The organism is Vreelandella zhaodongensis (genome assembly GCF_013415115.1).
GTDB lineage: Bacteria > Pseudomonadota > Gammaproteobacteria > Pseudomonadales > Halomonadaceae > Vreelandella > Vreelandella zhaodongensis.
Genome location: NZ_JACCDD010000004.1, coordinates 57,672 through 115,342, shown reverse-complemented (window position 1 = coordinate 115,342; position 57,671 = coordinate 57,672). Strand labels below are relative to the sequence as shown.

The following is a 57,671-nucleotide window of genomic DNA, read 5'->3' as shown; positions in this document are numbered from 1 at the left end:
GGCGAAAGAATTTCACGCCCTGTGTGAACGAGAAAGCGGGCTGCCCATTCATCAGCGCTTTGGCACCACCTCGGTGCTGGCTGTTCGGCAATGGCAGTCAACGCTGTTTAAAGATGTTGCCCGTGGGTCGTACCAGCAAAATAAGAGTTTATAAAAACTGTTTTTATGACCGAATACCATAAAAGTACCCATCTTATGAGCTTACATTGTTATGAATAGCACTCCTTTTCAAGCGCTGGCCTGTCCGTTAGATGGTAAGCCGCTTCATCTGGCAGGTAGTGCTTGGCGCTGCTCTGCTGGGCATAGCTTCGATGTTGCCAAACAAGGTTACGTCAACTTGCTTCCAGTACAGCAAAAGCGTTCCACCGATCCCGGCGACAGTAAGCTGATGGTGGCGGCAAGGCAGCGGTTTCTTGAAGCAGGCTACTATCAGCCTATTGCTCAAGCCGTAAGCAAACATCTGTTAAGCCATGCTGAGGCTCAACCTGCTAGCTCGCTATTTGGTTGCCTGGATGCTGGCTGCGGTGAAGGCTATTACTTACGTGAGCTATCTCGTGCTGCATCGAATTCGCGGCCACTTTCACTGGTGGGGCTAGATATTTCCAAGTGGGCAGTACTGTCGGCGGCCAAACAAGATGATAAACAATCGCCACTCTGTAGTTGGGTAGTCGGCAGCAATGCGCACTTGCCGGTTCAAACGGCAACGCTCGACAGTGTGCTGTGTATGTTTGGCTTTCCAGTGCATCACGAATTTGCGCGGGTATTAAAGCCGAGTGGCCTGTTGGTGCAGGTGGAAGCCGGGGCGGGGCACTTGCGTGAGCTGCGAGAGGTGATTTATCCCACGCTTAAGCCAGACGCGATAAGCGAACGGGAAGTGCCGGAGGGTTTTACCCAGTTGTTCACAGAGTCACTTAGCTATCAAATAGCGCTGGAAGGGCAAGACTCGATTGGTGATTTATTAGCGATGACGCCACATCTATACCGCGCCAGTCAGGAAGGCCGAGCACGTGCAGCGGTGCTTAATGCGTTAACGCTGACGGTGGATGCCAGGCTAATGATATACGAGCGGAAATAAAGGGCGGGCATAAGAAGAGTAGCGAAAAAGAGTAGTGAAAAAGAGGGTGTTAAAAATCCAATCGTACTCTCTCAATGACACTCTCTTTTATTTTCAACCCACAAACACAACAAGGCCCGCATAAGCGGGCCTTGTTATCCGAACCGGTTAAGGTTCGAGCAAATTCTTAAACCGTTAAGGCTTAGGACATTTGCTTGATGTTAGAAGCCTGAAGGCCTTTCTTACCCTGGGTAACGTCAAAAGAAACGTTAGCACCTTCTTGAAGGGTTTTGAAACCGTCAGACTGAATTTCAGAGAAGTGAGCAAAAAGGTCGTCGCCACCGTCAGAAGGAGCGATAAAACCAAAACCTTTAGTGTCGTTAAACCATTTAACTGTGCCAGTTGCCATGATGTAGATCCTTCGCGCTAATGCGCCGTAATAAAGTTCCTGGTATTACCCAGATGAAAAGTAGCGGGTGAAACAAGGAATACAATATCAGGCTGCCGAAATAGATCGTACACTTCTGAAACCATGCTGCTTGCTAACCACTGACGCTATAGTTGCATGCTTTTTCTGATGGGTCAAACCCTTTGGTGAATATTTCTCACGAGTACCCGCGCACGGTTGGTTATTTCCAGCCTATTTTCCAGGCGCTAGGGTTCTTCAGCTCTTGCCAGGGCAAGGTGGTTTCCCGATGTGAGTGTATGGCTTCAATCACCACATCGACTACGTTCTCTTCTTCATCACGTAAAAGCTTAGTGACGATGAAGTGCTTCTCCTTATTCAGAGGCTCCACGGCGGTCCATTTGCTGTGGTGAAGCTTGTTCGGGTTGATCATGTTCATAGCGTCGTTACCAATGTTTGAGTTAGCTACTATGGATAAAGCGAATGCTTCACTATAGCGTGATGTGACTGTGAAAATCGGTCGTTGTCTCAACAGGAAAAACGCTATGACTGACTATTTACCACTGTCACTGCTGTTAGCTGGTACTCTTTTGGTTGGCCCAGTGTGGGCACAAACGCCCAGCGAGACGCAAGCGGTGTTGCCCGCAGTGGAAGTGAGCGCACCACGTTTGGCACGCGAGTTATATGCAACCCCTGCGGCTGTTTCTACCTTGGAACGTGAAGAGATTGCCCAAGGTCAGCAGCGCGTTAGGTTGGATGAATCGCTTAACCGTGTGCCTGGGGTGTTTTTACAAAACCGCGATAATTTCGCCCAAGGGCAGCGAATTGCTATTCGCGGCTTTGGCGCGCGTGCTCCGTTTGGTGTGCGTGGGATTACCGTCATGGTGGATGGCATTCCTTATACGCTGCCAGATGGCCAAGCGCAGTTGGACGCCATCGATTTAGATAGCGCCGAGCGCATTGAGGTGATCCGTGGGCCGTCTTCAGTGCTTTATGGCAATGCGGCTGGCGGAGTGATTGCTGTGACCACCGCCGATGGACGCGATAACCCTGGTACGCGGCTGCGGGTGGGCGCAGGTAGCAATGGTTATCAAAAAGTGGCACTGCAAAATGGCGGTGTACAGGGCGATTGGTCGCACCATATTAGCCTGACTGCGCTTAACGTTGATGGCTATCGTGAACAAAGCTCAACCGAGAAGTATTTGCTGAATGCAAAGCTGCGTCGAGAACTAGGCAGTGAACGGGCGGTTACCGCGATTATTAATCTGCTGGAGAACCCTCGTTCGGAAGATCCCGGTGCGCTAAATGCCCGTGAAGTTGCCGCTAGGCGAGATCAGGCAGCGCCCAATTCGATCGCGTTGGATGCGGGGCAGCGTGTCGATCAGCAGCTGTTTGGCCTGCAGTACGAAGATTTAGCGGTAGGTGATGGTGAGCTGTATCTCAAAGGCTTTATTGCTAAGCGTAGCTTTGAACAACAGCTTCCATTTGTGGGCAGTAGTCGTTTGGGCTATCAGCGTGACTATATGGGGGCAAGCGCTGAGTATCATCACGAGGTGGCGTTAGGGAGTTTGCCGCTTAGCTATTATATTGTGGGCGTTGATATGGCACGGCAAGAGGATGATCGTTTTCGTAACCGCGTAAATGCCCAAGGGGTGGTTGGGGAGCAACTGGCCAAAGAGACTCAAACGGCCACCGCCAGCGGTGTTTTCGCACAAGGGGATCTGACGCTTTCTGAGCAACTTACGTTATCGCTGGGCGCGCGGTTTGACCGAGTGGCGCTAGACGTTGAAGATGCGTTTCTTGCCGACGGAGATCAAAGCGGGAAGCGGACCTTTAACGAGTGGAGTGGCTCGGCGGGGCTAAGCTATCGCTATCGTCCTCAGCATCAGGCTTATGTAAATACCGGGACGGCCTTTGAAACGCCGACATTTTCTGAGTTTGCCAACCCGTCAGGCGGTGGCTTTAACCCCGCTGTTGAACCGCAAAAAGCATGGAACCGTGAAATAGGGCTACGTGGCTATATTGAGCCGTTGGCAATGGATTACGACCTCGCGCTATTTTCGGTTCGCGTGCGCGATGAACTGGTGCCCTATGATGAAGGTGGCCGTACCTTCTATCAGAATGCAGGTGATACAAATCGTGATGGTCTAGAGCTGGCGCTGGGCTGGCAGCTTGCCGACCAATGGCGTCTTAACAGCGCTTTAACGCTCGCGCGTTATGAGTTCGACACGTTTGCAACACCTAGTGAGCGCTTTGATGGCAACCGGATTCCTGGGCTGCCAGAACAGACCTGGGTCAATCAATTGACCTGGGAAAGCCTTGGTCAGCGCTTTGCAACGTTGGAAACTGAGTATGTCGGTGATTTAGTGGCAGATAACGCCAACGAGACGACGGTAGATAGCTATTGGCTGCTCAACCTGCGGATAGGCGATGGCTGGCAGTTAAGCGAAGATACGCGACTAAGCGCTTATCTTGGTCTGCGCAATCTGCTTGATGAAGAGCACTACGCTAATGTGCGCTTAAACGGCACGTTTGGCCGCTTTTATGAGCCAGCCCCAGGGCGAAGTGTTTATGGAGGCGTGGAACTTAGTTTTTAATTTTTTCGCTAGTCGCTATTGATTAGCAGAACAGGGCGATCCAAGGCTCGCCCTGTTCTGTTGCTAGCCTACATTAAATAAGCTTCACCAGCATTTTGCCGGTATTGGCACCTTCGAAAAGTTCTAAAAAGGCATCCGGTGTGCTTTCAAGGCCTTCTCGTATCGTCTCTTTATAGTCCAGTTTGCCCTCTGCTATCTGTGGAGTCACTTCGTTCAAGAAGTAGCGATAGCTGGCCCAGTGGTCCGCGACAATGAACCCCTGTATTTTTGCTTTACGTACGATGAGTTGCGCAAGATTGCTAGGGCCCGGTGTCGGGGTTTTCGCGTTGTAGCCATCAATCATGCCGCATAAGGCGATACGGGCTCCCTCGTTAAGCTGGCTGAGTGCCGCTTCCAGGCATATGCCTCCAACGTTCTCAAAATAAACGTCGATGCCGTCGGGGCTGGCAAGCATGATGGCGTCGCTTAACTCTTGGGCAGTTCGGTCACGGTAACTGACTGGCTCGACACCTAACGACTCCAGCCATGCCAGCTTGTGGGCAGCGCCCGCGATACCCACTACATGACAACCTTTCGCTTTAGCAAGCTGCACAGCCAGTGAACCAACGGCTCCGCTCGCTGCGCTAACCAATACGTTATCGCTTGGTTTGCATTCAGCAATGAGATTTAGGCCTGTCCAAGCTGTCATGCCGGGCATGCCCAATACACCTAGATAGGCTTGCTCTGGAATATCACTGTCTGGAAGAGGAGTGACACTATCACCGGGTAGCTGAGCAATATCCCGCCAGCCGCCCATGTGACTGACTTTATTCCCTACTTTAACCTTTGGGTGGTTGGAGGCAATGACTTCTCCAATAGCGCCACCTTCCATGGGGGTTCCCAACTCAAAAGGGGCAATATAAGTGCGAAAGCCGCTCATCCGCCCACGCATGTAGGGATCAACTGATAGCCAATGGTTACGTATACGCACTTCCCCATCAACGAGCTCTGGTAGTGTCTGTGTTTCCAGCGCAAATTGCTCGCGATCAGGCATACCGTCGGGGTAGTGGGTCAGCGTGTAAAAACGAGATTGCATAGGTGCCTCCTGCATATACGACATAGGCTGGCTTCCTTTCAAAAGAGAGACCGTTAGCTTGTTTTCAAGTCCACCAGCCTGTGAACAGCCATCAACGTAAAGAATAGCTGCTTTAGGGGAAAGATCATTAAAGTGCTATAGCAGTTAACAAATCATCATAGTTAAAGCGTCAGACACAGCAGGTAATCGTTCGAACGTGGCATTTAATGATGGTACCAACCGTAGGGCTGCCAGCAAAAAGCGGCCTGGTTGGGCCGCTCTTCATTAGCGAAATGTGTCGCTAAGCAATATGCGCAGTGACGCTGTTGGTTTAAGGGGTATCACACGCTTGCGAGTGTGTTATCCGTTAATCTACTTGGGTGACCATTACGGGGACGACTCCGCGCTGAATCATGCCGAGTTTGCGTGCTGCACGTTTTGAAAGGTCAATAACCCTGCCCTGAACAAAGGGGCCGCGATCGTTGATGAGAACCTCAACTTCTTGCCCAGTATCTGGGCGGGTGACCAAAACCTTGGTGCCAAAGGGAAGGGTTGGGTGGGCTGCAGTGAGTGCTTGTTGATCAAACGGCTCGCCACTCGCCGTAGGAGAACCCTGAAAACGGTCACTATAGAAAGACGCTACACCTTCCTGAACTTCAAGCTCGGCAGCCCATGCATGACCGGCAGTGAAAAACAGGAGTAGCGCGGCAGCGCAGCTTGTTCGGATAAATCGTGTATATGCTCCCATCGGGGTGCCTCAGTTTTTCATGTTGCGATTTTCGCATTCATTGATGAGGTGCCATAAGGCAAGACGATAGTAACGTGATCGATTTGAGTCAGCAAGCTTTAAGAAGATCGGCGCAGTTGGGGTCAATATTGTGAATTTTCTGCAACTTTCTTGTGTGGCCTTGCAATTCAGTAAGTTACCCAAGGGGCGTAGCGCGTCTCGGCGGCGCTTTTTATCGAGCGGTATTAATAGATAAACAGTCACTTTTATGGGAGTGCATCTTATAATCGAGGTATATGCAGGCTACTTTTCTTTTGCCACTGATCAAGGATGCACCTATGGCTAAGTCTTCTTCCGTAACATTTGTGTTGGTTGCTGTAGGGGGGATTGCTGTTGGTTTTTTAGCAGCCCAGGTAGTATCTGGCCTGACCGCAACGGCAGCAGAATCGGCAGCCGATAGCGCCACTATTGCAGAGCAAGAGCAGACCCCTAATGCATTAGCTGCACTCGGTCTCAGCAGCTTAACGCTGGGAGAACGCACCCGTGGGGAAATTACCTCGGCTGGCGAGCTAAATGGCAACGATGGAAGCCGTTACCTGCGTTATATCATCAGCTTAGAAGAGGGCGCGCTGGTAGAGGTATCTCTTGGTGGCACCCTGCAAGGGCTGGTTGCTCTCTATGATGACGAGCTGCAATTCATTGACAGTGCTGAAACTGTTCGCTACCGCGTTGAAGAAAGCGGTGATTATATGGTGGTGGTCAGCGGAGCTGATGCGCGCAGCTATGGCCCATTCACTGTTAATAGCCGAACGGTTGAGTTGAGCGATTCAGATACGCTGACCATAGGCACGCCGATAGATAGTTGGTTAGGCAACACCGAGCGGGAACTTACCCTCACTATCGAAGAGGCTGGGATGTACCAAATTGAGATGCGTTCAGATGAGTTTGATGCGTATCTTGAGCTGGCGGGGGCTGGTGGCTACTACCGCGAAGACGACGACAGTGCGGGTAATTTAAATGCGCGTATCTCCGACTTTCTTGCCCCAGGTGATTACACGGTGACCGCTCGGTCTGCATTTGGTGATGGCAGTGGCCTTTTTACATTGATTGCTGAGCCGCGCGAGCTGCCTAGTGATGGTGAGTTGCGCAACGATGGCATCGTGACTCCTGGTGAAACACTCAGCGGTTGGTTTAGTGGGCAGAATCTTAGCTACCAGCTTGACGTTGAAGAAGCAGGTATGTACCAGATTGATATGAGTTCGAACGATATCGACGCCTACCTTGTGCTTGAAGGATCTGATGGCTACTACCGTGAAGATGACGACAGCGGTGGTAATCTGGATGCGCGAATTGTCGATTTTCTGGCGCCTGGTGGTTACCAGCTAACCGCCCGCACGGCTTATGGCAATGATAGTGGCTTATTTACGCTCTCTGTAGCGCCGCGTGATTTGCCTGATGGTATAAAGATACGCAACGAAGGTGAGCTTGTTATTGGCGAAACCTTAACTGGGTGGTTTAGCGGTGAGCCACTGACTTACCAGCTAACGTTGGAAGAGAGCTCAGTCGTCACGATTAATATGAGATCAACGGATTTTGATGCCTATCTCGATCTCTATGGTGAAGGTATTTCTGATAGTGATGATGATGGCGGCCGTGGCACTGACGCACGCTTGGAGCGCGCGCTGCTCCCTGGCTCCTATACGGTCAGTGCAAGAGGGTTTAGCGCCAGTGGCAGTGGCATGTTTGAATTAGAGGTCAGTGGTGAGCCAGCGGAAATACAGCCTGATACGTAACCGGCAGTCGTCGCCTGATATGTAGATGTACTTCAACAAGATATTGGCGCCCTTGCTAGTGATAGCAAGGGCGTTTTTCATGTCGCTTTATCGGGCTCTGTTGGCCCTTGTATCAGCGGCTCGCTTTTAAGCAGCCGATTACGACCAGCAAAGCAGCCGTTGGCAGTCGCCAGTCGAACACGCTGACGCCTGCCAGCACCAGCAGTAGTGCCGCGAGTATTGGCACGCCATAGGCAAGACTGCCTACCAAACTTGCCTGCCCAAATCGTAGCGCTTTGTCCCAGGCCACCATGGCGATGCCGTAAGGCCCAAGCCCCAGTGCGATGCCCGCCAACAGAGCCTCACCTTGCGGCATAGTGAAAGTTCCTTCCATTATCAGGCTGGCGCAGGTTGCAAACGTACAGGCGATCATTAATAACCGCGGGAGCAATGGCGTCAGTGATACGGGGGCTACTTGCCCCAGCCATGAGTAGAGCGCCCAGCAACAAGCCGCCAGTAGCGCTAACCCATACCCTGAAGCAGCCCCACCAAAGCCACCGCTTAAGGCTTGAGGTAGTAACAAAATAGCGGCGCCAGAAAAAGCGATCAGTGCGCCGGTTACGCTTGCGATATGTAGACGACCCAACCGACTCCATTGGCTTAACAGCACAAACAGTACTGGCCACGTGTAAGTGATCAACGCGGCTTCTGCGGCGGGTGCTAAGCGCATACCAATGTAGTAGCTGCTAACCGCGCCCACAATAAGTAATGGCAGGCCGAGCCAGACGCTAATTTGCCAGCGAGGTCGGCAAGCCGCGACGTTGACCCGACGACTGAGGGGCAGCGTTGCAAGTGCGCCTGCCAGCAATGTAAGCGCGGTGAGCTGAAGTGGTGAGGTATCCCGCGCTAACTCTGCTAATAACGGCGCTATGCTCCATAGCATCACCGCCACGAGCGCTGCACACACACTGTACTTGGGTGATATGACAACATGGGAATGAACGGGATGCATGGCGTCTCTCCTTGCGTTAAGCCTTTGACGCGCAGCATACTCAGTAATTAATCATCACAATATCGATCTTTTATGATCACTCTTATCAATAATGGTGATGTATGCGCGCGCCAACGTTTGACTTAACACTACTGCGTACACTGGTCGCTATTGCCGATACAGGTAGCGTCACGGCGGCGGCAAAGCGGTTAGCGTATACCCAGTCAACAGTGAGCATGCAGTTACAGCGCTTAGAGTCGCAGCTTGATGTGAACCTGCATGAGCGAGCGGGGCGGCGGCTACGTTTCACCCCGGAAGGTGACCGCTTACTAGTCCATGCGCGCCGCTTATTGGCACTCAATGACGATGCCTGGAGCGATATGCAGGCACGCCAAGTAACGGGTGATTTGACGCTGGGTATTCCCGAAGACTATGCGTCTCTATTACCGTCAGTATTTGCTTACTTTCACCAGCTTTATCCTGCAGTGGGACTAACGGTGAAGTGCGGCACCAGTGCTCACTTGGTCGAGCAGGTTAAAGCCGCTGAGTTGGATCTGGCGTTAGTGACACGCCAGCGTAATTCACCCGGTGGCGAAGTGATTCGCCGTGAACCGCTGATATGGGCGGTGGGCATCCATCAACAGCCGTCACTGAGCGACCCTATTCCTCTGGCGCTATATTCACCTGGTGCTGATGTTTTTCGTGAAGTGGCTGAACAAGCGCTACAGGGAGCTGGGAGAGATTGGCGTGTCGCTTATACCAGCCAGTCAATGGCAGGTCTTGCGCCGATTGTCACCGCAGGGTTGGCAGTGGTGGTGGTCACGCGCAGTATGCTGACCCCATCACTACGTCCTCTCGATGACAGTAGTGGATTGCCCGCGTTACCGACGATCGAGTTAGCGCTCCATCGTGCCCCGCATCGTCCTTCCGAACCTGCGAGACGGTTAGGAGAATTGATTCGTGAACAGCTAGCGGCACCCAGTGAAGCATTATAAAGTGGTGCTTTCACGTACTCTTTGAAAGGAAGCTCATATGCCGATAGTGACTATTCAGCAATTCCCCCGCGATGTTGCGCAAAAACGCGAATTGGCAAAGCGAATTACTGACGCTTTTTGCGATGTGTATGGTACCGACCCAGTGAGTGTGCAGGTGTTTTTTCAAGAAGTAACCCAGGAAAATTGGTCCAAAGGCGGCCAAATGGGTAGTGATCGCGACAAACATCAAAATAATTAATTTTTCTAACGGAACCCGACTGAACTAAGCTAAGTACCATAATGCCACTGGGTTAGGAGTTCTTAATGCATGAATTAGATCACTATATTTATCCGCACCGAGTGTTGCATTGGTTGGTGGCAGTCGCCGTGCTGTTATCCTTGGCAAGTGGCTTGACACTTGGTTTTTTGGGCTATGAAGGCACTCTCGATTTATTAGGAAACGCCCTTACCAATCTGCTCTATACCAGCCACAAAACGCTGGGCGTGGCGATACTGTTGCTAATGACGTTGAGGATCATTACGCGGCTCGCTTTTGTTGTGCCCGACCATGAGCCGCCGCTAAATGCCTTTGAGCGGGTTGTAAGCACTAGTGTGCATCACTTGCTATACGCAGGGTTAGTTGCTATGCCGCTGGTTGGTTGGGCAGCTACCGCGACAGGCGGCTTTCCTGTTGAGTTTTTTCACTGGCACTTGCCAGGGCTATTGGGGAAGAACGAAGCACTTTCGCAAACGCTCTTCGTCTGGCATGAGCGTTTAGGATGGGTGCTGGTCGCGCTGATTACATTGCATGTTGCGGGTGCTCTGTTTCATTGGCGTATCAAGCGCGACAACGTTATGAAGCGCATGAGCCTGTTTGATTAATGTATTGATTAACATAGTGGAATGATCTCGCTATCACGCCGAGCCATAGTCATAGTAGCGGGGAGTGGTTTGGCGTGATTTCACTGCGTACATTTCGCTATCTGCTTCACGCAGCAAGCTGGCTAATGTGTCATTACCATCTCGGCTAATACTCACCCCAACACTGACGCCAACGCTTACGATCGCACCGCAAGAAAGTTGGATGGGCGAGCGAATTGCCTGTTCTATGCGACTGCATATGTCTTCAAGTATTGTCATGTCATGAATGTTTTCTAGCAATACGATGAACTCATCGCCACCAAACCGCGCGCAGCAATCGCTGGCTCTGGCAACATGCTCGATGCGCTTAGCGATTTGCTGAAGTACGAAGTCGCCTGCTTCATGACCATACTGATCGTTGATCGGTTTGAATCGGTCAAGATCACACATAATGAGTGCTAACGGTGTTTGATTGCGTTGGCTTCGATCAAGCGCTGCAGCTGTGTGTTGAGCCAATCCGTTGCGGTTAAGTAAGCCGGTAAGCATATCGTGATTGGCAAGCTGTTCTAACGCCTTGGTGCGGGCTGCTACCTTAGACTCGAGCACTGCCTCCTGCTTTTTTAGCATTGCCACCGTCTCGGCTTGAGCGCGCTCTTTTTGCCATTTCAATTTATTGAAACGCGCTGCCAGGGCAAACGATAACAGTAACATTTCGATGGCTGAGCCAATTTGTATGCCGTGAAGCGTAATGAAATTGGCGGGCAGAATGCTGAGATTTCGCAGTGCGAATACGGCGGCACCCAGGAGGAAAATTGCCCAAGCGAGTACAAAGATACGAGCGCTAGGCACGCGGTGCCAGCTACAGTAAATGCCACAGCTCAGGACTAACAGTGAAGCGCTAAACCCGGTGATGTCCATTAACCTGAGAGCGGGTTGGGTTGGCAAAAGGATCACTGCCAGCAACGCTAGCCAGCAGTAGCCACGAAACAGCGTAAGAGCTTGGTGCCAGCGCGGACAATAATATGCGGTATTAAGAAAACTTTGAGAAAATAGGGTGCCCATGGTGGAGGCAAAGGTAAACCCGATCGCCACTAAGCGTGCAGTGTGATCGCCAAGAAAGCTCCAAAAGATCAGCGTACCAAGTCCATTGAATGTCAAAATGGCTAACGTAAACCCAAAAGCAAACAGCGCGTAGTAAAGAAATACGCGCTCTTTAAGTCCAAAAAATAGCAGCAGATTGTAAACGCTTAATGCCAGCAGCATGCCGAAATAGGTCGCCAGCCAGAAATTATGACGATCATTCTGAGTATAAAAAGCGTTAGGCGCTATTAAGGTGTAGCTCAGAAACTTGCTACCCGTGGCGCTCACCTTGGCATACAGTGTCACGGCTTCTCCGCCAGCCAGCACTAGTGGAAAAACGGCCTGTCGCTGAGCGATTGATCGCTCATCAACCGGCACGGCGCTTCCGCTATGATTGACCTCACTTAGCTGCTCTCGAAGCGTATAAAGCGTTACATGGTCTAAAAAGGGGTATTCGAACTGAACATACCACCTGGCAGGGATCGGTGATGCATTATGAATGTGTGTTTTGAGCCACGTATCGTTCTGCGTGTAACCAAAGTGTAAGTCTGAGGTGTGCTGAACAGGTTGAAAAGTGGGGGCGCGCGCTAATACGCTTTCCAACTCAAGCGGCTCTGAGGCATGCCAGTAACTACTGACTGTATTTAAAGAGTAGCTTGCATGCTCTGGTGATGCCGTTAGGGTTGTGGCAGCGTTACTTGCAAGCGGGAACCAGCTTAGGAATAGCGCAAGCAGGCCGGCTGGCAAGCGCGTTAGCCAACAATAAGTGTCCATAGGTATCACTTTTTTGGTTTTTCTTTTTCCCCGGACAGTGCTGCCTAGGTTCCCTTGCCTACGCCGGAGTGCTTGGTACTGTCACTGCTACCTAATGTTAAAGTTTCAGTCGTATTAACCTAAACACGAAATAACCGCTTGCTGACACGCAGTGAGTGCGTTGCATCTCAGTTACGAAAAGACACATTTAGTGTAGACGCCTTTCTAAACAACTGGCTGATAATGATTCTAAAGCATTAGATGGTTCAGACTTTTGGTTAGGTGTTGTATGAGCTGGCCGCTGTGACGCCAAAAGTGCCAGTATAGAGGGACAGTGAGTGAATGGCCGGGAGCAATACTGACGAGATGGCCGTATTGCAACTGATCAAGCGCCTGCAGTTGTGGAACCATACCGTAACCAATGCCTGCCATGGCGAGCCGCACAAACCCCTCTGATGAAGGGCACAAGTGATAGGGGAAGTAGCCGTGATAACCACACTGAGCAAGAAATTGGTGCTGTAGCTGGTCATGGGGGCCAAACACAATGACTGGGGCTTGCTGGAAGGCTTCTGGAGAAATGCCCTCAGGAAAGTAGCGCTGTACGTAGGCCGGAGATGCGAGCGGTAGATAACGCATCTCGCCTACTTTAATACACCGAGCACCTGCGATCGGCGTTGGTGTTGCGCAAAGACAAGCCGCTACGTCTCCGTCTCTGAGTCGCTTAAGACCAACGTCTTGATCTTCAATCACTAAGTCCAGTAGTACCCCCTCGCTTTGGCAAATATCGGATACCGCGTCGGCCCACCACGTCACTACGCTATCAGCATTAATCGCAATTCGCAGTCGAGTCGCTGTGTTATCCAGAGTGGGTAACGCCTGGTGCAGGTCGCGTTCCAGCAGTTGAACCTGCTGGTAGTGAGTCAGCAGCCGCTGGCCTGCAGGGGTAGGCGAAAGCTTCGGGTGGCGCACTAACACAGGCTGTCCTAGACGTACTTCCAGTGCTTTTATGCGTTGTGATACAGCTGACTGGGAAAGCCCCAGCATATCGCCAGCCCGCTCAAAACCGCCGCACTCTACCACCGTCGCCAATGCATGGAGAAGTTTATAGTCGAACATAAATCGTTATCTATTAAGTAGTATTTATGGCTTTAAGGTTAGCTTGCCATTATAAGAATTTCTAATGTGTCATTAGCAGTATGATTTTTGATTATGTTGGGTGCCGCTTACGCTATTTGCCTGTTCAACACTCAACAAGACACAGGAGATGGCAATGTGGGAAAGCTATTTAACAGGCTTAGTCGTATGCGGCGGAATTATCATGGCGATAGGGGCGCAAAATGCATACGTGCTGGGGTTGGCGGTGCGGCGTGAGTACCACTGGTGGTCGGCGGGGCTGTGTATGAGCGCCGATATCATCCTGCTCACGGCAGGTATGTTTGGGGTAAGCGCATTTCTGCTGACCATGCCGAACGCGATGGAAGCCATGCGCTGGTTGGGCATCGTGTTTTTAAGCTGGTTGGCAGCTCAGGCGCTACTTCGAGCCTTTAGTGGGCGGCAAGGGTTGAACGCTGAAGCGGTGCAGGGGCATAGCCTAACGAAGGTGATTTTCGCTACCCTTGCGGTAACGGTGCTCAATCCTCAGGTCTATCTGGATACGCTGCTGCTAATCCCCGCCATTGGCGCCCAGCAGGAAAGCGCCGGTATTTTTGTGGCAGGGGCTTCTACCGCTTCCATACTGTGGTTTAGCCTGCTGGCCTGGGGTGGTGCTGCACTTTCGCCTTGGCTCTCAAAGCCCATTGCATGGCGCATGATCGATGGGCTTATTGGCTTGATGATGGCGACAATTGCAGTGCATCTAGTGCTTGCTTCAGCAGCGTTCAGTTAGCATTGCCAGGGTTAGTGGCGGCTGAAGTAGGCCTCCATCACCGCGATGACCTTATTAATATCTGCGTCATTGATATCTCGGTGAGTGACGAAACGCGTGGCGTAAAGCAGCTCGATCAAAATGCCGTGCTCTTTTAGCCAGGTTGAAAGTGGTTTTACATGTTCGTCGGGAAAGTGGGCGAATACCATATTGGTTGCCTGTGCGGTGATTTCGACGCCAGGCAGTTTTGCCAAGCCCTCCGCCAAGCGCCCAGCGCGGCGGTGGTCGTGGGCTAGGTCAGTCACGTGATGCTCCAGAGCATACTGGCAGGCGGCGGCAATAATGCCAGATTGTCGCATGCCGCCACCAACCATTTTTCGCCAGCGCCGTGCGCGGTCGATCAATGTTTGCGAGCCCACTAAGACAGAGCCAATGGGAGCGCCCAGGCCTTTCGAAAAGCATAGCGACACGCTATCAAACGGCAAGCATAGCTGCTTAAGTGAGGTGTCTGTGGCGACCGCTGCATTAAACAGTCGCGCGCCGTCCAAGTGTGTTGCCAACCCCCGTGAGCGGGCCAGCTCGGTAGCCTTTAAGACGTAGTCGGCGGGTAGCACTTTGCCACCAATGGTGTTTTCTAACGCCAGAAGGCGTGTACGCGCAAAGTGGAAATCATCTGCTTTTACTGCTGCACTGACTTTCGCCAACGGCAAGCTGCCATCGGCGGCATTTTCAATAGGCTGTGGCTGTATGCTGCCTAACACCGCGGCACCGCCGCCTTCATAACGGTAGGTATGGGCTGATTGCCCCACAATGTACTCATCACCTCGCTCGCAGTGAGCCATGAGTGCCACTAGGTTGCTTTGTGTACCACTCGGAAAAAGAAGCGCCGCTTCTTTACCTGCTTGCTCGGCTAGCTTTTCTTGAAATGCGTTGACGGTTGGATCATCGCCCCACACATCATCCCCCACTGGGGTGGCCATCATGGCTTCAAGCATGGCAGCGGTGGGACGGGTCACCGTGTCACTGCGTAGGTCAATCATGCGGAGCTCCTTTTGGGTTAGCCACTGTGAGGCGCTTTATCGAGCAAGGTGCCAGGAACCATCTATGGTTAACAGCATACTTCTATCACCCATAGAATACTTCAGGGCAACCCAACCGCAAGTAGATGGATCTGACAAGTAGCTACCCTGTTGGGGTAGTCAAGAATGGCCTATTGAAAACGAGTAATTTGAATGACTCCCCATAAGAGTAGTGAGTGATGGACAAAAAACTTTATTTACGAGCGCTGGAGCGCAGCGATCTGCGCTTTGTTCACGAGCTCAACAATAACCAGAGCATCATGTCGTACTGGTTCGAGGAGCCGTATGAGTCGTTCGATGAGTTAGAGGAGCTTTATAACAAGCACATTCATGATAACGCTGAGCGACGCTTCGTAGCGGAAGACAGCGACGGTAATGCCATTGGCTTAGTCGAACTGATTGAGATCGACTACATTCACCGCAGCGGTGAATTTCAGATCATTATCACGCCAGATCACCAGGGCAAAGGGTTTGCCCGCTCATTGATCCATCAGGCGTTGCATTACTCCTTTACTATTTTGAACCTACACAAGGTGTATCTGATTGTAGCGGTGGAAAACGTCAAAGCGATCCATCTCTACGAAGAGAGCGGCTTTATTGAAGAGGGACATTTGGTTCAGGAGTTTTTTATCAACGGTAGATACCGCGATGTGAAGCGTATGTACATTTTGCAAGAAACCTACCTGGCTCAGCTGACTGAACAAAAAGAAGAGAGCAGCGTCAGGGGCTAAGCCTGCCTGATTCAGCAACACCTCGGCTGCTGAAAGAATCGTAATAGCGGCCGAGGCGTTGTGGTAGGTACCGGCAGTTCAGTAAAGAGTCCTGCCTTATTGCTGGCGCATGTAGGCCACAATGGCGTCGAAGGCAGCGCGCTGTTGCTTGGCACGATCAGCCCACACCTGCATCACATCCACTTCCATTGTCTGACCCTGAGTAGCTAAAGATGACATGGCGAGTACTCCTAATTCAGAGGTTGAGGGACGTTTAGCCATAATGGGCTTTATGGCCCCCGATTTAGTTATACATAGTTTGCTTTGTGCGTCGCAGCAAGTTAGCTGCGGGTCAAAGTTTATGCCCATTCCGCCCCATAAGGCTAGTCCTAAAGATGTAGGATAATTGCCATAGTTTGTAAGAAATTGCTTACAAAGGTGCGCATTTTCAGCCTATGCCTTTGAGTGGAAAAGATTTTCATAATATAAAAAGCCGACAAAAAGCGTCGGCTTGGGTGGCTATTTTTTTGCCTAGGGGGGAGGCATAGCGGTAAATATCGCTGCTGTTAGCCGAAATAGGCCGCTAATGCTTCATTGGCAGCATGTTGCCAATTGGCTTGTAAGCGCCAAAAAGCAAACACTTCGTCATCTTGAGTTGATAATGCAAACGTGGAAATCATTCGGTGGTCCTCCTATTGGGACACACCTAGAGTATAGGCTATTTTTGTTGCATTGCAGCAATTTTACCATTGTTAATATAATAAGCAGCGCACAATCTTGCGTGTTTAGCATGATATGCTGCCCAAATAGCTATAACTAATTAATAAAACAACGAGTTATACCATGGTGCTAACAACTGTCGATTCTGACACTATTTATCCGGAACCTACCTTCCGCGACCGCTGGGTATCAAGTTCCCATGGCCGCGTGTTTACCCGTACTTGGGAAACGCCTCATTTGCGCTCTGATGTGCCCATTGTGCTGTTTCATGACTCTTTGGGCTGTGTGGATTTATGGCGCAGCTTTCCAGCAGCGCTGTGTGCGGCGACCCAACGACGAGTGATTGCCTATGATCGCCTAGGGTATGGGCGCTCCGATGCGTGCCTGGCACCGCCGCTACTGAGCTTTATCGACGATGAGCCAGCAGTAAATTTTGCGGCGTTAAGAGACGCTTTTCAGTTAACGCGGTTTATTGCGCTCGGGCATAGCGTAGGTGGCTGTATGGCGGTGCACTGTGCGGGGGAGTATGCAGAGCAGTGCCTAGGTCTTATCACTATTGCTGCCCAGACATTTAATGAATCGCGAACTCGACGTGGCATTGAAGTGGCGCAGGCCGCTTTCCAAATGCCGGAGCAGTTCGCCAAATTGGAAAAGTATCATGGCGAGAAAGCGCATTGGGTGCTGCATGCCTGGACGGACACCTGGTTGCATCCAGCGTTTGAGCACTGGTCGCTTATCCCCGCCCTTGAGCGCGTTAATTGTCCTACGCTAGTGCTTCATGGCGAAAAAGATGAGTATGGCTCGCATCGCCAACCAGAACGCATTGCTCGCTACACAGGCGGCCCGGCGCACTGTGAAATTCTGCCGGGTATTGGCCATGTTCCCCACCGTGAAGCAGAAGCAGAGGTCGTTCAGCTTACTAGTCAGTTTATAGCGCGGTTGGGTCTATAACGCTGTCGTTACTTAGGGAAAAGTAAGGAATACTATGCGATTACGTATCTTATCGGATCTTCATTTAGAGTTTTTTGACGGTGACCGTGAGCTGCCGGAGGTAGAAGCCGATCTCATTATTCTGGCAGGCGATATTCATAAGAGGACAGAAGGGCTTGCCTGGGCTAGGCAACGGTTTCCAGAAATACCTATCGTATATGTGCCAGGAAACCATGAGTTTTACGGTACCTGTATGCCGTTACTTCGTGAAGAGCTCGACATCGAGGCCCGTCGCCAAAAGATTGAGCTGCTGGATAATCGAGCAATCACCATCGGCGGGGTGCGTTTTTATGGCACTACGTTATGGACTGATTTTTCGCTCTATGCCGATGACCCAACGCACAATCCAGAAGAGACCGCCGCTAAAGCATTACGCTATATGCCCGATTTTCGCATCGTGACAACAGCCCCAGGCCACGTGTTTACTCCTCAAGCTAGCCAAGAATTACACGCTGAAGCGCTTGCATGGCTGAGTAATGAGCTGGAGCAACCTTTTGATGGCCCGCGCGTTGTCATTAGCCATCATGCACCTTTACATAGCTGCATCCCTGAACAATATCTCGGTGATGCGCTGTCCCCAGCCTTTGCTTCCCACCTACCTCAATTAATGGGCAAGATGGATCTATGGGTGCATGGTCATGTTCATGAGCCCGTCGATATTTTACGTAACGGCACTCGAGTTATCGCTAATCCAGGCGGTTATCCCTATGAGTTCACCCCAGCGTTGTTTCAGCCGAATTTGGTGGTTGAAGTTGGTTAAGTGAGAATTTAACAATAGTTGAAAGTTGGTGGCGCAGAGGCTTTGTTAGAGTCAGTGAGTAGGGGAGCTTAAACCAACGAAAACCGCACGGCACAATCGCAAATGTTGGTGATTCCTGAAACCGTACTGATGACGACATTGATAAAAATAACGCAGCAATGGAGCGCCACTAATGAGTGATACCAAGTTCGCCCAACAGGGCATGTCTTTTCGCGAAAGTGTTGAGCACATGGTGGATCACGCCATCGACATCATGGAGCTGGAAGAAGGGGTTGGGAATGCCCTAAAGGTGTGCCAAAGCGTGGTGCAGGTATCATTCCCGATTGATATCGACGGCAAGATTGAAATATTTACCGGCTGGCGAGCCACCCACAGTGACCACCGTCTGCCCTCAAAAGGTGGTATTCGTTTTGCGATGATGGTCGACCAGGACGAAGTCGAGGCGTTGGCAGCGCTGATGACCTATAAATGCGCGATTGTCGACGTACCGTTTGGTGGTTCCAAAGGTGGGCTGATCATTGATCCGCGTAAGTACACTCAGAAACAGCTGGAAGCCATTACGCGGCGTTTTGCACGCGAGCTGATAAACAAAGGTTATCTAAGTCCTGCCACCAACGTTCCCGCACCCGATATGGGCACTGGGCCACGGGAAATGGGTTGGATGGTGGATACCTACCGCCAGATGTTCCCTAATGACATCAACTACATGGGGGCATTAACCGGTAAACCGGTGGAGCATGGTGGTGTGCGTGGACGTAACGAGGCGACCGGGCGCGGGGTGCAGTATGCGTTGCGCGAACTTTTCCGCCACCCAGAAGAAATCAAACGTTGTGGGCTGTCTGGCAGCTTGGCTGACAAGCGGATTGTGGTGCAGGGATTAGGTAATGTTGGCTTCCACGCTGCGCACTTTCTACAGACCGAAGATGGCAGCCGGATTACCGCTATCATCGAGCGTGATGGGGCCTTGGTTAATGACGATGGCTTGGATGTTAAGGCGGTACGTGAGTATATCGCTGAGACCGGAGGGGTGCAGGGATATCCGCATGCAGAGTACCGAGAAGATGGTAACAAGGTGCTGGAGCTTGAGTGCGATATTCTTATTCCGGCGGCCCTGGAAGGTGTTATCACTGCCAAAAATGCGCCCTATATTCAGGCGCCGCTTATCGCTGAAGCGGCCAACGGCCCTATTACCTATGAAGCAGATAAAATACTTCAAGAGCGGGGTGTCGAGATTATCCCCGATGCGTACTGCAACGCTGGCGGTGTGGTGGTTTCCTATTTCGAGTGGATTCGTAACTTGAATCACGTCCGCTTTGGAAGGCTCGATAAACGCTTCCATGAAGCGCGTGGTCAGCACATTATTCGTGCGATTGAAGAGTCGACAGGGCATAAGGTGCCAGATCATCTGGCCGATGAACTAGCTCGCGGCGCCGATGAGTTTGATCTGGTACGTTCTGGATTGGACGATACCATGCGCTTGGCGCTGCAAGAGATCATTCGTACTCGTAATGAAAACCCGAAAGTTAACGACTACCGCATGGCGGCCTATCTGATTGCCATCGAGAAAGTTGCCCGTCACTACCGCGATATCGGTGTTTAATATAACGCTGCTATTGCTAGCGCATCTGTAACGCAATAGTGCATAGGCCAGCCCTCATGTGTGTCATGGGGGCTGGCCGAGTGTCTTAGCGATGGCTTCCTTCCAGCTGCGCCATTAAATAGCCATACATTGCATCTGCGGCGGGTGAAAGGCTTTGTCGTGCTCGCCGTAATAACCCAATTCGGCGCTCCAAGTGCGGGGTGGCGAGTGGAATAAAGCGCAGCCGCTGATGCTCTTCCTGGAACGCTAACCGGGGCAGGGTGGTTACACCTATACCGGCTTCCAGCATGGCAGTCAGCGAAATCATGTTGGAAATATACAGCGTGCTATGGGCTAAAAGCTCTGCTGCTGGCGACCCTTCAAGCAGGCGCGAGGTGCCGTTACGAATGAGTGTATACGGCTTTAAAGCGCGCCAATGCAGTGCATCTTTCTGAGCCAGTGGGTGGTCGTCACGACACACTACGCCAATATCATCATGAAGTAGCGCATCAAAGCGGAGGGTGTCATCGGGTAGCCATAAGCTAGTGATACCGAGCTCTACCTCGCCTTTCAGAACCATCTCATTGACTCGTTCGGAGTGGCCGTCCTGCAGGCTGATATCAATACCGGGGTAAGCCTCCAGAAATCCGGCTAATAGAGCGGGCATAAGACGGCTGGCGACCGAGGGTACAGCGGCAATATCAACGCGGCCACGCTGCTGGCGAGCAATGGCCAGCGCATCGCGACATACTCGGTCGTGATGGGCCACCAATTCGCGGAAGCGTGGTTCGCACCAACGGCCAAAGGGCGTTAACAGGGCTTTGCCGCCGCCTTTTTCAAAGAGTGGCTGGCCAAGGCGCTCTTCAAGGTCACGTACGGCCATAGAAATGGCTGGCTGACTGCGATGCAACTGCTTGGCTGCGGCATGAAAGCCACCCGAATCAAGAATCGCCAGTACATAGCGTAAAGGTGCCAGTTTCAATTCGGGGAGCATGGTCGGTGTTTAATCTCGTTATAGTGGCAAGCTATTATGGTAAGTTTTACTGATCATTTTATCTGAATTATTGATTATCCTTATATTCTCGCCTTCTCTAGCATGTCGTCAACAACCCGTTATCAACGACATTAAGAAAGAGGTCGCTATGTCATCCCTCCACGCGCTCTATATCAACGGCCACTGGGTCGATGGTGAACGTCACATCACCAACGTTAACCCTTCGGATCTAGCCGATGTCATCGGCGATTACGCCCAGGCGAATGCGACTCAGGTGGAGGACGCCATTAAGGCGGCTCGCCAAGGCCAGAAAGAGTGGGCCAAAAGCGGTTTGGAGCAGCGTTATGGTGTATTGATGGCGATTGGCGATGAGCTGATGGCGCGCAAGGAAGAACTGGGCCGTTTACTGTCTCGGGAAGAGGGTAAACCGCTGACTGAAGGCGTGGGCGAAGTGGCGCGTTCAGCACAGTTTTTCCACTACTACGCCGCCGAAGTACTACGGCAGCTAGATGAGCGGGTAGATTCAGTCCGTCCTGGCGTTGAAGTTGATACACGCCGCGAGCCAGTGGGCGTGGTGGGCATCATCAGCCCGTGGAACTTCCCGATGGCTACTGCCGTATGGAAAATCGCTCCGGCACTAGCCTTTGGTAACGCGGTTATTTTCAAACCTGCCAATCTGGTGCCTGCCAGCGCCTGGGCCTTGACCGAAATCATCAGTCGTCAAGCACTGCCAGCAGGCACCTTCAACCTACTGATGGGGAGTGGTGGTAGTGTTGGTGAAGCACTGATCACCAGCCCTGCCATCAATGCGTTGACCTTCACCGGGTCGCTGGAAGTGGGTCGCCGAGTGGCGGCGGCTACCGCCGGTAATCTGGTCAAGTGCCAGTTGGAAATGGGCTCCAAGAATGCCCTGATTGTTGCTGAAGATGCCGATCTAAATTTGGCGGTGGAAGCGGCGTTCAACGGCGCCTATTCCGGTACGGGGCAGAAGTGCACGGCGTCTTCACGGCTGATTGTTCATGAAGCTGTTCACGATGCGTTTGTGGACAAGCTGACCGCACGGCTAGCGAAAGCCAACGTTGGGCCAGCGCTGGAAGAAGGCGTGCAGATTGGCCCCGTCGCTGATGCCGGTCAGTTGGAGTCCAACCTGAACTGGATTGAACGTGGTAAAGCTGATGGCGCCAAGTTGGTGTTTGGCGGCGAGCGGGTAAGTTGCGCCAGCGAAGGCTACTTTATGGCCCCCACGCTGTTTGTTGAGACTACTAATGAGATGGCCATCAACCGTGAAGAGGTCTTCGGCCCAATAGCCTGTGTGATCAAGGTCGCCGATATGGACGAGGCGATCGCTACCCTGAACGACACTAACTTCGGCCTAACCGCAGGCATTATCACTGACTCATTGGCGCTGGCGACTCGCTTCAAAGCCGAAGCCGAGACCGGCTGTGTGATGGTCAACCTGCCCACCGCTGGCACCGATTACCACGTGCCGTTTGGCGGCCGCAAGGACTCCAGCTTCGGCCCCCGTGAGCAGGGGCGCTATGCGCGTGAGTTTTATACCGTAGTCAAGACTTGCTACGTGAAAGCGTGAGGAGCGGCGCATGTCTAAACAGATGCTGACCGTTGATGGACTGCAGTATTCCAACTGGTCTCGAGAGATTTTTGAGCAGATGCGCGAGGGTGGCGTGGATGCCGTCCATGCCACTCTGGTATATCACGAAACCCTGCGCGAAACCCTAACTCGCATCGGCGAATGGAACCGCCGTTTTGAAGCCCATGGCGATTTGATTATGCCGGTGCACGCACCCAGCGATATTTTACGCGCTCAGCAGGTAGGCAAAGTGGGCATCTTCTTTGGTGCCCAGAACTGCTCGCCGATTGAAGATGATATCGATATGGTCGCGGTGCTTCGCCAGCTGGGGCTGTTGATTATGCAGCTCACCTATAACAATCAAAGCTTGCTGGCGTGTGGTTGTTATGAAAGTGAAGACAGCGGCATCACCCGTTTTGGCCGTCAGGTAATTCGCGAGATGAACCGGGTCGGGATGGTGATCGATATGTCCCATAGCGGCGAGCGCTCGACGCTTGAAGCGATCGAAATTTCCGAACGCCCAGTGATTATCTCCCATGCAAACCCAAGCTTTTTCCACGCCGCCAAGCGTAATAAGTCTGACAAAGTGCTTCAGGCAATTGCTGAAAGCGATGGTCTGCTGGGCTTTTCGGCTTATCCGTTCCACCTGAAGAACGGCCCAGACTGCACTCTGGAAGATTACTGCGACATGATTGCCCGCACCGTAGACATGATGGGTATTGAGCATGTTGGACTCGGTACGGATTTATGCCAGAACCAGCCAACGTCTGTACTGGAATGGATGCGTAACGGACGCTGGTCAAAAGAGATGGACTACGGCGAAGGCAGCGCCAATAACGCAGGCTGGCCGCAGCCTTTGGCTTGGTTGCGTGATAGTCGCGACTTCCCGAACCTGATTGGCGAGCTACGCGCCAAAGGGTTTGGTGATGAAGAGATCACCCGCATTATGGGGCGCAACTGGGTTGAGCTATTAGAGCGAACAACGACACCTACCCCCTAATACACCTACGGCCTAATCAGTCTGCTAGCCATGTTTAACCAGATACTCCCAACAATAATCAATAATGAGGTTTTTCAATGAACTCTCCCCACAACAAGGATGAAGCCTCCGGGCTAAGTAAGTTCGGCGACCCGGTAGTCCTCGCGCTTAGTGGCGGTTTTGTTATTCTTTTTGTACTTCTGTCGCTGATTAATCTAGAAGGGGTGGCAGGGGTTATTTCCTCCGGCTTCGCCTGGACAGCGGCAGTGCTTGGCTCCTACTTCCAACTTTTTTTGTTGCTGACCTTCTTTATCGCTATTGGCCTAGCCATCTCTCCAGCCGCCAGTGCCAAGATCGGTGGTTTGGACAGGCCAGAGTTGAGCACGTTTAAATGGCTTTCGATCATTATGTGTACCTTGCTGGCGGGGGGCGGTGTGTTCTTTGCTGCTGGAGAGCCGGTGTATCACTTCGTGGTCACGCCACCGTCGTTTGACACCGAAGCCGGTACCGTGGAAGCCATTGCCAGTGCCTTGGCGCAGTCGTTTATGCACTGGGGGTTTCTGGCCTGGGCAGTACTTGGCTCGCTGACTGCCATCGTACTGGCTTACTGGCACTACGACCGTGGTCTACCGCTGCAGCCGCGCACCTTGCTAGCTCCAGTGCTTGGTGAGCGTCTGATGCGTAGCTGGGTGGGTGGCGTTGTAGATGCCTGCTGTGTGATTGCTGTGGTGGCGGGCACCGTTGGCCCCATTGGGTTCCTAGCTACTCAGGTTAGCTTTGGCTTGCACGAACTGTTTGGTATCAGCGAGGGCTACGCCACCCAGTTGATGATTCTGATAGCGCTAGGGGTAGTTTACGTCACCTCGGCAGCAACCGGTATTCATCGTGGAATCCAGATTCTAAGTCGTTTTAACGTGTTTCTGGCGTTAGTGATTGCGGCGGTGATCTTTATTTTCGGCCCTACGCTGTTCTTTACTAACGCCTATCTACAAGGGTTCGGTCAGTACATTACCTCCTTCTTTGCTATGGCCACCATGACCTCGGAAACCGCCCCAGGCTGGTGGATGCAGTGGTGGACGGTATTCTTCTTCGCCTGGTTTATCGGTTACGGCCCGCTGATGGCGATTTTTGTGGCCCGCATTTCACGCGGCCGCACCATTCGCCAGATGATTCTGGCGGTTGCTGTGATGGCACCTATCGCCACTACCGTCTGGTTTACCTTGCTGGGGGGCTCAGGTATCCACTACCAGTTAACCGGTGCGATTGACCTGACCGAAGCGCTCAATAACTTCCAGTTTGATGTGGCGACGTTAACCGTGGCGCAAGCGCTGCCGGGCGGTACGGTTATGGCGCTGGCTATTCTGCTGCTAACCACCATCTTTGTGGCGACCACTGGCGATTCCATGAGCTACGCGATTGCCGTCGTGTGTACTGGACATGATCAACCGCACACGGCTGTGCGTGTCTTCTGGGGTATCACTATGTCGTTGATGGCCGCGATCCTGCTCTATATGGGCGCTGGACAGATAGGCGTGCTGCAGCAATTTATCGTGATTACCGCCATCCCTGTGTCTCTGGTGCTGCTGCCATCCCTGTGGCTAGGGCCAAAAGCAGCCTATGCCATGGCGCGTGAACAGGGGTTGACGACGCGCAAGAAGGTGATTGTTAATGAGTAATCGTGATTGGGGGCTGGCACCACTGGCGCCCTTGAGCTTACGGCCTGCCGATGAAGTGATGCGTTTGGAGCGCCTGGGTAGCCTGCATGCTTGCCGCTTAAGTTTTGTGCGTACCCTGATGCGCCAGATGGGACGCCAACGGTGGCAGGTGAGTCGAGAACGCTTTGATCTGGACGAGAATGGTTATGGCACCGTCATCTACCGCTTGCAAACGCCCTATGGTCGTTACCATGGGGTGATGTTTGCCCAGCCGCTTGATGACGCGGCCCGATCTGACCGCGTTATCGCTGAGGCCTGGGATGTCACCTTCGGCCTGGTCGAAGGGGATGTGGACGACAGCCTGTTGGCACAAATGGCGGCTAATGTGCCGCTGCAAGAAGCTGGACGCCAGCATCCACGCTTATTGGTAATGTCTCGCGCCAACAAAAGCCTGCGTAACTTTGCGCATTTTGTGGAAGCGTTGGCTAATGGTCGGCAACCGGATCCTACATGGTTAACTCGGGTGGGCTATCTATACCGCACCACCGCTGTTTACGGCAATGGTAAGTTTGGCATTGCAGACTTTGCCCGCTTACATGAAAACCCCGATTTTCGCCGCCCATTTTCGGCGCAGATGGCGGGGGTCTATCTGCTGCGCCACTTCTCTATTGAACAGGTTGAGCATCTGGCGCGTTGTCGAGCACCTGAGACGGCTTGCGAACTGGCCACCGAGCTGCGCCGCTATCTGGGTATCGGCAACTCCACCGGCCTAGGTATGGCGCCGTTTTTGATTAACCATCCACAGCTGATTGCCCAGTGGGTAAACCAGCGTGAAACCGCATTGGCGCTGGTTCAACGTCAGACACCTAGCGAGCATGAGCGTGCCAGGCTGATTGCCTTAACCCGTCGAGCAATACAGCACTTGGCGGAAACCGTTACTGAGGACGTTGAGCAGACCGAGCGCAATACGACCACCGTGGAAGCCCTGCCGGATGTGCTGGCCTGGTTGGAGAGCGCACCGTTAGAGGAAGACCTCTGGGCACAGCTGGTGGCCTGGAGCGAGCGGACACTATCGCTAGAGGCTCAGGAACTGATCAACACGCTGTTGATTGAGCTTTATCCTGAACAGGTCGACCCGCTGGAAGAGCAAATGGGGGTTAATGAAAACCTCGACCTTCAGCCAGATATGCCGCTGATGCGCTTGCGCCAGTTGATAGAGACGCACTATAGCTGGGCACTGGAGTATGAATACACCAGCCGTGAAGGGAGCTACTGGTTCTGGTATCGCTCAACAGAAAAAGAGGAACCACGCCTAGGTGTGCGCCATGAAGAACCAGGTACTGAGAAAGAGATGCTGATTGCCATGGGGCCACGGGTTGCCCATAGCCATGCAGCTATCTGCGAATTTCTGGAAACCACACCGCGCGCCAAAGTGGTCGATTTTCTGCTCGCTAAACCGCGCCATAAAGAGATCATTCGCCGTGTGCAGACGCTGGTGAAGTCTACCTATGGCGATATTCATGCCAACCTCTGGCATCAGGGTATGAAGCCGATGCACCTGCTACGCACCAAGCTAGCGTTTTTTGGTGCTAGCCGCTTCGACCCCAAATCTGATCGTTGGGTACGCATTACCCTGCTTCAGGGGGCGCCGCTGGTGGAGGAGCTTAACGCCGAGCCGGAAGACCTTAGTCACTTCGATGACTGGAGTTTTCCGCTACAGCCGCAGCTGGAAAAGGGCTGCGTGGCACCCGCTGAGCTATCTCCACAGGGCGATCAATCTCCACAGGGCGAGCGGTCGCCATTACAACAGTCGCCATCACAACAACAGCGAACTGCTCAAGGAGGTATGTCGTTATGAAAGTCTCCTTTAATGAGCTGCAAGGTCTGTGCAGAAAAGCGTTTACCGGTATTGGATTTGAAGACGGTGATGCCGCGGATGCTGCTGATATGGTGGCGTGGATGCAGTGTCACGGTTTCAACGCGGTTGATCAGCTTAACCGCGGCCTAGATTTTCTACTCGAAGAAGACCCCGAGGCCTTGCCCGAGGTGATTTACCAAGACGGCGACCTAGCCGTCCTGGACGGCCATGGCCAGAGCGTACTGCGCAGCATCAGCTTGGCGACTGAATTGGGGTTTGCCAAAGCCCGTGCGCGCGGTTTGTCCGTGGTAAAAATCCGTCGCTGTCGCAACCGCCAGTTAATCATGGGTTATCTGTCACGTCTGGCGGGCAGAGGTATCAATATTACTGCCTTCTGGCGTAACTCTCAGGAGCCGCTTACCGAACAGGTGGTGGGCTTTCGTGCGGGTCACCCCACCCCAGAGGTGCGCATCTACTCGGTGCGCGATGTTCCGGAAGAAAACGAACCCAATGACGGCATCACCCTGGTGATGGCCAACCATGTGGAGCTGCTGCCTTCCCTGGGAGCGGACCACGACCTTGATTTGCTGGCACGCCATTCTGAATTCGATCTAATGGCTTGCCGAGAGCGTGCGCTTCAGGAAGGCACCGAGGTCGATGATGCGATCTGGGCACGCTTGAAAACCCTAGCCCATCGCATGTTAGTCGAGTCTTCCGATGCTTCCCGCAGTGGTGCCGGTGCGGGCGTTAATGATAATGATTGATGAACCGACGAGAGTAGTGAAATGATTCAACAGGTAAAAACAGATTTATACGCGGCTAAGGCACCATTGGAGTGGGCGGTTGTTGGTAATGGTATCCTGTTCACCGCGCAAATTCCCATTGGTACCGATGGGGCGGTGGTCGAGGGTGGCATTGAAGCACAAACTCGCCAAACCTTAGATAATCTTCAGCACACGTTAGAAAGTGCTGGCGCGGGTATGCAGCAGCTGACCCAGGTATTGATCTACGTGACGCAACGCGAAGATCTGGCCACTGTTAATCGCGTCTATGCGGAATATGTTACCGCGCCTTATCCCAATCGGGCCGCCATTATTGTGTCTGGTTTTGCGCGAGAAGAGATGTTGGTAGAAATGGTGGCTTATGCCGCTGTCTCAGCGGTTTAATAGTTACCATAGACACAAGCGTTATTCCCGAGTCACCGCACGTCATTCCCGAGCGGGGGTATCGGGAATCCAACTTGACCTTGGCCTGCAGCAGCCCGAAACTCCAGGTCAACATGGATTCCCGCTAAGGGCCTGCGGGAATGACGAGGGCGGCTCGGAGGTCTGGGGTGGAGTCATCGTCAGGCACTTATTAAACAAAAAACCAGCCCATCGGCTAATGCCAGTCAGCCTTAACTGACTGGCATTAGGCCCACGGGCCGCTTTTTTAGTGGTGCGCGATTAAGCGTGTTTCTTCACTAGCTGCCCGCAGGAAGGCGCTGCCCAGCGATCATCTTCGGTGAAGACCACATCGCAGACAACAGGGGAGTAAACGAGGCGCACTTCTTCATCAATTTGCTGGCGTAGGACATCTTGATGGGCAAGCGTAGACGCATGAAATGCTTTGGGTAGCACCACATGAACCATGATATACAGCAGGCGGCCAGGGCGTACCATGCGAACCCGCACTTCCTGGGTGTCGATATCTGCAAGACCACGAGCAACCGCTTGGCGCACTGGCTCGGCGATTGCTTCGTCGGGCGTTTTATTGAGCAGCTCGCGCAGAGCCTGGGAGGCCATACGCACCGGTACGCCAAGGCATAGCAACACCACGGCCATCACCAGAAGTGAATCGACATAAGGTACGATTCCCCGCCAGTCTAAGCGCTCAAACAGCATCACCAAGCAGAATGCTGCTAACACGGCAGCTGAGATAATACTGTTTACCAACCAGTTGAGTTTGTCAGCAGCCACTAGCGGGCTACTAACGTGGCGCTGGCTGCGGTGCATGACCCAAGCGGTGAGTGAGCAAGCGGCCGTGGCAAACAGCGCATAGATAACGGCAAGCCCCGCTGAGATCTCTCGCCCACCTGTCAGTAGCGCAGCGATGGCGTCTACTAACGCAAAGATGGAAACGCCTAATATCAATAAACCTTTGCATAGGTTTACCAACGACTCGAAATAGCTATAGCCAAATGGGTAGGACTCGCTATCGGGTCGGCTGGCTAACTTGCTGACCTTGATGGTGACCAGCGCTACGCTAAAGTAGATAAGGTTAAATAATCCATCCAGCAAAATAGCCTGGGAGTTAGACGCCAACGTCGCAGTGATTCCTGCACAGCCAATCAGCAGTGCCATGAAAGCGGAAAACGCTAAGGTGCTGGACTCTTTTTTCACGAACTGTTGCTCCGAGATTGCCTAGCTAAGAGGCTGGCAAGCATAGCAATATCAGTGGCCGCAATGTCAGTGATTTGTTTACCCTGAGCCTATAGAAATAGCCTCTGATCGACCAACTTAGCACCCAGGGAGAAACGTGCTTATGTGTCACGCCAAGGATATAGCTTTTCAGCTCATTGCCCAGCAAGACGCTGCTGAACTGCTTCAGTTTGAGGTAGCCGAGCGGGTATGGTTTGAGCAGCATATAGAGACCAGAGTGGAACACTTCTACACGCCTGAAGGTATTCGCCAGCATATTAATGAGTGCTTGGCGTTAAATACCCAAGGACGCATGAGGCCGTTCATTATTCAACATCGAGGTGCGATAGTTGGGCGCGCCAACCTACGTGAGATAGGAAATGGTTACGCTAAGGTGGGTTATCGGATAGCCCAGCATGCATGTGGTAATGGGCTGGCGCAAAAGGCGCTGCACTATCTGATCAACGAAGCTCGCGGTGTTTATCAGCTTAAGGAACTCTCTGCTATTGTCTCTTTAGACAACCGCGCTTCACAGCGGGTACTGGAAAAAGCCGGGTTCGAAGTAGTAGAAAAGCTACCTGAGTATTCGGTGGTGGCAGGGCGGAAGCTTGACTGTGTGGTAATGCGAAAAATAGATGTGTAGTGCTTGGAAGCAAATGCATGTGCGTAACATTCACTATCTTCTAAGCATGCCTTATTTATTCAGGTCGCCATTATTGTTTCGGGATCTTTTAGATGAAAATCGCCGCCTAGATTAGGCGGCGATTTTATTAGTAGCTTACCCTGTCTAAGACTGACATTAGTTTTAGGGTCATGAGTGTCTACGAGGTTAGCGAAAAGAGCGCTGGCATTTTTTGCGCTTCTTTTTGAATATTGTCGTCGACCGGTGTGTCGTAAGTCTTGAGCAGGTAGCCCAACACCGAATAGAACCCTACCATAGCAATCAGGTCGATAACGGCCTTGCGTCCGATAGCATCTGCGAGCTCTGCTTCTTGCTCGGGGGGCAGCATTCGCTGGTCAAACAATGCATCCACCGCGTCGACGATAAGACCATCAACGCCTTCGGGGCGAGTTCTAATGGCTTCGATTCGTGCAGTGGAGAATCCTAGAGCGAGTGCTCGGCTAACATGGTGAGCCCATTCGTAGCGTGACCCCATGCGCAGGCCAGCGCGTAGAATCACCACCTCGGTTAATTCTGGCCCTAAGGCATTTTCCTTAACAACATGCTGGCGCAAAGGTGCCCAGGCGTTGAGTAAATCCGGGTGATGAGCCATGGTGCGATAGACATTGAGCGCACCGGCAAAGTCTTCGCGTAATTCTGCGATCTCGTTTGGCCAATCGGCATCAGCAATAGGCGGGCAGGGAGAAGAGGGCGTCATGGGTGAGCTCCATTCAGATAGGGTGCGTGACATCACTCGGCGATGGCGGCGTTGATGGCGTCGGCAATGCGCTCAATGATTAGGTCGACATCATCGGCTTCAATAATATAGGGCGGTGCCAGCAGGATATGATCACCGTGAATACCATCAATCGTGCCGCCCATAGGGTAGCTGATAAGCCCACGAGCCATGGCTTGTCGCTTAATCTTGGCGTGAATTTTTCGGCTCGGGTCGAAAGGTGTTTTCGTGTCTCGGTCCGCCACCAGTTCGATACCGCGAAACAGCCCTCTTCCCCGGATGTCGCCGACATAAGGGGATGCACCGAGAACGGCTTCCAAACCGCTTTGTAATCTCGCGCCCATGGCGTTTACATTGGCAAGTGTCTCGGGGCGCGCAATGATTTCAACCACTTTGTTAGCGGTTGCCGCGGCAACAGGGTGGCCGATGTAAGTATGTCCGTGCTGGAACAGGCCAGAACCGTTGGCGAAGCTGTCGTAAATTTTGCCGGACAGCATCACTGCGCCGATCGGCTGATACCCCCCGCCCAAGCCTTTGGCTATGGTGACGATATCCGGTATGACGTCGTCTTGCTCGCAGGCGAAGACCGTGCCGGTCCGCCCCATGCCGCACATCACTTCGTCGAGGATCAGTAGCACGCCATATTTGTCGCAAATCGCACGAACACGTTTAAAATAATCCGCGACAGAGGCGACAGCTCCAAGGGTGGCGCCTACGACGGGTTCGGCAACGAACGCCATCACTTCTTCAGGGCCAAGTTCCAAAATTTTTGCTTCGAGTTCGTCGGCAAGCCGAATAGCGTAAGCCTCAGGCGACTCATCGGCGCCTTTCTCGCGATAGGCATAGCAGGGGGAGACATGATGAGTTTCTGGCAGAATGGGCTGAAACTGCTTACGCCGCATCGCATTGCCACCGGTTGCCAACGCACCAATTGTGTTGCCGTGGTAACTCTGACGCCTGGCAATGATGTGTCTACGCTGGGGGGCGCCAATTTCCACGAAGTACTGCCGTGCCATCTTCAGCGCCGCTTCAACGGCCTCTGATCCACCTGACACGAGATAGACGTAATTCAATCCTTCAGGTGCCAAATTGACGAGTTTTTCAGCAAGCGCTTCAGCAGCGTCGGTGGTGAAAAACGAGGTGTGTGCGTAGCAGAGGTTATCAATTTGAGCGCGCATCGCCGCCAGTACTTCTGGATGGGCGTGTCCCACACTGGTGACCGCAGCGCCTCCTGAGGCATCTAGGTATCGGCGCCCAGAGGTGTCTGTAATGTAGACGCCTTGCGCCGACGCGGCATGAGGGAGGGTTGGGCCGATACTGCGATGAAGAATACGAGTCATGGAGACGGTTCCTTATGGTCACTTAGCGATGTGAGCACGCCATAAGGAGAAGATTGGCACAGTTTGGCTTGTGGTTGCAACATTTGAATCATTTGTGTTTTTGGTAAAACACATAGATCATTGTTTTTTTACAACAGTAACGTTTAAATCGGCGGCTGTTTTAACAAGCCGTATAAGAGGCAACACACATGCCGCAGCGCGACCCTTTAAGGGAGCAGATTATCGCCCAGTACGATGCCATGTCGCCGCAGCTCCAGCAGGCTGCCCGCTACGTGCTGGAACACCCGGATGAGGTGGCACTGGTTTCTATGCGCGAGTTGGCGCGCCATGCGGCGGTGCAGCCTGCCACCATGACGCGTCTTGCAAAGTTCCTGGGGAAGCAAGGATACGATGATATTCGCGAGCACTATGTGGCAGCGCTGCGGCGGGGAAGTGATGGCTTTGCCGCTAAAGTTCGCCAGCGAAACGAGGGGGCTAGAGCCTCGGCCAACGGCAATATCGCCGCGCATATGCTGCATGGGCTGAGTGCTCAGATTACTCGGCTCTGTGAGCCTGACTCACTGCAACGGTTGGAAGCCATCGCTAACACGCTGAAATCAGCGAGAAAAGTGTATGTGCTAGGCTTGCGCTCATGCCACTCCGTGGCGTGGCATTTCCATTACGTTATGTCATTGTTGGGGGACCGCTCGGTCCACCTAGATGGACCGGCGGGAACCGGCGGCGATGCGCTAATTCGTGCCACGCCCGAAGATGCCTTGCTGGTTGTCTCCGTCAAACCTTACGCAGTAGCGACACTGGAACTGACGCAGTTGGCAAAAGACAAGGGGCTGACGATTCTGTCGATCACCGATAGTGAAGTATCGCCACTGGTAGGGATGTCAAAGCAGACGATTTTTTGCCCCACGGAAAGCGACAGCTTTTTCCATACGTTAACGCCCGCCTTAGCCATCTCCGAAGTACTGTGCACCTTATTGGCAGAAGATGATCGGTCACAGGCACTCGATGCGTTGCAGCGGGCAGATGAGCATTTTTTGAGCCTGAATACCTACGCGAGCGCTATTCCTCGACGGGAGTAACGTCATCGAAAGCCGCTGTCAGTTATCCCTCCACCCATACCTCCTCGCCCCTAAACGCGACTTTCCAGGTACGCAGCTTAACGTTCTCATCCTCTAAGCATTGACCATCTTCAAGGCGAAAGTGTAGTTGCACCGGTTCCACTCACTATGCCACTAGTAAGTGTAGGGGCGCTCGTCGTGGGTCGAATTATCGTGCCTAAAGTGCCAATTCGTTGCTGGCGATAGCTGTGTGTAGCTCATAACTATTTTTTCCTCGCGGATTGTAATTATAAAATATAGATATACGCATCGCACTAATTAACCAGTTGACATGGATACACAATACGAGAGCAGCATTCTGAGCTGGGTAAGAAGCGGAATAGCAGGAAGGAAACATCTACTATCTAAGCCACATACCCGATCAGATGAGTCGTTATGGTTAGAGCTTTCCGATAGGGTAGTCCAAAAGGTGGCTACTAAACCCCTGATGGATTAATTCATGCCATGCTTGCAAGACATCATTAGGAATTGGCAATGAGGTTTGAAACCCTAGCTGCGGGTAGTGCTGTAGGCGGTGTAGGTCACCAACCATTTCATCAATTAGGCCAAGTACACCGACCTGATTAGAGATATCGTCGGGGAATGCAAGAGGAGGTGCATCAACTCCTGCACAAAGCTCTGGCCATTGGATAGGAAGGGTGTTCTGTACTCGGAGGATTGAATTGGGTTTAGTTACAAAAGTGGCACGACGGACAGTGGGGAAAAGCTCTCTAGAGAACGCAATATTTTCTGCAAAGTTCCTGGCCTTATTCTCTACCATCAGTTGGTCATCACGGATGCCATTGGATCGAGCTCGTGAATAAAACACTTCAGCCTCAGTGCTTGACCATAAGTGGCGAGTCCAGTTTCCGGTTTTCCCCGTAATCAACATCAGTGGAGCTATACCTTTTTCCAGTAGCTCGCAGGCATAGTCACACACTCTTACGTCGTATGAGCCACAAACCACGATCAGCTCACTATCATTTAAATAGGAAGCACCGTCACTTAGAAAGTCCCATAAAGTTCGAGCATATCGGATAGTTGATGTCATGATAGAGCTCATAGTGGATCAGAGGAAGGGTGAAAAACAATATGTGCGTTATCGCTACACGATTCGACATGATGCCCAGACAGGCTGCTAAGGCGTGGATGTAGCGTACAGAAATCCTCATGAAGCTCTATGGCGCCGCATTGCTTCAAATAAGGATCGTCTCCGATGGCAATGCAACTTGCACCACTCTGTACAGCAGCCTTTACCCCGCTCTGCGAATCTTCAAACACCAAGCAATTATCTGGCTCAATTCCAAGTTGGCATGCAGCCTTTAAATAACAGTCAGGGTTAGGCTTGCCGTTCGTAACATCCTCGCGGCTGATAATTGTTTTGAACACCCCCTCCAGTTTGTGGAGACGCAGGATAAAGTCAATTCTCGCCGTCCAACTACTAGTGACTAGAGCAATAGGTACTTGGCTCCGCTGTAGCTTTTTAAGCAGAGTGGAAACGCCAGGCACTAATGAGCAGGGTGATGTTTCTTCAAAAGTATCGACGCGTTGTTTTATCACTGTGCGGAGATGCTCAGGGAATTCGCCAAATAGCGCGTTTAGCGTATAATCCCCAGGGCGTCCATGTATGTGTTTTTGAATGTCAGTATTAGTTAGCTTTACGTCATAGGCACTAGCAACATATGCCCACGACTTCTCAATAACATCTCGAGACTGGACAAGAACGCCATCCATATCAAAGCAGACGGCTGAAAAGATTCTTTTACCCATGTTTTTCTCCTTTTAATCGTGTGGCTAGATATGCGGTGAGTGCGCCGGAGAGAGCAAAGGCGACCATCAGGTAATATGCATGAATAGCTATATTGTCGAATAGCCATCCTACTATTGGTATCATCAGACCCATTGGCAGTGCTACTGCAACTGAGTAGTAAAGCCCTTGTGTCAGTGTGTGCAAAGAACTCGGAGCATAATCACGAATGTAGCGCATAACTGCGGAATGATAGGCGCCGAAACTTAAAGCGTGGAGTAGTTGACCGAATAAAATTAATACTAAACTGCTTTCGAACAAGGCCAAGGCCCAGCGCAATGCAGCAAAAAGCCCAGAAAGCATAATCACCGTCAACGGCGAAACCTTACGAAGCACCCCCCCAGATAGTGCGAAATAGATAATTTCAGCAATAACAGCGACAGCCCAGAATATACCAACCCAGGTTGATGAATAACCCAGTTGTAGCCAATAGTTTGATGCTGTAACAAAGTATAGGCAATGACTCAACTGAATCAACCCTGCCGAGCAAAAACATAGTAATAAAGCGGGGTGATGGCGCAATTTACGCCAGTCTGGGGGATGATGTTTTCGAATTTCAGCTTCAGGAGTTACTATCTTGTTGGGGTGGGTTTTAGATAAAAAAGAGCAGGAAAGCGCAGTTAGCGCCATACAAGTAGCGACCAGACTTGGAACTATATTCTGACCAAAAAGTGTGAGCAATCCTCCTCCACAAATCGATAGCACTATAAAGGAGAGCGACCCGACGGCACGAACCCTACCGTAGTCGATTTCTTTTTTTCTCTCTTTTGCCAAGAGGTAAGTTTCACTTAATGGCAGTACTGAATTCCACATCCCACCATACAGTGCTGCTAGGGCTAAGTATAAATAACTGTTATGTGGAAGATAGAATAGAGCAATACATAATGTCGATAGCAATGCGGCAATACTTGCCAGCCGCAACTGGCAGAATCGCCAGTCTGCAAGGTAAGCCAAACTCAAGCCAACGAATATTTGTGGCCAATAGGCAGCACCTAGAAGAACCCCGATTTCACCATGGCTGTATCCAATTGATTTCAACCAAATCGGCCAGAATGGATAAAGAATACCTTCAGCTGCAAAATAGAATAGATAGACGAGATACACCAACAGCCCCAGGTATTTGTGATGTAGCATTTCTAGACTTGTTGCACGAACCTAGAAATGCCATAGAAAAGCTAGCTAATAGCTACCGAGTACATACTCGCACACTTTTTACTTTTTACTCAAAATATAACCTTGCCATATTGTTTTCCCCTTTCTTCCACACTAGAGTTTTTTCGCTCAATACCACAAAGTCAACCATTCTATCTCGCAGTGCATCAAAGGCATCACGAACATCACAAACAATTGGCTCCTCATGTTTATTGAATGAGGTGTTGATTAATGCCGGCTGTCCACTTTCTTGGTACCAGCCTAATAGAAGTGAGTGGATAAACGGATCTGATTCAGGACGAATTACTTGAGGCCTAGCAGTACCATCAACATGTACTACCGCTGGACATCTCTCGGCTAACTCTGGGTGACAGTCATAAGTCATGGTCATAGAATCAGAAACCACATGGTCTTCTCGCCACCCCAAATAGCAGCTTGAAGCATGCTCCAGTGCAGTGACAGGAGCAAATGGCATAAATTCTGTTCGCCCCATACGCTTGTTTAGCCAATCATTAACATCAGCATCAGCCGCATGATAAATAATGCTGCGATTACACAGAGCTCGTGGACCAAACTCCATCTTTCCTTTGAATACGCCCAGTACTTGGTTGTTATTTAGAGCTTCGACTAGGGTGGTGATCATATCTTCAGGTTGGTAGGACATCAGCTCAGGATATTCGTTTTCCAGTATCGCCAAATTGTCCTGTTCCCCCCCTGCATCGGGTCCAAGTTTCATACTCTGATTTTTGTATCTTGTTCCATCTTTTAAGTAAGCAGCTCCGACTGCTGCAGCGAGAGGTAAGCCCCCATCGCCCATGCACGGAAGCACATATACATTATTTACTCTATCAACCTCTTGTATGCGCTGGTTTAGTTTCACATTGCCAAATACCCCGCCAGCCAAGCATACATTTTCGTTCCCAGCCGTACCAATGTGACGGCGTACGATGTCTGCCAATATGTTTTCCATATGCTGTTGTGCGGCAGCGGCGACATCCTCCGGCTTTTCACGAGAAATGATCTCTTTTAAACTACTACTGTATCCATTGTATGACGGTTGATAGTTATCTCCGCAGTTTGCTCTAAGCCCCCCGTCCTTTATATCAATCATTCGTTGCATCAGTGGCAACAGTTTCTCTGGGTTCCCATAAGGAGCGAGCCCAGTGACTTTCCCCTCATGACGGTTAGGCTTAAACCCAAGTAAGTGTGTAATACGACCATAGAAATAACCTAGGCTATCTATTGTAGTCTCCCTTTGCAAAACCTCGCAGCCACCCTCGGAATAGCGACTTACTGTAAGGGACTGGAAATCACCGCGGCCATCACACGTAATCACCAATGCATCATTGAACGGAGAGCAAACGAATGCCCCCAAGGCATGGCATTCATGATGGTCAATATAGAAGGCTTTATCAATCAGGTTGTGTTTAGTTAAAAATTCATCGAACTCCTGCCTTTTTTGCTTGTCATTTCGAATTTCGTCATTAATGCGTTTTCTTATCCAAAGTAGCCCGTCGAGGTTATCTCTAGTTTCATCAACGATACGGTCAAAGTACAGTGGCAGGTGTTTCTCAGCATTAAACCCGGAGTTCCAGCCGTAAGAAATACAATCAACTTGGTTTAGGTCAATACCTCCAATACTAAGCACGTGGTCAATTGAGCGGGATGGCCAGACAATATCGTTCTTCTTACGGGTAAAGCGTTCTTCACTAACGGCTGAAACTACATAGCCATCACGAACCAAACAAGCACCTGCAACATCATTATTGGCGATGCCTAATATATTCATGTCAATCTCCTGATATTTATCAAATAATGTAGTCATCAATTGATTAAGTTAAAATTTCTCTTAGTGTTATGGATGATGAAGGGGTGTTAAGTTATATGAAGCATGGTGTTGGAAAGTGCATCCAGGGCGCTCTCATTGATCTGTCGCATAGCCACTATCGACGGAGCTTTAAAACAAATGATCTTCTTTAGTTATAATTTATAATATAGCACTAAGAGAAGTAGTGGTTCTGTAAGATATTGCTGAAAATTCTGTAAGAAATATCTTACAGAATTCGGCGGTCTCAAGTTACAAGCGCAACACTATTGAAAGGTGCTCGGGCCAGCGACCGATTTCTTGAGCACCTCGGCGTAAACTTCCAGTGGCATGCGCGGCCGCGTATCCAGTGAGTCGGCGATCTCGTCGAGTTCTTCCTGGCTGTAGACGGAGAGGTCCGTGCCCTTCGGCAGGTACTGCCGCAACAGCCCGTTGGTGTTCTCGTTGGAGCCTAGCTGCCATGGGCTATGCGGGTCAGCGAAGTAGATCGCCGTACCGGTCTTCTGCGTGATGTCGGCATGTTTCACCATCTCTCTGCCCTGGTCGTAGGTCATGGACAGACGCAGGGCGCGCGGCACCTCATTGAGCTTGTCGCTGAACCCGACGGCTGCCGCCGTGGCCGTGGTGCCATCCACTTTCACCAGGATCACCAAGCGCGTGGTGCGTTCCACTAGCGTCCCGACGGCGAGCGATTGTTGGCGCCAATGATGAGATCGCCCTCCCAATGGCCAGGCATCAGGTGGTCTTCAATCTCAGGTGGCCGCATGTGGATGCTGAACAGGTCGGGGATCTGCTGGTATCGGCCGACGCTTGCCGTTGCCCTGACGTAAGCAGGAGATGAGCTCCTTCTTAAGGCTGCAACGGGGCATCACATAGAGCGCGTTGTAAATGGCCTCATGCGAGACCTGGCGACGTGAATCAGGAGACATGAGCTTCATTGTGCGGGCTATCTGTTGCGGTGACCAGTACTTGCGCAGCAGGTAGACCACCGCCTCGAAAAGCTCCCGGTCGGGATGCAGCTTGGGACGCCGACGTGGCCGATGTCTTGTCAGACGAGCCCTGTAGCCCGCCAGGCCGGCATCGTAGCCCTTGGTCGGACTGATCGTGTGGCGAGCGATTTCTCGCGATACTGTACTCGGAGCACGGCCCAGATGAGTGGCGATGGCCCGGGGCGGATGAGTCGCTCGCATCATCATGATAGCGGCTCGGTCTTCAGCAGAGAGATGGCGATAGCAGTGAGTCATGACAACACCGTACCTGATGGGTCACGTGTTGCACTTGGTCATTGAGACCGCCCCCGTTGATAAACATGTTTACTGATCAGGTGAAATACTTGGTCGATGAAATGTAGAGCTTGATTCTGTCTGTTAGCAGTGAGCTGGCTCTGGTTGTTACGGGGGCAGCAGAAGATGCAATTATAATGGCTGTTTAGAAAAAAAATTAATAGTTCGGAGGTTGTAGAGACTTATTACGAGCGCTTTAGTTGTTTGGAGGTTGATTATTTGATTACATAGGGTTTTTCTACATAAAAAAACAGCGGCAACACATTGCCTCAATAATTACTTAAGCTAATGTCTCGCCACTGTTGTCAGATCAACAAAAATATAGTTAGCCACAGTTACTGCTGTGGCTAACTACTATTTCTCCACCCATACCTCCTCGCCCCTAAACGCGACTTTCCAGGTACGCAGCTTGACGTCCTCATCCTCTAAGCATTGGCCATCTTCAAGGCGAAAATGCTGCTTATAGAGTGGCGAGGCAACCACCGGGCTGCCTTTAACATCACCGATAATGCCGCGGGCAATGACGTTAGCGTTAGAAAACGGATCAAAGTGGTCAAGGGCGTAGAGCTCTTTCTCCTGTCCCTGGGAACGCTGCCTCGGTAAGTAGAAAATGGCCACTTGGGCAGGGCCTTCTGACGTGTTCAGCCAAGCAGCGACGCCGGAAAATGCCACTAAGTCAGCTTTAGCGCAGAGCGGCTGCCAGGTGTCGGTGCTCACGGTGTGTTTGAGGGCGGTCGCGGTCATCAGTTACCTCATTGGCGTTGTCTGGTTTGGGGTTATTTAGTGTTTAAGCGGGACGTAGCTGGCCGCGCTCGGACGTCATAATGATTGACGGGTCGGGACGCGCATCGTTGACGAAGCTACGGAAGCGTTTGAGTTTGTCTGGGTCGCTGATGGCGTTGGCCCATTCGCACTGGTAGCTATCGACAACATGCTGCATTTGCCGCTCCAGCTCGCTATTAATGCCCAAACTATCTTCCAGAATGACCTCTTTAAGGTACTCAAGCCCACCGTCGAGATTTTCCCGCCACACCGAGGTGCGCTGCAGTCGGTCGGCGGTGCGTACATAAAACATCAAGAAGCGGTCAATGGTGCGGTAGAGCTGCTCGTCGTCCAGGTCAGTGGCGAACAGCTCAGCGTGGCGAGGGCGCATGCCACCGTTGCCGCACACGTAGAGGTTCCAGCCGTTTTCGGTGGCGATAATACCGATATCCTTGCTCTGAGCCTCGGCGCATTCCCGGGTACAGCCTGAAACACCAAACTTAATCTTGTGGGGCGCGCGCAGGCCTTTGTAGCGATTTTCCAGTTTGATGGCCATGCCGACGCTGTCCTGCACACCGTAGCGACACCACGTGCTGCCGACACAGGACTTCACCGTGCGTAGTGATTTGCCATAGGCGTGGCCGGTTTCAAATCCTGCCTCAATGAGCTCGCCCCAGATAGCGGGGAGGTCTTCTAAACGTGCGCCGAACAGATCGATGCGCTGGCCGCCGGTGACTTTGGTGTAAAGCTGGTACTTCTGGGCCACTTGCCCGAGCACGACTAACTTATCGGGAGTGATTTCACCGCCTGCAATGCGCGGCACCACCGAGTAGGTACCGTTTTTCTGCATATTGGCCATAAAGGTGTCATTGGTATCCTGCAGCGGCACGTGAGCAGCATCGGTGATTGGTTCGTTAAAGCAGGATGCCAAAATAGAGGCGACGGCGGGCTTACAGATGTCGCAGCCCAGGCAGTGGGTGTCTTGATTGCCGTGTTTTTCGATCAATTCGCTGAAGGTTTTGATGCCTTCCACGCGCACAATATCGTAAAGCTCCTGGCGGGTATGGGCGAAGTGCTCGCAAATCGATTTATCAACTTCTACGCCGCGGGCTTCTAGCTCGTGGTCGACCACGCTTTTGAGCAGTGCGGTGCAACCACCACAGCCTGTGCTGGCTTTGGTCGCCCCTTTGACGTTGGCAAGATCAGCGGCACCGCCATCAATGGCGGTGCAGATATCGCCTTTGGTGACGTTATGGCATGAACAAATCATCGCGGTTTCCGGCAGCGCGTCTGGGCCTAGTGCTGGGGCGGCTCCGCTCTGCTGGGGAAGAATCAACGAGGCTGGCTCTTTGGGCAGCTCAATGCCGTTGGCGTAGTACTGTAAGAGGGTGTCGTACGCGCCGTTGTCGCCGACTAACATTGCGCCCAGCAGCTTTTTACCATCACTGGTTACCACCATCTTGCGATACACCTGGGTGATCGGGTCGAGATAGCGAAACATGCGCGCACCGGGGTTTTGGGTGCCATGGGCATCGCCGATAGAGCCCACATCTACGCCCAGTAACTTCAGCTTGGTGCTCATGTCGGCACCGCTAAAGTGTGTATCGCCGCCAGTGAGGGTGGAGAGCGCCGCTTTGGCCATTTGGTAGCCAGGGGCGACTAAACCAAAAATACTCTGGTTCCACAGCGCGACTTCGCCAATGGCAAGAATGGCGGGGTCGCTGGTGCAGCATTGGTCATCAATAACCACGCCGCCGCGCTCGCCAATGTTCAAACCGCATTCGCGTGCCAAGGTATCTTGTGGACGAATGCCTGCTGAAAACACAATCAGGTCGGTTTCCAGCACTTTGTCATCCTGGAACACCATGCGCAGGCGGCTGGTCTCGCCAGGTTCGATACGTTGGGTAGCTCGCTCGGTAAGCACCTGGACGCCCAGAGCTTCAATTTTTTCCTTGAGTAGCTCACCGCCTTCGTTATCTACCTGCATGGGCATCAAACGTGGTGCAAACTCCACCACGGCAGTATCTAAATTAAGGTCGCGTAGCGCATTGGCGGCTTCCAATCCAAGTAATCCACCCCCAACGACCACACCGTTCGTAGCGTTTTTTGCTGCTGCTTGAATGGCGTCCAGGTCATCCAGCGTGCGATAGACCAAACAGCCTTCGCTGTCGTTGCCGGGAATGGGCGGCACAAACGGGAAGGAGCCGGTGGCCAGAACGAGCTGGTCATACGGGTAGCTGCCCTGGGCAGTGATGACGGTTTGCTGTTCGCGATCAATGCGAGTGACCGCCTCACCGCTGCGCAAAGTAATGCCATGGTTGGTGTAGTAATCGGCCTCGCATAGTGCAAGCGAATCGGCATCGCGGCCGCTAAAGTACTCCGAAAGATGCACGCGATCGTAAGCGCGGTGGCGCTCTTCGCCAAAAATCGTTACTTCGAAACGCTCAAGCGCACCGCTCTCCACTAGCTGCTCAGCCAAGTGGTGGCCGACCATGCCGTTACCAATAATGATCAGTTTTGTTGGGGTTGCCATGGTTATGCCGCCTCTGAGGTCGGTGGGTGAGAAGAGGATGGAGAAGACGATGATGAGGAAGCAGGACTGTTCGCGTTATCAGCGTGCTCGGTTTGCAGTACCTCGGCATCGGCAGGGCCAAACAGTAGTGCTTGGCGGCAAGCCGTAAGGTCAGCACTTGCCAATGCCTGTTCGAAATACCAAGGACCGTGGCGGGTATCGCCGTAGAGCACCGCCCCTTCAAGTTGGCCATCGCGCAGCAGCAGACGACGGTAGTCGCCGCTTTCTGGGTCGCGGTAGCGCAGTACGTCGTGCTCGGGGCCTGCTTCGGTAGGGCCAAATGCGAAGAGCGCTACGCCGCTGACTTTCAATTTGGTAGCAGTAGGGGCTTCTTGATAACCATCAGGTGTTTCGCCGCACAGCACGGCTGCCAACACGTCAACCTGACGCCAAATCGGCTCCACTAGTCCATAGGTGTGCTGCTCAAATTGGCAGCATTCTCCCAGGGCTGCGATATGCGGGTCAGACGTGGTCAGGTGCGCGTCAACCACAATGGCACGTTCGCAGCGAAGCCCCGCTTGCTGCCCCAGCTCTACATTGGGCGTAATGCCCGCCGCGACAATCACACTATCTGCGGGTAAGCGGCGGCCATCGTTCAGCATGACCGTCTTGACGTGTCCGTGGCCGTTATCTTCCAGCGCAGCAAGCGAGGCGTTTGTTTCAATGTGGAGACCACGCTTACTCAGAGTGTTCTCCAGCAGTTGGGCGGCGGTTTCATCCAACTGACGATTCATTAAACGCGCGCTGCGTTGAAGCACGCTAACCGAGAGCCTTTGAAAGGGTTCTTGATAGGGTTTTTGATAGGGTTCTTGAGAGAGCGACTGCTCGCTGCGCTTGCGCAGGCCTTCGGCGGCTTCCAGGCCAAGCAGGCCGCCGCCGATAACAACCGCATTGCCGCCACGTTGAGCGATGGCTTCTAGGGCGGTGGCATCTTGCAAGTCGCGAAAGCTATGGACGCCTGCTAGCTCAATGCCGGGAACATTGGGTATCGCTGGTCGTGAACCCGTCGCGATCACTAAGCGATCGAAATCCAGGCAGCGGTCGCTCTCCGTAGTAATACGGCAGTTGTCGCGATCAATCATTACTACTTTTTCGCCGAGCAGCAGGGTAATACTCTGTTCGGCGTACCACGCTGGGTCACGGAAAGTAAGCGAGTCAGTGGCAAGCTCACCCGCCAATAAGGGGGAAAGCAGTATTCGGTTATAGGCAGGTACAGGCTCTTCACCAATAACGGTGATACACGTTGGGCGCTGTGGGTGGCGCACCAGCGCTTCAATTAGGCGATGGCTGGCCATGCCGTTGCCAATGATAATTAGGTGGTCGATAGATGCGCACCGGGAAGCGGTTTCCATAGGTGGCTCCTTGCATTCAGCATGTGTGTCGAGCAATAAAAAAACGCCCCTGACACTGCCCTTCGTTAAGAAAGGTGTGTCAGGGGCGTCGTTGCCCGTTAGCGTCGTTAAGTCACGTCGTTGAGTACGCTGTGCAACCGCCGTTGGCTGCCAAGTTGTCTCATATGCTCAGTACGCAGCAAAAAATTAGCCAGCCACTCCCTTGATATGAGTTAATTCTTTCTAATCAGTTGCTTATATTTTGTCGTGCCAACAAGCCCACGCTTGAGTAAATAAGTAAGCGCACACGATTGGTGCGTTTGGCGAGTACTGCGCACGGTAATAGAACGCCCGTGGTGAAACCGCGGGTATTGAACGTGCTATCAAATAGGTTGGCTTTTTATTATAAAATTTTGTTTTTATTTATTATTTTGTTTTATATGGTGGTTTGGGCTTATTGCTTGCAGTAATGTTGATAACAAGTAATAACGGCTCATTGCAGTGTATTAGCCAAATAAAACACAACGACTAATCGCAACGAACAACACTAACTGCAGCAAACCACTGATGAGTATGGCACCAAGGGTGGTGCCCCTGAGACAACGGCGTCCAGGCAGGCTTCTTTTGAGGAGCTCGCTTGGACGCTTTTTGCTTTTTAACGCCGGAGGAAAACGCAATGCCAAAGGCTAATCGGCTCGCTGAAGGTGACGTCCGCACCACATGCCCCTATTGCGGTGTTGGCTGCGGAGTGAAAGCGACGATAGACAGTGGCAACGTCATCGCTGTGGAAGGGGATCGTGAACATCCTGCTAACTACGGGCGCCTGTGTGTCAAAGGCACGGCCCTGCATGAAACGCTGGGTGTGCACGGCCGCTTGCAACACCCTCGGGTGGATGGACAAGACGTTTCCTGGGAGCAGGCGTTAGCCGAAACGGCACGGCGTTTACAGGCGCAGCGTAATGCGCATGGCAATCATACGGTTGCCGCGTATCTTTCGGGACAGCTGTTAACGGAAGATTACTATGTGGCTAATAAGTTATTTAAAGGCTTTTTAGGCACGCCGCATCTGGATACCAATTCGCGGCTGTGTATGGCGTCAGCGGTGGCGGGCTACAAGCGCGCTTTTGGCGCCGACGCGGTGCCCTGTAACTATGAAGATTTAGAAGAAGCGGAATTGGTAGTGCTGGTTGGCTCGAATCTGGCCTGGAATCATCCGGTGCTTTATCAGCGCCTGAAAGTTGCCAAAGAGCGCAACCCATTGATGCGTGTGGTGGTCATCGACCCAAGGGTGACCGATAGCTGTGAAATTGCCGATCTTTATCTTGGTATTCGGCCGGGCAGTGATGCTTATCTGTTCAACGGGCTGCTGGCGTGGATGTCAGCACATCACCGGTTGGACAGCCTCTACCTTGAGCGTCATACCGAAGGGTTTAACGAGGCATTAAGCGCTGCTCAGCAGAGTGCCAGCAGCGTGAATGATGTCGCAATAGCCTGTGACGTCGACCCCGAGCGCTTAGAAACCTTTTACTACTGGTTTGCCAGCCAGCTGCATGTTGTCACGCTCTATTCTCAAGGGGTTAATCAATCCACCAGTGGCACCGATAAGTGTAATGCCATCATTAATTGTCACTTGGCGGGCGGTAAACTTGGCCTGCCGGGGGCTGGACCGTTTTCAATCACTGGCCAGCCTAATGCGATGGGCGGGCGAGAAGTGGGTGGGCTTGCCAATCAGCTGGCTGCGCATATGGACTACCACACCCCCGGTGCGCTTGATCTGGTCAGTCGCTTTTGGGCCACTGAACACTTAGCGCCTACGCTGCCGGATGCCCCCGGCCATAAAGCGGTTGAGCTGTTTGATGCCATTGACCGTGGTGAGATTACGGCGCTGTGGGTAATGGCTACCAACCCGGCCGTTAGCTTGCCGGATGGCGCAAAGATACGCCGCGCGTTGGCAGCGTGTCCGCTGGTAATTGTATCGGAATGCGTTGCTAACACTGATCTGCTGCCCTATGCCGATATTGTGCTACCCGCGTCAGGTTGGTCGGAAAAGGATGGGACGGTCACCAATTCTGAACGGCGAATTTCCCGCCAGCGCGGCATGCTGACACCGCCTGGTGAAGCTCAACACGACTGGTGGATTATCTGCGAAGTTGCTAAACGCTTGGGGTTTGCTGAAGCGTTTAGCTACTCCCATCCATGGGAAATTTTCGACGAGCACGCACGGCTCTCCGGTTTTGAAAACAGTGGCACGAGCAAGCGATTGTTTGATATCTCAGCACTGGCAGGCAAAGGGCGGGACGCTTATGATGCGCTCTCGCCGATTCAGTGGCCGGTTAATCAATCTGCGCCTCGGGGCACGCCAAGGCTGTTTGAAGAGGGTGTGTTTGCCACGGCCAATGGCCGAGCTAAGCTATTGCCGATTACGCCACGGTTGCCAGAACAGGCGCTCAGTTCGACCTATCCGCTGCGACTGAATACTGGGCGTGTGCGCGATCAATGGCACACCATGACCCGCACCGCCAGAGCGCCGCGGCTGATGAATCATCGGGCAGAGCCGTTTATTGAACTGCACCCTGTGGATGCGGCCAACGCGGGCGTAGCTGACCAAGGGCTTGCGATGCTGACGGCAGCTGAAGGTGAGTACCGTGGGCGAGTACGTATTTCAAACGCCCAGCGGCAAGGGGAAGTGTTTGTGCCCATGCACTGGACCGACTGCTTCACCAAGCAGGGCCGAAGCGGCGCACTGATCACTGGCTATACCGACCCTGTGTCTGGCCAGCCAGAAACCAAGCAGGGCGCAGTGGCATTAACGAATCTGCCCATTGATTGGCAAGCAACGTTGCTGGTGGCCAACGACCAAACCCGTACGGATACCCCCAGTTGGTGTAAAAATGCTTATTGGTCGCGTATTCCTATGGGTAACTGCGAGCGTTGGCAGCTCGCTGATACGGCACCGGTCAGCGATTGGCTAGCAACGGTGGAGTCGTGGCTCGATGTTCCTGCGTCGCTGTGGTGCGACGATAGTGGTAGCGGCAGACTGCGCGCAGCAGGAATAGTGAATGGCCAGTTACGCTGGTGGCTAATGGTAGGGCCACCGCAAGAATTACCGGGGTTTGCTTGGCTTGAGGCGCGCTTTAACGACGTGGCGCTAGACCTTCACCATCGCCAACGGCTACTGGCAGGTTGCGATGATGGTGCGGTAGATGCGGGACCCGTGGTGTGTAGCTGTCATCAAGTAGGACAAACCTCTATCATTAAGGCAATTCGTGGGGGCGATATCAGTGTGGAAGCCCTTGGTGCCCGTCTGGCTTGTGGTACTCAGTGCGGCAGTTGTATTCCAGAATTAAAATCATTACTTGAAGAGGAGCGTCCAAATGCGTGCGCTAAGCAAACAACTCACCCAGAAATGGCTTGAGGCCTTTATGCGCCTCAGCCAGCGGGTGTTAGCGCCCTTTGGCCGCGAATCAGCCACGCGCTTAAGCCTTCCGCTTAGCGGCGAATGCCGTTCTGGGACAGTGTATTTAGTCGGTGCAGGTAGTGGGGATATGGAACTGCTCACCTTGAAAGCAGCACGTCTGTTAATGCAGGCCGATGCGGTAGTGTATGACCGCTTAGTGGGTGACGATGTGCTGGGGCTGATACCGTCAGGCACTGAACGCTATTACGTGGGAAAAGCAAGCGGGCATCATAGCGTGCCTCAAGATGAGATAGGCGCGCTGATCGTCTCGCTTGCCCAGGCGGGTAAGTCGGTTGTGCGTTTGAAAGGTGGCGACCCAGGCGTGTTTGGGCGCATGGGTGAAGAATTGGGTGCGTTAGCAAATGCCTCAATATCCGCCGAAATAGTACCGGGCATTACCGCTGCCTCGGCAGCCGCTGCGGGGATGGGTATTCCGCTAACAGATCGTGGCCACGCCCAGCAGCTGCGCTTTATTACGGCGCAACTGTGTCGAGAGGGCGGCACGCCGGACTGGACCAACCTTGCCCGTCAGGATGAAACCCTGGTGTTCTATATGGGGCTTTCCAAAGTAGACGCTATCTGCCATGGCCTACGCCAAGCGGGTCTGCCGGATACGTGGCCCATTATGTTGGTGGCCAATGCTAGCCAGCCCGAACAGCAATCGTTGGTGGGCACGTTGGCGGATATGCCCGTGCGACTCGCTGCTCAACCGTTACCCTCGCCATGCCTGATTATGGTGGGCAGCGTGGTGAGCATGGTGGCAGACAGTCCCGCTGGGAGCACGTTGGCCACCAATGGTGATCAAACGTCATCGTAAGGTGACGGGAACTTGATCAATCTCATTTGGTCATAGAAGCGGCTAAACAAATAGGAATGGCAGCAACAGTAGGGGCAAGACAAACTACTGCGCTGCCAGATAAGCGTTTGTTAATGTCTGTTTTTTAAAGGCTGTTTTTTCAAAGACTGAGGAGTACACCGTGAAAAAAGGCAAGATACGCGATAACGCACTGAAAGCGCAGCTGCGAACGCCCATGTTCAAAATGCAGCAGCAAACACCGAAAAAAGGCAAAGGTAGCTACTCCCGCAAAGGTAAAGCCTCAGAGCGAGGGCATCGCCAAGCCGCTTGAATAGGCGCTTTTGCGATGCCTTCCCCAGGCATCTTACTGCTCGGCTTTTTTACCGAGCAGCTCTCATCAGCTTGGCCGACCTATTAAGGTCGGCTTTTTTATTGATAGCCTTCTGCCTGCAAATGAAATAACGAAGCATACCTTCCGTTGACTGTTAGCAGTTCTTCATGGGTACCGCGCTCAATAATACTCCCTTGGTCAATCACAATGATCTGGTCGGCGCTGCGCACCGTCGAAAAGCGGTGAGAGATCAAAATCGTCATTTTATCGCGGCTGTGCTCGCGGAAACGCGCGAATACTTCTGCTTCTGCTGCGGCATCCATGGCTGCAGTAGGTTCATCGAGCACCAAAATATCGGCATTGTGTCGCATATAAGCCCGTGAAAGCGCTACTTTCTGCCACTGGCCGCCTGAAAGCTCCTGGCCATTTTTAAACCAGCGTCCTAGCTGTGTTTGGTAGCCATGTGGCATGCGGTCGATAAAGCTATCCGCCATGCCATCGTGAGCGGCTTGCTGCCAGCGTTTCTCATCGCCAAAGGCATGCGTATCACCCACACCTAAGTTTTCACCTACTGAAAGCTGATAACGCACAAAGTCCTGGAAAATGACGCCAACTCGCTCACGTAATGCCTGGGTATTCCAGTGATTGAGGTCGCTGCCATCTAACAGAATTCGCCCGTTGGTGGGGCGGTAAAGTCGCGTTAATAGCTTAATCAGTGTGGTTTTCCCAGAACCGTTTTCTCCAACGAGCGCGATACTTTTACTTGGGGCTAAATGCAAAGAAATATCGTGCAATACCTCGCTGCCACCCGGGTAGGAAAAACTGACGTGTTCAAAGCGAAGCCCGTCACCCGGCGTTATGCCCTGGGTGAGGTGACCTTCTTCCGCCTCTGTTGGCTGCTCAAGGTATTCGTAAAGGTTAGATAAGTAGAGGTTATCTTCGTACATACCGCTGATGGCCGTGAGGCTTGCTGATAACGCTCCCTGGCCTTGTTTGAACACCATCAAATACATGGTCATTTGGCCCAGGGTAAGCGCACCCGCAACTGTTTCAATCACCACCCAGCCGTAAGCGGCGTAAAATGTCATCGTACCCAGCAAGCCGAGGATAAATCCCCAGCTTTCCCTGCGTAACGTTAGGCGGCGGTCTTCCGTAAATAGCTTGGTAAAGATATCCCGATAGCGCTGGAGAAAAAGACCTTCTAAGCCGAAGAGCTTTACCTCTTTAATGCTGTCTTCACGCGCTAGCACCGTTTCTAGATAGATCTGCATGCGGGTTTGCGGGGAACGCCAGCGAAACAGTTTGAAGGCATCGCCGGAAAACTTTGCTTCTGAGAGAAATACCGGTAATGCTCCAACTACCAAAATCAGCAGCGCCCACGGCGAAAACTGCACCAGTAGAAATCCGAAACTGACTAGCGAAATAGCGTTCTGTAGCAGCCCAAAGGTTTTATTTACCAGCGCGAGCGGGCGGGTGGATGCTTCGCGGCGTGCGCGAGTGAGCTTGTCATACAGTTCGGAATCTTCAAATTGGCTGAGTGATAAGGTGCCCGCTTTCTCTAAAATCATCACGTTGACTTTCTGGCCCAGCAGCGCACGCAATAGCGATTGCTGAGCCGATAGCCCGCGCTGAGCCAGGGCGATAAATGCAATAATCAACCCTTCTAAGGCCACTAAGCCTAATACGGGCGTTAGTGTTTCCCAGAGGTTAGGTGAGCTCGCTGCCTGATAGCTTTCCATCGCCGCCACTACGCCATCGACAATCAGTTGGCCGACCCAGGCGGCCACAGCTGGTAGAACACCGGCGACTAAGGTGCACAACGCTAAGCCAAGCATCATCCAGCGCGAGGTTTCCCACACCAGCGCAAGCGCACGTCGGCTATAACGGAACACGCTAAAGAAACCGCTGAAAGGAGAGTGAGCGGGTACAGAAGGGGGTGGTGTCATTAGTTAGCAACATAGCTTTTAAAGAAGACTGCCATGATGCGATGCTTTGGCGTTGATAGCCAGCTTACTGCTGTGCAGTGCGTAAATTGCCCAGCAGTAAGAGAGGTAAGGTTGCCTTGCAAGACGGGTGTGGAAAGGACCTTGGTGAGAGAAGGTTTAAAGCGGCAATACCGCGCCATCGGTGCGTGGTTCAGTACCGCCGTGCAGAACACCGCTGTCAGGGTCACGCAGAATAATCTGACCGCGGCCAAAGCTGATTGAATCGGCTACTTTCACAATGTGATGACCGCGACCTGCCAACGCTAGGGCAAGGTGGTTGGGGAAATCAGCTTCGACCTCAACCGTTGTGCCTTTTGTCCACTTCCAGCGGGGCATATCCAGTGCTGCTTGCGGGTTCAAGTGGTCTGCCAGTATGGCCGTCACTACCTGTAACTGGCCCTGGGGCTGCATATAACCGCCCATCACGCCGAAGGGGCCAACAGCTTGGTTATCCTTGGTGATAAATCCAGGAATAATAGTGTGATAGGTGCGTTTGCCGGGGGCTAATGCATTGGCATGTTCTGGGTCTAGGGAGAACGACCAGCCTCGGTTTTGTAGGCTAATGCCTGTGCCTGGTACCACCATTCCAGAACCAAACCCTTTAAAATTACTCTGAATAAACGACACCATATTGCCGTCGTTGTCGGCGGTAGCAAGATACACGGTACCACCTTGTAGTGGGTTGCCATGAACAGGGTCAACGGCTTGCTCGCCAATCATCTCGGCGCGCGCTTTTAAGTAGCCATCATCTAGCATCTGCTCGGTGCTAGGGACCATATCAGCACGCTCAGTAATATGTTTGAAACCATCCATATAGGCTAACTTCGTGGCTTCAATCCGACGGTGAAGGGTTTCTAACGTGTTACCTGGGCACTCTTCTAAACGCTCCAGTATGCCGAGCGCTTGAAGTACGATCATACCGCTGCCGTTGGGGGGTATTTCCCAAATATCGTGTCCTTTATAGCGAACACTAATGGGATCTACCCATTCTGGTTGATAGACGGCCAGGTCCTCTTTGCGCAATAAGCCGCCGTTTTTCTGGGAAAACGCATCAATAGCGTCTGCCAGTTCGCCTTTATAAAAGGCTTCGGCCTTGGTGTTGGCGATAGCGTTTAAGCTGTTAGCGTGATCAGGCGATGACCACATCTCACCCGGGCGTGGAGCGCGACCTTTTGGCGCGAACGTATCGAACCAGGGCTTGAAAGCAGCTTCACTATAAGCTGAGTAGGTCGTGTAAGCTTCTTGCCACATTTGGTGGATGACGGGTGTTACCGCAAAGCCTTCTTCCGCCAAGGCGATAGCGGGGGCTAATAACTCTGCAAACGACAGTTTGCCAAAGCGCTCAGAGAGCGCTGACCAGGCGGCGGGCGCTCCAGGTACCGTTACTGGCAGCATGCCGTGGTTGGGTATCGTGTCATGACCCAGTGCTTTAATTGCCTCAATGGTCGCTGCTTGAGGGGCTGGGCCACTGGCGTTGAGTCCGTGTAGTTTGCCATCAACCCATACAATGGCGAAGGCATCGCTGCCAATGCCATTGGAGGTCGGCTCCACCACGGTGAGCGCCGCTGCCGTGGCGATGGCTGCGTCAATCGCGTTACCACCCTGCTGTAAAATGCTAATACCTACCTGGGCAGCCAACGGTTGCGATGTCGCAACCATCCCGCGTTTACCGAACGTCGCCATCCGGCGAGAGGCGCTAGGGTAGTAAAGAGGGTCGTATTGCATGCCAGTCCTCGCATTGTTTGTTAGCTAATGAAAAGAGCGCCGTAAATTAATGCGCCGATAACAACAAACGCGGGGTGTATGTTAAAGCGCACTAGGGCAAGGGCCGCAACAACCCCAAGTAAAAAGGTATGTAGCATGCCACTGGTGTTGATGCTTTCTATGAAAAAACCAAGGGTTAGCCAAGCCATCATCATGGCGATTACCGGACGAACCCACTGGCTCATACGTTTGACACGGGGAGAGTTGCGGTGGCGATAAAGCAGCCCCAGTGCCCCAATCATCAGTAGTAAAGAGGGAACCACTGTGGCAGAAACAGCGACAAATGCTCCACCAATGCCGGCGACATCATAGCCCACATAGCCCGCCATTTTAGTAGCAATGGGGCTGGGGAGGGCGTTACCCAAAGCCAATGTTTCGGCGAATTCTTGAGAGGTCATCCAGCCATAACGGCCAACCACTTCGGCTTCAACGAGAGGAATAATCGCTGGGCCGCCGCCGTAACCAATAATGTTAGGAATCAAGAACGCTAAGAAAAGCTCCCAGTAGATCATGCTGAGCCTTCCACACGCTTTTTATACGTTGGACGTAGCAAGGCAGTTAGCAAGATGACACCAATCACCCAGCCCGGATGCACACCTAGCCAGTAGATTAAACCGCCCGAGATTAACGCCATGAGAGTGCTAGTTAACCAGCCGAGAGCAGCGTTGGATTTGTCAAAGAAATCCCACGCTAACTGACCCATCATGACCATCACGACAGGAATGACGGCCTGCCCCATGCCGCGTATCCAGGCGACGTCACGATAGCGACTAAAAATGCCTAGCATCGCGATCATCGCAACAATCATCGGCAGAATAACGGCAATAACAGCGGCTGCGCAGCCACTGACACCCGCGACTCGGTAGCCGATATAACCAGGCATTTTAGTGGCGATAGGCCCTGGCAGCGTATTGCCAATAGCTAACACATCAGCAAACTCCTCATCGGTTAACCATTGGTGCCGTGTAACGACTTCAGCGCGTACCAGGGGGATCATCGCAGGGCCACCACCGAAACCAAAAATGCCAACGCGGAAGAAAGCCCAAAAGAGCGCCGATTGTTTCATGTACCCACTGCTCGCAGGAGAGGCATCTCAATCAAAAGCATTAGCTCTGCCTGTATCGTTTATGTGTAAAAAATCGATTATTTTAAATAAAATAGAATATAGGTGAGCCTGTTGTGGGGCGTCAACACCTAGTCATAGAATCTCCTTAACTACCGCCTTCGCGAAGGATACGCAAAAGGAGCATGGAATGAACAAACACATATCCCTTCCTACTGGTACGGCCTCCTCTAGCCCTATTTATGATGCATTGCGTAAAGATTTAGTGGATGGCCGCTTTGCCGCAGGCGAAAAATTAGCCATTAATGCGCTCAAAGAGCACTACCAAGTAGGGTTAAGCCCGCTGCGCGAAGCATTAAATAAGCTGGCCGCTTACGGTTTGTTGATCCAAGAAAATCAACGTGGTTTTAGAGTGCCGCAGCTATCGCGGGAGGAGCTGGATGATATTGCCCGATTGCGAAAGGAACTTGAGGGCATGGCCCTAGAACAGGCAATCGCTTATGGCGATGCGGTGTGGGAAGCCGACCTGCTGGCAGCTGAGCATCGCTTAAAACGAGCCGATATGTCGCTCGACAAAATTGACGAGTGGGAGCACCTTCATACTCAGTTTCATCGCACTCTGGTAGCACCTTGTGGGTCTGTCTGGTTGTTGCGATTTATCGAACAGCTTCACGACCAGTTTGACCGCTATCGTCGTTTAGGGCCTACAATACCTGCTGTTCGCCAAGCGTTAGATGAACAGCATCACCAGCTTGTTGAACTGGCGCTAAGCCGAGATGCCGGAGCAGCTCGCGCTTTAATGGAAGCGCATATTCACCAATCCTATGAAGTGGCGCTGGCGCGATATCAGGCGCATGCCTGAAGTATTTGAGGTTTTCTACAGGTACACTGGGGTGTTTTAACAGTGGCTTTCGGCCACGCCACGTAAGGTAGTAGGTGCAATGCAAGCGGCAGATAACCAGATAGCAGAACAGACATTAGCATGGGTGCGCACGTTTATTGTCGGGCACAATATATGCCCGTTTGCTAAACGCGAGCTTGAAGGCGGTACTCTTCGGGTCGAGGTAGTGCGCTCGAAAAAAATCGACGTGGCATTGGAAGAGCTTATTGCCGAAGTGGAGTGGCTAAATGAACACCCGGAAACGGAAACCACGCTGCTGGTGTTTCCCACGCTGTTTAAAAACTTTGATCACTATCTGGACTATATAGAGCTTGCGGAAAGTCTGCTGGCAGAGTTGGGGTATGAAGGGGTCTATCAGTTAGCAACGTTCCATCCTGACTACTGTTTTGGCGATGCTGAACCTGAAGACGCAGCCAATTACACCAACCGCTCGCCCTATGCGATGGTTCATCTGCTGCGCGAGGCTAGTGTCGAAAAAGCCATTGCTTTTTATGGTGATACGGAGCAAATCCCTGAGCGAAATATTACCCACTTAACCGAGTTAGGCAGCGCCGCTGCCGAAGAGCTATTGCAACGCTGTCTTAAATAACCCGCCGCCCTTTTATCCAGTGGTCATTAAAGCGCTTTATACATCACGTAGCTATCGACTAAACCAAGGGATGCGTGCCGGTAAGCATTGGGAATCGTGCCGACAATCGCAAACCCTAGCCGTTGCCATAGCGCGACGGCCACTTGGTTAGTGGTCACCACCGCATTAAACTGCATCGCTTCAAAGCCATATTGACGCGCTACATGCTGCGAGTGCTCGCACATCTGGCGGGCGACACCTTTGCCTCTCGCGGCAGGCGTTACCATATAGCCGCAGTTACAAACGTGCTGGCCAGGGCCTGCTGCATTAGCTTTTAGATAGTAAGTGCCTAGTAACTCGCCTTGGTTATCTGTTACCGCAAATGACGCCTTGGGCTGCTTACACCACAATGTATAAGCCTCTTCAAACGTAATGTCTGGATCTATTGCATACGTTTCTTGTGCCACAACAATGGATTGAAAGTGTGGCCAGAAAGTAGCGAAGTCATCTTGCGTCATTGGCGTAAAGCTAAGTGTGGTCATGGGTTTGGCGCTTAGTTGAGGGATTATCGAGCGACGTCTGCCACAATTTCATAGCTACGCAAGCGGTCGGCATGGTCATAAAAATCGCTGTTGATCATGAGCTCGTCGGCCCCTGTCCGTACTTGAAAGGCCTCTAGCTCAGCTTTGACCGTATCGGGCCCACCAATAATGGCTGCGCCTAGGAATTGGCTGACTTGAGAGCGCTCCACTGGTGTCCAGTCCATCTGTTCAACAGGGGGGAGCGACTGGGTCGGCTTGCCTCGAATAAGGCTAAGAAATTTCTGTTGAGAGGTCGTTGCCAAGTAATGTGCCATGGCATCATTTTCTGCGGCGATAACGGGCAGACCTACCATGGCATGGGGGGTGTCCAATAGCTCAGAAGGCCGGAAATTATCACGATAGAGCCGCAACGCTTCAAACAAGTAGCCAGGCGCAAACTGGGCCGCAAACGCAAAGGGTAGCCCAAGCTTAGCGGCCAATTGCGCGCTATAACCGCTAGAGCCGAGCAACCAGATAGGTACATGGGTGCCTTGCCCAGGTACGGCTTTTACTCGCTGCTGCGGCTCTGCATCCGCTAAGTAGCTTCGTAGTTCATTAAGCAGTTGTGGGAAGTCATCGACTCCCGCCTGTGCATTGCGGCGCATCGCTTGCATGGTGGCACCATCTGAGCCGGGTGCACGCCCCAGCCCTAAATCAATCCGACCAGGGTAGAGCGTTTCTAAGGTGCCAAACTGCTCAGCGATCACCAGGGGAGGATGGTTGGGCAGCATAATGCCACCGCTGCCCACGCGTATAGTGGATGTTTGCCCAGCGACATGACCAATCAATACGGCAGTCGCTGCGCTCGCGATGCCAGCAATGTTGTGGTGTTCCGCCAGCCAGTAACGCGTATAGCCGAGCTGTTCGGTCCGTTGTGCTAGGGATACGCTATTGCGAAACGTTTCTTCAGCGCTACCGCCTTGACGAATCGGTGCTAAGTCCAGCACAGAAAGGGCGGTATTGGCGAGTTGGCTCATAGAACACCTGGATAGAAAACGAATGGTCGGCTAATTTATTAGCGCGCTAGGTATCCTGTTGTTATGTGGGCTGGTCGTGAGAAAGTCAAGGCGCGAGCGCTGATGGATGGCATAGGCTAACGTGTGTGCTTTTGCTCTTTGTGTTTAAGCATCACTGAGAGATCGAGTATCGACTGTGCCATATCGGCCATGCTTTTACTTTGATCCATCGAAGTTTTACGTAAAAACCGGTAAGCCTCCTCTTCTGTCATCGCCTGGTACGCCATAATAAGCCCTTTGGCGCGCTCGATAAGCTTGCGTTCACGCAGTGCTTTACGAGTATTTTCCAGCTCATCGCTAAGGCCCTGAAGATGGCTCGATTGGGCGTGGGCAAGTTCAATAAGTGAGCGACCCAGAGGAGATGTTAGGGCGCTGGCTGTCAGGTCTCCTAACGGTTGGCGGTCACTTAAGGCAAGCAGTTGTTCGCAAGGGGGTAATGGTGATTGGCTAGGGGGGATTTTAGCCTGCTCTAAGGTCGCACGAACATGAGCAATTTTTCGATGACATAACGCGGTTAACTGAGTGTTGAGTGTGTCTTCGATTGCCTTGATATTATCGATGCGTAAGGTAGTGAGTTCGTACCATGTTTCGCCCAGCGTGTTGTCTGCATGCGTTTCCTGGCGAGCATGTTGACAGGCAACCTCGCGAAGCTGATTAATCCCCGCGAGTGTTTGCTGGGAGAGGACTTGTTGCCAGGCAAGTTGAGCTTCGGGAGAGGCGAACTCAACAAAGGTATCAAAGCAGCGCTGCTGGTCATGTACCAGCCTGTTGAGTAGTTCTCGGTGGGACTCGTCGAAATGCCCATGGGTAAAGCCGAATGCGCCGCAGGCACGTTCTTGTCCCGCAAGTTCTTTTCCTTGCATCAGATGAAAAATAGCCACCAACGTACGTGTGATGTCTGGGTCTGCGGAAGTGTCTGCTGCTTCAAATACGATGGCGAGTAAACCGCTGATTAAATGGTTAAACGCTTGTGTTGCTGCGTCAGGAGAGATCGAAAATGAATCAATCGCCTGCCGTAAGGTGTCAAGGTCATCAAGGGCAAGCCACACCGCAGCGATTCGCCTCAGTAAGCGGGCGGCTGCTTGTGGTCGCGCCTCTTCAGTCAGAGTTTCTAGCCGTTGTCGCATGACGGTTTCGGCTTCCTGACTATGCTTCAGGTACTCCTTTCGCCGCGTGCTAAACCGCTTGCCCTTAGAGGCAAG

At 52.3% G+C, this 57,671-nt stretch carries 53 protein-coding genes and 1 pseudogene (2 of these 54 cut by a window edge); 25 read left to right on the top strand and 29 right to left on the bottom strand.

The genetic code is table 11. From position 1 onward, the window contains the following. Positions 1–154 carry the final stretch of a helix-turn-helix domain-containing protein gene (locus tag HZS79_RS08665; protein ID WP_162220025.1) on the top strand. It extends 605 nt beyond the left edge of the window, so the window shows 154 of its 759 coding nt (coding positions 606–759); the start codon falls outside the window, past its left edge; its stop codon occupies positions 152–154. A 57-nt stretch (positions 155–211) separates the two neighbouring features. Then, positions 212–1,075 (top strand): putative RNA methyltransferase, encoded by an 864-nt coding sequence (locus HZS79_RS08660; protein ID WP_179927616.1) that lies wholly within the window; start codon positions 212–214, stop codon positions 1,073–1,075. Between the two features lie 181 nt (positions 1,076–1,256). On the opposite strand, the gene HZS79_RS08655 is transcribed toward HZS79_RS08660, so the two are convergent. Both HZS79_RS08655 and HZS79_RS08650 read right to left on the bottom strand, forming a co-directional pair. Next, positions 1,257–1,463 (bottom strand): cold-shock protein, encoded by a 207-nt coding sequence (locus HZS79_RS08655; protein WP_009722287.1) that lies wholly within the window; start codon positions 1,461–1,463, stop codon positions 1,257–1,259. 220 nt (positions 1,464–1,683) lie between these two features. Next, positions 1,684–1,899: a TIGR02450 family Trp-rich protein gene (locus tag HZS79_RS08650; RefSeq protein ID WP_162220027.1), complete on the bottom strand. Its 216-nt coding sequence runs from the start codon at positions 1,897–1,899 to the stop codon at positions 1,684–1,686. A gap of 106 nt (positions 1,900–2,005) precedes the next feature. Between HZS79_RS08650 and HZS79_RS08645 the strand changes: the two genes are divergently transcribed. Further along, positions 2,006–4,057 carry a TonB-dependent receptor family protein gene (locus tag HZS79_RS08645; RefSeq protein ID WP_179927615.1) on the top strand — a complete coding sequence of 684 codons (2,052 nt, stop codon included), beginning with the start codon at positions 2,006–2,008 and terminating at the stop codon, positions 4,055–4,057. A 73-nt stretch (positions 4,058–4,130) separates the two neighbouring features. Here the strand turns inward: HZS79_RS08645 and HZS79_RS08640 are convergent, their stop codons facing one another. Both HZS79_RS08640 and HZS79_RS08635 read right to left on the bottom strand, forming a co-directional pair. Further along, positions 4,131–5,132, bottom strand: a complete 1,002-nt coding sequence (locus HZS79_RS08640) for an NADP-dependent oxidoreductase (RefSeq protein ID WP_179927614.1) — start codon at positions 5,130–5,132, stop codon at positions 4,131–4,133. A 346-nt stretch (positions 5,133–5,478) separates the two neighbouring features. Beyond that, the gene (locus HZS79_RS08635; RefSeq protein ID WP_179927613.1) at positions 5,479–5,859 is read right to left on the bottom strand and encodes a septal ring lytic transglycosylase RlpA family protein; all 381 of its coding nucleotides are present in this window, start codon (positions 5,857–5,859) and stop codon (positions 5,479–5,481) included. Positions 5,860–6,176: 317 nt separating this feature from the next. Between HZS79_RS08635 and HZS79_RS08630 the strand changes: the two genes are divergently transcribed. Then, positions 6,177–7,631 carry a hypothetical protein gene (locus HZS79_RS08630; protein ID WP_179927612.1) on the top strand — a complete coding sequence of 485 codons (1,455 nt, stop codon included), beginning with the start codon at positions 6,177–6,179 and terminating at the stop codon, positions 7,629–7,631. A gap of 112 nt (positions 7,632–7,743) precedes the next feature. Here HZS79_RS08630 and HZS79_RS08625 read toward each other — a convergent pair whose 3' ends face one another. Then, positions 7,744–8,622, bottom strand: a complete 879-nt coding sequence (locus HZS79_RS08625; RefSeq protein ID WP_162219098.1) for a DMT family transporter — start codon at positions 8,620–8,622, stop codon at positions 7,744–7,746. 101 nt (positions 8,623–8,723) lie between these two features. On the opposite strand from HZS79_RS08625, the gene HZS79_RS08620 reads away from it, so the two are divergent. From HZS79_RS08620 to HZS79_RS08610, 3 genes are all read left to right on the top strand, one after another. Beyond that, positions 8,724–9,596, top strand: coding sequence for a LysR substrate-binding domain-containing protein (locus HZS79_RS08620; RefSeq protein ID WP_179927611.1), 873 nt, complete (start codon positions 8,724–8,726; stop codon positions 9,594–9,596). A 37-nt stretch (positions 9,597–9,633) separates the two neighbouring features. Next, positions 9,634–9,834 (top strand): tautomerase family protein, encoded by a 201-nt coding sequence (locus tag HZS79_RS08615; protein WP_162219096.1) that lies wholly within the window; start codon positions 9,634–9,636, stop codon positions 9,832–9,834. 65 nt (positions 9,835–9,899) lie between these two features. Then, entirely contained in the window at positions 9,900–10,457 is a 558-nt protein-coding gene (locus tag HZS79_RS08610; RefSeq protein ID WP_162219095.1) for a cytochrome b, read from the top strand. Between the two features lie 33 nt (positions 10,458–10,490). Here HZS79_RS08610 and HZS79_RS08605 read toward each other — a convergent pair whose 3' ends face one another. Next, positions 10,491–12,290 carry a diguanylate cyclase gene (locus HZS79_RS08605; protein WP_179927610.1) on the bottom strand — a complete coding sequence of 600 codons (1,800 nt, stop codon included), beginning with the start codon at positions 12,288–12,290 and terminating at the stop codon, positions 10,491–10,493. Positions 12,291–12,518: 228 nt separating this feature from the next. Continuing rightward, complete coding sequence (locus tag HZS79_RS08600; protein ID WP_162219093.1) at positions 12,519–13,385, bottom strand: LysR family transcriptional regulator ArgP; 867 nt, start codon at positions 13,383–13,385, stop codon at positions 12,519–12,521. Between the two features lie 154 nt (positions 13,386–13,539). Between HZS79_RS08600 and HZS79_RS08595 the strand changes: the two genes are divergently transcribed. After that, positions 13,540–14,154, top strand: coding sequence for a LysE/ArgO family amino acid transporter (locus HZS79_RS08595; protein ID WP_162219092.1), 615 nt, complete (start codon positions 13,540–13,542; stop codon positions 14,152–14,154). Between the two features lie 11 nt (positions 14,155–14,165). On the opposite strand, the gene ltaE is transcribed toward HZS79_RS08595, so the two are convergent. Next, on the bottom strand, positions 14,166–15,173 hold the full coding sequence (ltaE, locus tag HZS79_RS08590; RefSeq protein ID WP_179927609.1) for a low-specificity L-threonine aldolase: 1,008 nt from the start codon (positions 15,171–15,173) through the stop codon (positions 14,166–14,168). A 218-nt stretch (positions 15,174–15,391) separates the two neighbouring features. Between ltaE and speG the strand changes: the two genes are divergently transcribed. After that, positions 15,392–15,943, top strand: a complete 552-nt coding sequence (gene speG, locus HZS79_RS08585) for a spermidine N1-acetyltransferase (RefSeq protein ID WP_162219090.1) — start codon at positions 15,392–15,394, stop codon at positions 15,941–15,943. A 96-nt stretch (positions 15,944–16,039) separates the two neighbouring features. Here the strand turns inward: speG and HZS79_RS16885 are convergent, their stop codons facing one another. Next, complete coding sequence (locus tag HZS79_RS16885) at positions 16,040–16,162, bottom strand: hypothetical protein (RefSeq protein WP_274380170.1); 123 nt, start codon at positions 16,160–16,162, stop codon at positions 16,040–16,042. A gap of 603 nt (positions 16,163–16,765) precedes the next feature. Here HZS79_RS16885 and HZS79_RS08580 point away from each other — a divergent pair. The 3 genes from HZS79_RS08580 (at position 16,766) to HZS79_RS08570 (ending at position 19,992) form a co-directional block, all read left to right on the top strand. Then, on the top strand, positions 16,766–17,593 hold the full coding sequence (locus HZS79_RS08580; protein WP_162219089.1) for an alpha/beta fold hydrolase: 828 nt from the start codon (positions 16,766–16,768) through the stop codon (positions 17,591–17,593). Between the two features lie 34 nt (positions 17,594–17,627). Beyond that, the gene (locus HZS79_RS08575) at positions 17,628–18,392 is read left to right on the top strand and encodes a metallophosphoesterase (protein ID WP_162219088.1); all 765 of its coding nucleotides are present in this window, start codon (positions 17,628–17,630) and stop codon (positions 18,390–18,392) included. A 172-nt stretch (positions 18,393–18,564) separates the two neighbouring features. Next, positions 18,565–19,992 (top strand): Glu/Leu/Phe/Val family dehydrogenase, encoded by a 1,428-nt coding sequence (locus HZS79_RS08570; protein WP_179927608.1) that lies wholly within the window; start codon positions 18,565–18,567, stop codon positions 19,990–19,992. Positions 19,993–20,077: 85 nt separating this feature from the next. Here HZS79_RS08570 and HZS79_RS08565 read toward each other — a convergent pair whose 3' ends face one another. Then, a complete protein-coding gene (locus tag HZS79_RS08565) occupies positions 20,078–20,965 on the bottom strand; it encodes a LysR family transcriptional regulator (protein ID WP_162219086.1) in 888 nt (295 codons plus the stop codon). 148 nt (positions 20,966–21,113) lie between these two features. Here HZS79_RS08565 and HZS79_RS08560 point away from each other — a divergent pair, with 148 nt between their 5' ends. From HZS79_RS08560 to HZS79_RS08535, 6 genes are all read left to right on the top strand, one after another. Then, positions 21,114–22,553, top strand: a complete 1,440-nt coding sequence (locus HZS79_RS08560; RefSeq protein ID WP_179927607.1) for an aldehyde dehydrogenase family protein — start codon at positions 21,114–21,116, stop codon at positions 22,551–22,553. A gap of 10 nt (positions 22,554–22,563) precedes the next feature. Next, positions 22,564–23,553 (top strand): dipeptidase, encoded by a 990-nt coding sequence (locus HZS79_RS08555; protein WP_179927606.1) that lies wholly within the window; start codon positions 22,564–22,566, stop codon positions 23,551–23,553. A 77-nt stretch (positions 23,554–23,630) separates the two neighbouring features. Next, positions 23,631–25,208, top strand: coding sequence for a BCCT family transporter (locus HZS79_RS08550; RefSeq protein WP_162219084.1), 1,578 nt, complete (start codon positions 23,631–23,633; stop codon positions 25,206–25,208). Then, positions 25,201–27,045: a hypothetical protein gene (locus tag HZS79_RS08545; RefSeq protein ID WP_179927605.1), complete on the top strand. Its 1,845-nt coding sequence runs from the start codon at positions 25,201–25,203 to the stop codon at positions 27,043–27,045. The genes HZS79_RS08550 and HZS79_RS08545 overlap by 8 nt, the downstream gene beginning before the upstream one ends. Then, complete coding sequence (locus HZS79_RS08540; protein WP_162219082.1) at positions 27,042–27,809, top strand: DUF3726 domain-containing protein; 768 nt, start codon at positions 27,042–27,044, stop codon at positions 27,807–27,809. Before HZS79_RS08545 ends, HZS79_RS08540 begins: the two co-directional genes overlap by 4 nt. A 21-nt stretch (positions 27,810–27,830) precedes the next feature. Then, on the top strand, positions 27,831–28,211 hold the full coding sequence (locus tag HZS79_RS08535) for a RidA family protein (RefSeq protein ID WP_162219081.1): 381 nt from the start codon (positions 27,831–27,833) through the stop codon (positions 28,209–28,211). 279 nt (positions 28,212–28,490) lie between these two features. Here the strand turns inward: HZS79_RS08535 and HZS79_RS08530 are convergent, their stop codons facing one another. Continuing rightward, entirely contained in the window at positions 28,491–29,426 is a 936-nt protein-coding gene (locus HZS79_RS08530; protein WP_179927604.1) for a cation diffusion facilitator family transporter, read from the bottom strand. A gap of 142 nt (positions 29,427–29,568) precedes the next feature. On the opposite strand from HZS79_RS08530, the gene HZS79_RS08525 reads away from it, so the two are divergent. Next, a complete protein-coding gene (locus tag HZS79_RS08525) occupies positions 29,569–30,087 on the top strand; it encodes a GNAT family N-acetyltransferase (RefSeq protein WP_179927603.1) in 519 nt (172 codons plus the stop codon). 178 nt (positions 30,088–30,265) lie between these two features. Here HZS79_RS08525 and HZS79_RS08520 read toward each other — a convergent pair whose 3' ends face one another. Continuing rightward, positions 30,266–30,823 (bottom strand): carboxymuconolactone decarboxylase family protein, encoded by a 558-nt coding sequence (locus HZS79_RS08520; RefSeq protein WP_179927602.1) that lies wholly within the window; start codon positions 30,821–30,823, stop codon positions 30,266–30,268. 32 nt (positions 30,824–30,855) lie between these two features. Beyond that, on the bottom strand, positions 30,856–32,181 hold the full coding sequence (locus tag HZS79_RS08515; RefSeq protein ID WP_179927601.1) for an aspartate aminotransferase family protein: 1,326 nt from the start codon (positions 32,179–32,181) through the stop codon (positions 30,856–30,858). 188 nt (positions 32,182–32,369) lie between these two features. On the opposite strand from HZS79_RS08515, the gene HZS79_RS08510 reads away from it, so the two are divergent. After that, positions 32,370–33,257 (top strand): MurR/RpiR family transcriptional regulator, encoded by an 888-nt coding sequence (locus HZS79_RS08510; protein WP_162219076.1) that lies wholly within the window; start codon positions 32,370–32,372, stop codon positions 33,255–33,257. 22 nt (positions 33,258–33,279) lie between these two features. On the opposite strand, the gene HZS79_RS08505 is transcribed toward HZS79_RS08510, so the two are convergent. The 9 genes and pseudogenes from HZS79_RS08505 to HZS79_RS08465 form a co-directional block, all read right to left on the bottom strand. Further along, positions 33,280–33,390 (bottom strand): nitrite reductase (NAD(P)H) small subunit, encoded by a 111-nt coding sequence (locus HZS79_RS08505; RefSeq protein ID WP_371829566.1) that lies wholly within the window; start codon positions 33,388–33,390, stop codon positions 33,280–33,282. A gap of 285 nt (positions 33,391–33,675) precedes the next feature. Beyond that, complete coding sequence (locus HZS79_RS08500) at positions 33,676–34,326, bottom strand: YdcF family protein (protein WP_179927600.1); 651 nt, start codon at positions 34,324–34,326, stop codon at positions 33,676–33,678. An 8-nt stretch (positions 34,327–34,334) separates the two neighbouring features. Then, positions 34,335–35,045, bottom strand: coding sequence for an HAD family hydrolase (locus HZS79_RS08495; RefSeq protein WP_179927599.1), 711 nt, complete (start codon positions 35,043–35,045; stop codon positions 34,335–34,337). Further along, entirely contained in the window at positions 35,038–36,186 is a 1,149-nt protein-coding gene (locus HZS79_RS08490) for an MFS transporter (RefSeq protein ID WP_179927598.1), read from the bottom strand. The genes HZS79_RS08495 and HZS79_RS08490 overlap by 8 nt, the downstream gene beginning before the upstream one ends. A 115-nt stretch (positions 36,187–36,301) precedes the next feature. Next, complete coding sequence (locus HZS79_RS08485) at positions 36,302–38,023, bottom strand: carbamoyltransferase family protein (RefSeq protein ID WP_179927597.1); 1,722 nt, start codon at positions 38,021–38,023, stop codon at positions 36,302–36,304. 302 nt (positions 38,024–38,325) lie between these two features. Next, positions 38,326–39,303 (bottom strand): annotated as a pseudogene (locus HZS79_RS08480) (IS30 family transposase). Between the two features lie 393 nt (positions 39,304–39,696). Beyond that, a complete protein-coding gene (gene nirD / locus HZS79_RS08475) occupies positions 39,697–40,086 on the bottom strand; it encodes a nitrite reductase small subunit NirD (protein WP_179927596.1) in 390 nt (129 codons plus the stop codon). A 43-nt stretch (positions 40,087–40,129) separates the two neighbouring features. Continuing rightward, entirely contained in the window at positions 40,130–42,637 is a 2,508-nt protein-coding gene (gene nirB, locus HZS79_RS08470; RefSeq protein ID WP_179927595.1) for a nitrite reductase large subunit NirB, read from the bottom strand. A gap of 2 nt (positions 42,638–42,639) precedes the next feature. After that, a complete protein-coding gene (locus HZS79_RS08465) occupies positions 42,640–44,028 on the bottom strand; it encodes an NAD(P)/FAD-dependent oxidoreductase (protein ID WP_179927594.1) in 1,389 nt (462 codons plus the stop codon). 655 nt (positions 44,029–44,683) lie between these two features. Between HZS79_RS08465 and HZS79_RS08460 the strand changes: the two genes are divergently transcribed. From HZS79_RS08460 to arfA, 3 genes are all read left to right on the top strand, one after another. Continuing rightward, positions 44,684–47,422, top strand: a complete 2,739-nt coding sequence (locus tag HZS79_RS08460) for a nitrate reductase (protein WP_179927593.1) — start codon at positions 44,684–44,686, stop codon at positions 47,420–47,422. Beyond that, positions 47,382–48,281 carry a uroporphyrinogen-III C-methyltransferase gene (gene cobA / locus HZS79_RS08455; RefSeq protein ID WP_179927592.1) on the top strand — a complete coding sequence of 300 codons (900 nt, stop codon included), beginning with the start codon at positions 47,382–47,384 and terminating at the stop codon, positions 48,279–48,281. Before HZS79_RS08460 ends, cobA begins: the two co-directional genes overlap by 41 nt. Before the next feature lie 160 nt (positions 48,282–48,441). Further along, entirely contained in the window at positions 48,442–48,591 is a 150-nt protein-coding gene (gene arfA, locus HZS79_RS08450) for an alternative ribosome rescue factor ArfA (RefSeq protein WP_009722339.1), read from the top strand. A gap of 98 nt (positions 48,592–48,689) precedes the next feature. Here arfA and HZS79_RS08445 read toward each other — a convergent pair whose 3' ends face one another. From HZS79_RS08445 to HZS79_RS08430, 4 genes are all read right to left on the bottom strand, one after another. After that, positions 48,690–50,537 carry an ABC transporter ATP-binding protein gene (locus HZS79_RS08445; protein ID WP_179927591.1) on the bottom strand — a complete coding sequence of 616 codons (1,848 nt, stop codon included), beginning with the start codon at positions 50,535–50,537 and terminating at the stop codon, positions 48,690–48,692. Between the two features lie 156 nt (positions 50,538–50,693). Beyond that, positions 50,694–52,301: a gamma-glutamyltransferase family protein gene (locus HZS79_RS08440; RefSeq protein WP_179927590.1), complete on the bottom strand. Its 1,608-nt coding sequence runs from the start codon at positions 52,299–52,301 to the stop codon at positions 50,694–50,696. 20 nt (positions 52,302–52,321) lie between these two features. Then, complete coding sequence (locus tag HZS79_RS08435) at positions 52,322–52,852, bottom strand: chromate transporter (protein WP_179927589.1); 531 nt, start codon at positions 52,850–52,852, stop codon at positions 52,322–52,324. Further along, a complete protein-coding gene (locus HZS79_RS08430; protein WP_162219067.1) occupies positions 52,849–53,406 on the bottom strand; it encodes a chromate transporter in 558 nt (185 codons plus the stop codon). The genes HZS79_RS08435 and HZS79_RS08430 overlap by 4 nt, the downstream gene beginning before the upstream one ends. 187 nt (positions 53,407–53,593) lie before the next feature. Between HZS79_RS08430 and HZS79_RS08425 the strand changes: the two genes are divergently transcribed. Together HZS79_RS08425 and HZS79_RS08420 are read left to right on the top strand one after the other, a co-directional pair. Next, positions 53,594–54,265 (top strand): GntR family transcriptional regulator, encoded by a 672-nt coding sequence (locus HZS79_RS08425; RefSeq protein WP_162219066.1) that lies wholly within the window; start codon positions 53,594–53,596, stop codon positions 54,263–54,265. Between the two features lie 79 nt (positions 54,266–54,344). After that, positions 54,345–54,893, top strand: coding sequence for a DUF1415 domain-containing protein (locus tag HZS79_RS08420; protein WP_179927588.1), 549 nt, complete (start codon positions 54,345–54,347; stop codon positions 54,891–54,893). A 26-nt stretch (positions 54,894–54,919) separates the two neighbouring features. Here HZS79_RS08420 and HZS79_RS08415 read toward each other — a convergent pair whose 3' ends face one another. The 3 genes from HZS79_RS08415 to HZS79_RS08405 form a co-directional block, all read right to left on the bottom strand. Then, entirely contained in the window at positions 54,920–55,414 is a 495-nt protein-coding gene (locus HZS79_RS08415) for a GNAT family N-acetyltransferase (RefSeq protein ID WP_162219064.1), read from the bottom strand. Between the two features lie 23 nt (positions 55,415–55,437). Further along, the gene (locus HZS79_RS08410; protein WP_179927587.1) at positions 55,438–56,430 is read right to left on the bottom strand and encodes an LLM class flavin-dependent oxidoreductase; all 993 of its coding nucleotides are present in this window, start codon (positions 56,428–56,430) and stop codon (positions 55,438–55,440) included. Positions 56,431–56,546: 116 nt separating this feature from the next. Then, on the bottom strand, positions 56,547–57,671 hold the 3' portion of the coding sequence (locus tag HZS79_RS08405; protein WP_179927586.1) for a nitrate regulatory protein. Its footprint extends 147 nt past the window's final position; the window shows 1,125 of its 1,272 coding nt (coding positions 148–1,272); the start codon falls outside the window, past its right edge — the gene reads right to left on this strand; its stop codon occupies positions 56,547–56,549.

Coding starts and splice junctions, on each gene's coding strand:
- HZS79_RS08660 (WP_179927616.1), top strand. CDS start 212: ATGAATAGCACTCCTTTTCAAGCGCTGGCCTGTCCGTTAGATGGTAAG.
- HZS79_RS08655 (WP_009722287.1), bottom strand. CDS start 1,463: ATGGCAACTGGCACAGTTAAATGGTTTAACGACACTAAAGGTTTTGGT.
- HZS79_RS08650 (WP_162220027.1), bottom strand. CDS start 1,899: ATGAACATGATCAACCCGAACAAGCTTCACCACAGCAAATGGACCGCC.
- HZS79_RS08645 (WP_179927615.1), top strand. CDS start 2,006: ATGACTGACTATTTACCACTGTCACTGCTGTTAGCTGGTACTCTTTTG.
- HZS79_RS08640 (WP_179927614.1), bottom strand. CDS start 5,132: ATGCAATCTCGTTTTTACACGCTGACCCACTACCCCGACGGTATGCCT.
- HZS79_RS08635 (WP_179927613.1), bottom strand. CDS start 5,859: ATGGGAGCATATACACGATTTATCCGAACAAGCTGCGCTGCCGCGCTA.
- HZS79_RS08630 (WP_179927612.1), top strand. CDS start 6,177: ATGGCTAAGTCTTCTTCCGTAACATTTGTGTTGGTTGCTGTAGGGGGG.
- HZS79_RS08625 (WP_162219098.1), bottom strand. CDS start 8,622: ATGCATCCCGTTCATTCCCATGTTGTCATATCACCCAAGTACAGTGTG.
- HZS79_RS08620 (WP_179927611.1), top strand. CDS start 8,724: ATGCGCGCGCCAACGTTTGACTTAACACTACTGCGTACACTGGTCGCT.
- HZS79_RS08615 (WP_162219096.1), top strand. CDS start 9,634: ATGCCGATAGTGACTATTCAGCAATTCCCCCGCGATGTTGCGCAAAAA.
- HZS79_RS08610 (WP_162219095.1), top strand. CDS start 9,900: ATGCATGAATTAGATCACTATATTTATCCGCACCGAGTGTTGCATTGG.
- HZS79_RS08605 (WP_179927610.1), bottom strand. CDS start 12,290: ATGGACACTTATTGTTGGCTAACGCGCTTGCCAGCCGGCCTGCTTGCG.
- HZS79_RS08600 (WP_162219093.1), bottom strand. CDS start 13,385: ATGTTCGACTATAAACTTCTCCATGCATTGGCGACGGTGGTAGAGTGC.
- HZS79_RS08595 (WP_162219092.1), top strand. CDS start 13,540: ATGTGGGAAAGCTATTTAACAGGCTTAGTCGTATGCGGCGGAATTATC.
- ltaE (WP_179927609.1), bottom strand. CDS start 15,173: ATGATTGACCTACGCAGTGACACGGTGACCCGTCCCACCGCTGCCATG.
- speG (WP_162219090.1), top strand. CDS start 15,392: ATGGACAAAAAACTTTATTTACGAGCGCTGGAGCGCAGCGATCTGCGC.
- HZS79_RS16885 (WP_274380170.1), bottom strand. CDS start 16,162: ATGTCATCTTTAGCTACTCAGGGTCAGACAATGGAAGTGGATGTGATG.
- HZS79_RS08580 (WP_162219089.1), top strand. CDS start 16,766: ATGGTGCTAACAACTGTCGATTCTGACACTATTTATCCGGAACCTACC.
- HZS79_RS08575 (WP_162219088.1), top strand. CDS start 17,628: ATGCGATTACGTATCTTATCGGATCTTCATTTAGAGTTTTTTGACGGT.
- HZS79_RS08570 (WP_179927608.1), top strand. CDS start 18,565: ATGAGTGATACCAAGTTCGCCCAACAGGGCATGTCTTTTCGCGAAAGT.
- HZS79_RS08565 (WP_162219086.1), bottom strand. CDS start 20,965: ATGCTCCCCGAATTGAAACTGGCACCTTTACGCTATGTACTGGCGATT.
- HZS79_RS08560 (WP_179927607.1), top strand. CDS start 21,114: ATGTCATCCCTCCACGCGCTCTATATCAACGGCCACTGGGTCGATGGT.
- HZS79_RS08555 (WP_179927606.1), top strand. CDS start 22,564: ATGTCTAAACAGATGCTGACCGTTGATGGACTGCAGTATTCCAACTGG.
- HZS79_RS08550 (WP_162219084.1), top strand. CDS start 23,631: ATGAACTCTCCCCACAACAAGGATGAAGCCTCCGGGCTAAGTAAGTTC.
- HZS79_RS08545 (WP_179927605.1), top strand. CDS start 25,201: ATGAGTAATCGTGATTGGGGGCTGGCACCACTGGCGCCCTTGAGCTTA.
- HZS79_RS08540 (WP_162219082.1), top strand. CDS start 27,042: ATGAAAGTCTCCTTTAATGAGCTGCAAGGTCTGTGCAGAAAAGCGTTT.
- HZS79_RS08535 (WP_162219081.1), top strand. CDS start 27,831: ATGATTCAACAGGTAAAAACAGATTTATACGCGGCTAAGGCACCATTG.
- HZS79_RS08525 (WP_179927603.1), top strand. CDS start 29,569: ATGTGTCACGCCAAGGATATAGCTTTTCAGCTCATTGCCCAGCAAGAC.
- HZS79_RS08520 (WP_179927602.1), bottom strand. CDS start 30,823: ATGACGCCCTCTTCTCCCTGCCCGCCTATTGCTGATGCCGATTGGCCA.
- HZS79_RS08515 (WP_179927601.1), bottom strand. CDS start 32,181: ATGACTCGTATTCTTCATCGCAGTATCGGCCCAACCCTCCCTCATGCC.
- HZS79_RS08510 (WP_162219076.1), top strand. CDS start 32,370: ATGCCGCAGCGCGACCCTTTAAGGGAGCAGATTATCGCCCAGTACGAT.
- HZS79_RS08500 (WP_179927600.1), bottom strand. CDS start 34,326: ATGACATCAACTATCCGATATGCTCGAACTTTATGGGACTTTCTAAGT.
- HZS79_RS08495 (WP_179927599.1), bottom strand. CDS start 35,045: ATGGGTAAAAGAATCTTTTCAGCCGTCTGCTTTGATATGGATGGCGTT.
- HZS79_RS08485 (WP_179927597.1), bottom strand. CDS start 38,023: ATGAATATATTAGGCATCGCCAATAATGATGTTGCAGGTGCTTGTTTG.
- nirD (WP_179927596.1), bottom strand. CDS start 40,086: ATGACCGCGACCGCCCTCAAACACACCGTGAGCACCGACACCTGGCAG.
- nirB (WP_179927595.1), bottom strand. CDS start 42,637: ATGGCAACCCCAACAAAACTGATCATTATTGGTAACGGCATGGTCGGC.
- HZS79_RS08465 (WP_179927594.1), bottom strand. CDS start 44,028: ATGGAAACCGCTTCCCGGTGCGCATCTATCGACCACCTAATTATCATT.
- HZS79_RS08460 (WP_179927593.1), top strand. CDS start 44,684: ATGCCAAAGGCTAATCGGCTCGCTGAAGGTGACGTCCGCACCACATGC.
- cobA (WP_179927592.1), top strand. CDS start 47,382: ATGCGTGCGCTAAGCAAACAACTCACCCAGAAATGGCTTGAGGCCTTT.
- HZS79_RS08445 (WP_179927591.1), bottom strand. CDS start 50,537: ATGACACCACCCCCTTCTGTACCCGCTCACTCTCCTTTCAGCGGTTTC.
- HZS79_RS08440 (WP_179927590.1), bottom strand. CDS start 52,301: ATGCAATACGACCCTCTTTACTACCCTAGCGCCTCTCGCCGGATGGCG.
- HZS79_RS08435 (WP_179927589.1), bottom strand. CDS start 52,852: ATGATCTACTGGGAGCTTTTCTTAGCGTTCTTGATTCCTAACATTATT.
- HZS79_RS08430 (WP_162219067.1), bottom strand. CDS start 53,406: ATGAAACAATCGGCGCTCTTTTGGGCTTTCTTCCGCGTTGGCATTTTT.
- HZS79_RS08425 (WP_162219066.1), top strand. CDS start 53,594: ATGAACAAACACATATCCCTTCCTACTGGTACGGCCTCCTCTAGCCCT.
- HZS79_RS08420 (WP_179927588.1), top strand. CDS start 54,345: ATGCAAGCGGCAGATAACCAGATAGCAGAACAGACATTAGCATGGGTG.
- HZS79_RS08415 (WP_162219064.1), bottom strand. CDS start 55,414: ATGACCACACTTAGCTTTACGCCAATGACGCAAGATGACTTCGCTACT.
- HZS79_RS08410 (WP_179927587.1), bottom strand. CDS start 56,430: ATGAGCCAACTCGCCAATACCGCCCTTTCTGTGCTGGACTTAGCACCG.